Genomic DNA, 54062 nt, shown 5'->3' on the forward strand with positions numbered 1-54062 from the left:
CGGCCCCGGATAAGTTCGTCGCCCGGGGCACCTTCTCCCCGGGTCCGCCGCCGCGGTGGTTTTCTGGTTTCCCGCCGCGGCGCTCGGGCAGTCGGTCGTTCTTCGATGCGACCGGCTGCCCCTTTGCCTACCCCTGCGCGCTCAGAAGGAGCGGCATTCACGCAGGCACACTGGCCGGCTGCGACATCGTGGTCGGCCTTTTTGTGCTATTAGGTTCAAATTGGAGGTAAATTCTGAACGCCTATTGATCCGTCCCGATATAGTCTCGCCATCTTTTGGGGGAGTGGGTCTATGAAATACGCATTAGTTGCCGCTACGGCGGCTCTTTCCGTCTGCGCGTCCGTTGCTTGCGCTCAGGACGCCGCTACGGCGCCTGCGGCCACCGTCGCGCCTACGGCAGCTGCTATCACGCCGGCTGCGACGAATAACGCCGTCCTGCGCGCTGGGACGCCGGTTGCGCTACGCCTGATGGAAGAAGTCACGACGAAGAAGAAAGCCGCGCGCGTCGGCCAGCGCTTCATGATGGAAGTCGCAGAGCCGGTCGTCGTCAATAGCGTGACCGTGATTCCGGCAGGCATGCCCGCCTGGGGCGAGATCACCAATGTTCGCAACAAGGGCATGTGGGGGAAGTCGGGCAAGCTCGACGCGCGCATCCTGTATCTGCGCGTCAATGGTCGCCAGATCCGATTGACCGGGGCCTTCGATGACAAGGGCGTGACCGGGACCGCTGGCGTTGTCGGCGCCGTCGCATTGGTGCCGATCGCTGGGTTCTTCGTGACCGGGACAAGCGCCACGCTTCCAAAGGGTGGCACGGTCGGCGGGTTCATCGATGAGGACGTGGAGCTGGCATTCGCTAATGCTGCGCCTGCCCCGCTTCAGCTGCCGGCCGCAGCGGCGCCGATGACGGTTCCGACCGTCACACCGGCCGCCCTGGCAGCCGACGCCGCCGGCTCGTCGGGCCAGCAATAACCCCGATTGCAGCTCGGCGCGTCCCAGCGGACGCTTGCGCCTAAATCTCTCCCCGGCTGCTTGGCGAACCTGTCGAGCGCACGCCGAGCGGCGCCGGGGTACGCAGCCTCGGCATCGCGGACGGCGGGGGCTTCGTGAACGTCCTTGTGGGTCAGGCCCATGTCAGCGACGGTAGCAAAACTCTCGTTCGGAAGTTTGCTCTTGTCGCCCCCGGCTGTCGCGACCTCGCCGCGTTTCTGTGCAGCGTCATACTCGTCAGCCAGCCGGCGCTTTGCGAGGCTTTCGAATGCGAGGGCGTCGGCTTGCAATTCGCGTTTGATCGGCAATAGGCACTTCGCATTCGGTGGGCAGCCGCGAAAGCTGCATGCGGATCGTGCGGCGAGAATACGGCTGGGAGAGTTTCACTTTGAGCTCCTTCAACAATGAAGGACACCCCAATAGGCACGAGCAGCGACCGCGATACCATTGCTTTCCGCACCAGCCAGCACCAGCCCAGCAAGCGCCGCGTCGCCAATCGCGCCGGGCTGCATTGACAGACAATCTGGCTCTTTAAACTTAGCCACGCTTCGAAACCCGACCCCGATGCCAAAAAAGGGGTCTTCAAGCGCATTCCCTTTCGAAATCTCTCAGGTAGGACCCGCGATTTTTCCCGCATATATTCCGTGGCTTAACGTGCAATCGGCTGGATCTGAGCTATACGGCATTGCCGGATGTTTTCCGCTTGAATGATTTACGGCATTGCCGTATATATTCGGCATGCACACGGTCATCGAAACCAATGCCTATCTTGCCGCAGCAAAGGATGCGGGCATGGGGGAAGATGAGCGCGACGCGATTGTCGATCTGATCGCCGCCGATCCTCAGGTAGGAGAGATCATGCCGGGATGCGGCGGCGCCCGCAAACTTCGCGTTGCGAAGCCCGGCAAAGGAAAGTCGGGCGGCTATCGTGTCATCACCTATTTCGCAGGCGAGGACGTGCCTGCTTTCTTCTCACCGTCTTCGGGAAGGGCGAGAAGGTTTCGCTATCGAAGGGCGAGCGCAATGCTCTCGCTGCCCTGACGAAAACGCTCAAGAGCACGCTGTAGGAGGTTCACATGGCAAAAGGTGCATTCGACAAGATCGCCGCTGGCCTAAACGACGCGATCGCCTTCGCTGAGGGCGAGGTCGCGCGCGGCCGCGTGGCGGCAGGTCCAGACGTGAAGGCCATCCGCAGCAAGACCAAGCTGTCGCAGGCCGAGTTCGCAGGGAGGTTACGCATCAGCGCCGCAACCCTGCGCGATTGGGAGCAAGGCAGGCGTAGCCCGGAAGGCCCTGCCCGCGCGCTGCTCGGTATCGTGGACGTGGACCCCGACGCTGCGCTTAAGCTGCTCGCAAAGCTAGCCTGACCTGTGAGCGCCCTCGCGCCTCGATCTTTTGCCAAGGCCAAGCCGACCGAGCTCTGCATGCTGGCCGGTCGCTGGGCTGGCGTGATGCCGGATCCTGCCGGCGTGCTGGTCGAGCGCAAATTCGATGGCTTTCGATGCCTCTTCTTCGCCGGCCTCGATCGTCAATCTGCGGGAAGGCAGCGACGCTCGAGCCTGCACGACGTGCGCGCAATTGCGCCCCTTCGGCGCGGCAATAGCGCTTCTGTCGGTTTAATAGATATGGTTGGAGGCCCGAGCCGGAATCGAACCGGCGTATACGGATTTGCAGTCCGCTGCGTCACCACTCCGCCATCGGGCCTCGCGCCGAACGCCGCGGCCGCTATGTCGCGGGCCGGGCCGGGTGTTGGACGGCGCCGCTAGTGCGGGGCTTTGGCGGGCTTGTCAAGGATTCGCCAAGGCCCACTCCATTTCGCACGCATTTTCGCGCAATGCGGGGTTGGCGCCACCAACGCGGCCAGCTATGCGCGACGCAGCGCCGCGCGATGCTGTATTAGTATTGCAACACAGCATCGGTTCGGCTAGAACGGCCCCAAGCTTCAGGGCCCCAGAATCGGAAAACAGGCTGATGGCGACGAAATTGAACGAAGTGACTGCTGCGGACATGCGGGCTGCGATGATCGATAGCCAGCTGAGAACCAATGACGTGATCGACCCGGCGGTCGTCGCGGCGATGGGCAGCGTGGCGCGCGAGGCGCATGTTCCCGCGGCGTTGGCGAGCGTCGCCTATATGGACCGCGCGATCGCGCTGGGTCACGGCCGCGCGCTCAACGCGCCGCTCGTCACCGGCCGCCTGCTGGTCGCCGCCGATATCCGGCCGGGCCAGCGCGTGCTGCTGATCGGTGCGGCGACGGGCTACACCGCCGCGCTGCTCGCGGCGCTCGGTGCGTCGGTCGTCGCGGTCGAGGAGCAGGCCGACCTGCTCGCCGCCGCCAGCGCCGCAACCGACAATCCCGCGATTCGCTGGGTCGAGGGTCCGCTGGCCGCAGGCGCCCCCGGCGAAGCGCCCGTCGACCGCATCCTGATCGACGGCGCGATCGAACAGCTTCCCGACGCGTTGGCAGCGCAGCTCGCCGAAGGCGGCAAGCTGGTCGCCGCGCGGCGCGAAGGCAGCGTCACTCGGCTTGTCCAGGGCGTCAAGACCGCCGGCACGCTGGCGCTGCGCGCCTTTGCCGACATGGATGTCGCGGCGCTTCCGGGTTTCGAGGCCCCCAAGGGTTTTCGCTTCTGAGAGCCCTCCCTCCCTTCAGGCTGAACCATATCATGCACGACATCGACACAAAAATGACCGGACGACGCGCCCGCTGGCTGGCGGGCATGGCGCTCGGCGCGCTGGCGCTGTCGTCGCAGGCGCAGGCCGAGACGCTGCAGGGCGCGCTCGCCAAAGCCTATGAGAATAATCCGACGCTGACGGCGGCGCGCGCCGGGCAGCGCGCGAATGACGAGAATGTTCCGATCCAGAAGGCATCGGGCCTGCCCTCGGTCGGTGCCAGCGTCGATTATCAGGAAAATCTGGTCATCCCGGGCAACAGCTTCGTTTCGCCGGGCCGCGTCCTGTCCGCAGGCAGCCAGCTCAGCGTGCCGATCTATCAGGGCGGCGCGGTGCGCAACGCGGTGAAGGCGGCCGAATATCGCGTCGAGGCCGGGCAGTCCGATCTGCGCGCAACCGAAGCGAGCATTTTCTCGCAGGTCGTGGGCGCCTATATGGACGTGATCCGCGACCAGGCGATCGTCCAGCTCAATCAGAAGAATGTGGCGGTCCTCAAGACCAATTTGCAGGCATCGAGTGACCGCTTCGAGATCGGCGATCTGACGCGCACCGACGTCGCCCAGTCGCAGGCCCGGCTTGCGCTGGCCGAGGGCGACCTGCGCGGCGCCGAAGCCAATCTGATTCGCAGCCGCGAAAATTATGTGAAGCTGGTCGGCGATGCGCCGGTCGATCTCCAGCCGCCGCCGGCGCTACCCAATCTCCCCCAATCGGTTGAGGATGCGGTCGCGATCGCGCTCAACAACAATCCCGACATCGAAGCGGCAAACCAGCGCATCAACGCATCGCGCGCCGACATCGGCGCTGCGCGGGCCGCCCGCATGCCCAAGCTGTCGGCGACACTGGGGGGTGGCTACAACAATAATCTCCATTCGATTCCTGCCGGCAACACCGTGGCCGAGAATACGACGAAGAGCGCCGCCGCCGGCCTGTCGCTGACGCTGCCGATCTTTCAGGGCGGCCGCCCGTCGGCGCAGGTGCGTCAGGCGCAATCGCGCAGCAGCCAGGCGATTGAAACCTATGTTGCCACCGAACGCGACGTGATCGCGCAGACGCGCGGGGCCTATGCCGCGTGGCAGGCGAACGAGCGCGTCATCGCCGCGACCGAGCAGGCGGTGGGCGCCAATGCCCTGTCCCTCGAGGGGGTGCGCGCCGAAAACAGCGTCGGCACGCGCTCGATCCTCGACATATTGAATGCCGAACAAGAATATCTGAACGCGCAGGTCCAGCTCGTCTCGGCGAAGCGCAACAGCTATGTCGCGGCTTTCTCGGTCCTCGCCGCGATGGGCAAGGCCGAAGCGCGCGACCTGGGGATCGAGGGCGGCGCGCTCTATGATCCGGCGGCAAATTATCACCGTGTTCGCGGTCAGATCTGGGATTGGGCCGACGATCCGAAGCCGCAGCAGCAGGCCACCGATACGCGCAGCGTCCCCGCCGCCGATGCCAGCGTGCCTGCCGTGGACCCGCTTCCCCAACAATAAGACTTGGCAAGCCCGCCCGCGCGCCGGTATGAACATGGTTAACCGGTATTTCCGGCGGAACTAAGGGGGCAAGCATGGGCGACATGTCGCGGGAGCCATCGATGGAAGACATTTTGTCGTCGATCCGGCGCGTCATCGCGCGTGACGAAGCCCCTGGCGCGCGCGCGCAGCGTGCGGCGGTGCCGAGCGAGGATATTCTCGACCTCAACGAAGAAGAAGACGACGCCGTCGCCGAATCGGCCCTTGACGACAGCGGCGTCGCGACCGCGCAGGAAGAGCTGGTGTCGGTTGCCAGCGCCGATGCCGCGCGTCAGTCGCTCGAAGCGCTCACCGCCGCGATGGCGCCAGCCGCGGCCGCGGCCGCCGCGACGGTGCCCGCAGGGGGACGCAGCCTCGAGGATGTCGTCGTCGACGCGATGCGGCCGATGCTCAAGCAATGGCTCGACGCCAATCTGCCGGCGATGGTCGAATCGATGGTGGCGCGCGAAATCAGCCGCATCACCGGCAAGCGCCTCTAAGGCTCAGGCCGCCCAATCCTCCAGCAGATAGCGCGCGATCGCCAGCGGCGGCGGTGCCATGAAGCTCGCGCCCATGTCGCCGGCGAGCGCCGCGCGCACCTCCGCACGGTCGACCCACATCGCCGCTTCAAGTTCGGTGGTGTCGATCGTCAACGCGGCGTCGCGCGCGACCGCGCGGCACCCGATCATCAGCGACGAGGGGAAAGGCCAGGGCTGGCTCGCCACATAGGATACATCGGACACGGCGATGCCCGCTTCCTCGAACAATTCGCGCGCCACCGCTTCCTCAAGCGATTCACCCGGCTCGACGAAGCCCGCGAGAGCCGAAAAGAAGCCCGGCGGGAAGCCGGGCTGGCGGCCGAGCAGCACGCGGCCATCATATTCGGCGAGCATGATGACAACGGGGTCGACGCGCGGGAAATGTTCCGCCCCGCAAGAGGCGCAGCGGCGACCCCAGCCGCCCCGGAACAATTCGGTCGGTGAACCGCAAACGGCGCAGAACCGGTGCCGCGCGTGCCAGTCGACGAGGCTGCGCGCGCCGCCGTAGAGCGCCGCTTCTTCGGGCGACAGCATCGGGAGCAGCCGCATCACGGTGCGCGAACGCGCATCGACGCGCCCTCCGGCATGCGCCTCGCGCACGAAGCGGGGCGCGCCGCTATCGTCGATCCCGAGCAGCAACAGCGCACGCTCGTCGGCCGGATCAAGCGCTTCCCATATCAGCCCGCCGCCGCTGCCCGGCACCGGATCGATGCCGTCAAGCAGCAGGCAGGTCGCGCGCGGATCGGCGATCGCCGCCGCGAAAGCATCGGGATCGGTGCGGAGCCGGTCGGCGCGGTCGAGCCGCGCCCCGGTAAAGCCGAGCGGCAGCGGCATCAGGCCATCACATCCTTGTAAAAGGCCTTGCCGAAGTCGCGTTGGAAGGGCAGCGCCTCCGACGGCATATATTGGGTATAGCCGCCGACGCGATAGCCGCGGCGGCGATCGACAAAGGCGATGGTGCCGGCCGCACCGCCCCAGCCATAAACGCCTTCGCCGGTCGGCGATCCGGCCAGCGACACGCGGCCGCCGGCGCCAAAGCCCTCACCGTCGATGAACGTATTCTTGCGATCAACCGAATCGGCGAGCAGGTTCGACATGCCGAGCCGCGCGGTTTCGGGCTTCATGATCCGCACGCCGCCGGTTTCACCTTCGCCGAGCAGCATGGCGAGGAACCGGTCGTAATCGCGCGCCGTCGAAACGAGACCGCCGCCGCCATAGGGCATCGGCGGCGGGTCGAGGTAGATCGAGCTCGTCGCGGGGTCGATCGGCAGCAGCACGCCGCCCAGCGGCGCATAGTTGGTCGACAACCGCGCTTCTTCGTCGCCGGTGACGCGAAAACCGGTGCTCGCCATCCCGAGCGGATCGAAAATGCGCGCCTTCAGAAAGGCGTCGAAGGGCTGACCTGAGACGACCTCGATCACGCGGCCCATCAGGTCGAGCCCGACCGAATAGCTCCAGCGGGTGCCGGGTTCATAGACGAGCGGCAGCGTCGCGAGCCGGTCGGCGAAAACCGCCAGGCTCGGCGCGGGGGTGGTCGGCGGGAAGCCTGGAATCGGCAGACGGCTGACCTGCCCGCCCAATATCCCCGCTTCGTTATAGGCGTCGCGGAGCGGCCCCTTCTGGACAATATTATAGCCGAGCCCGGCGGTGTGGGTGAGAAGCTGGCGGACCGTGATCGGCCCCTTCGCGGGGTGCACGTCGGTGATCGATCCGTCGGGAGTGTTCTGCACCTTCATCGCCGCAAAGGCCGGCAGGAAATCGGCGATCGGCTGATCCAGCGTCATCTTGCCGTCCTCGATCAGCAGCATGGCCGCCATGCCGGTGACCGGCTTGGTCATCGAATAGAGGCGCCAGATCGTGTCCGGAGCCACAGCGCGCTGCGAATCCATCGCCTGCTTGCCTGCGCCCAGATAGTCGGGCGGCGCCTGATCCTTGCCTATCGCAGCGATAGCGCCGGCGAGTTCGCGGCGGTCCACGAATCCCTTGATGAAGGCGTAGGTCGCCGGATAGAGCGCCTCGGCATTGGTCCAGGCGAAGGCGGCGCGCGGCAACAGCGTCGCGCTGCCCCCCAGCGCCAGGCTGCCGAGCAGCGCGCGGCGCGAAATCATCATCGTCATCGGTCACTCTCCCGCATCTTGTCGACCAGTTTGCGATACAGCGTCGGCAGACCGGCCGCGTCAAGCGCCGAAATCGGCCACCACTCACCTTCCCCTGCGGCATCCTCAACTCCGCGCCGGACGAGCGTCAATGTGAGGTCGAAATGGGTGAAGCCGTGCCGCACGGAGACGGCTCCGTCGCCGGATGCGGGCGGTTCGTCCCACGTACCGCCGGGCAATGCCCGCATCCCGCCGAGCATCCCCTTGTCGGGGCGCCGTACCAGCCACAGCCGCGCATCCGATTCGATCCACCAGGCGCTTCCGTGGCGCTGCGGCTTCGCCTTTTTGGGCGGCTTGACCGGAAGGGATTCGGCGGTGCCGGCCGCAAATGCGGCGCAGTCGGCGGCGAGAGGACAGCGGGTGCAGGCGGGGCTGCGCGGCGTGCAGATCGTTGCGCCCAGATCCATGAGAGCCTGCGCGAAGTCGCCGGGGCGATCGCCCGGAACGAGCGGCGCCAGCGCGGCACGGATCGCGCGCTTTGCCGCCGGCAGCGGCGTGGTGATCAGCCGGTGGCGCGCGATCACCCGCTCGATATTGGCGTCGACAACGACCGCGGGGCGGCCAAAGGCGATCGCCGCGACCGCCGCCGCGGTGTAATCGCCAACGCCCGGCAAGGCACGCAAGCCCGCCTCGCTATCCGGAAAAAGACCGTCATGATCGGCGACCACCGCCCGCGCGCAGGCGAGCAGGTTGCGGGCGCGGGCATAATATCCAAGGCCCGCCCACGCCGCCATTACGTCCGCGTCGTCGGCCGCCGCGAGATCGGCGACGTTCGGCCAACGTGCGGTAAAACGGGCGAAATAGCCTGCGACGGCGGCAACGGTCGTCTGTTGCAGCATCACTTCGGCGAGCCAGATGCGGTAGGGATCGGGCGTCACCACGCTCCCTGGCGCGATACGCCAGGGGAGGATGCGCGCCGCATGGTCGTACCAGGCGAGCAGCCGCGGCGCGAAATCCGCGTCGGCCGCGATATCGGGGTCTGGCATCTGGACGCTCACCCCCCGCCTATGGCATGGCGGCGGCGATGGCGAAAGCAGGCTCCAGCGACGGCGACAAGTCCCCTAAAGCGCGCACGAAGAAGGCTGCCAAAAAGCCGCCGGCGCGCAGCTATGAGCGGCCGCGCGGCGGCGAGGCGCGCGCGATCGCCGATATGGTTCCCGAAATCGGCCGGACCGCCTTTCGCAAATTCGGCTTCATCCAGTCGTCGGTCGTCAGCCGCTGGCGAGAAATCGTCGGCGATCGGCTCGCCGATGTCACCCAGCCTGCGATGATCCGCTTTCCCGCCGGACAAAAGGCGGGCGGAACGCTGCATCTGACGATCAGCGGCGCGCATGCACCCATGCTGCAGCATGTCGCCCCCGATATCGTCGCGGCGGTCAATCGCTTCTTCGGCTATGCCGCGATTGCGAGCGTGCGCATGACGCATGGTCAGGTCGCGCCCGCCCCCGCCCCCGTTCAGCAGCCGGCAATGCTGAAGCCGGTACCCGCCGAACTGGGGGATAGCCTGCGCGACATCGGCGATCCGGAACTCAGGACCGTGCTCGAACGCATGGCCGCCGGGCTTGCCAGCGCGCCGAAACTCCCGCGCATCAGTTGAAGGAAGACGGCACGTCCATGCCCAAGATATCCGGTCGCACCCTGTCCCGCCGCACCGCCATCGGCGCCCTGTCGATCGCCGCGCTGTCGCTGGTCGCCGCCGCGCCCGCCGCTCCGGCGCCGGCCTGGTCGTCGAAGATCAGCACCAGCGCGATCGGTGCCTATATCGTCGGAAACCCCGCCGCCAAGGTGCGTCTGGTCGAATATTTCAGCTATACGTGCACCCACTGCGGCGAATTTGCGCGCGACGGCGACGTCCCGCTCAAGGCCCAATATATCGACAAGGGGCTGGTGGTCTTCGAATATCGCAACCTCGTCCGCGACCCGGTCGACCTGACCGCAGCGCTGCTGGCGCGCTGCGGCGGCGCCAAGGCCTTCGCGGCCAACCACCACGCCATCTTCATGGCGCAGCCGGTCTGGCTGACGAAGGTGCAAAAGGCGCCCGAAGCCATGGTCAAGAGCTGGTATGTCGGCACCGAGAGCGAACGCGCGCGCAAGATCGCGGCCGACACCGGCCTCGGCGCGCTGATGGCGAAACGCGGCTACACCCAGGCGCAGATGAACGCCTGTTTCGATAGCGAGGTCACGCGCGCCGAACTCGAAGGCATGACCAATATCGGCCTGGGTGCCGACCATGTGCGCGGCACGCCGGCCTTTTTCATCAATGGACGCCACACCGACGTGACCGTCTGGTCCGCGATCAAAACGCAACTCGACGCGGCGCTGAAGGCCTCGTAAAAGCCCGTTCACGCGAATTATCCGGAGACTATCCCCAATGACCAGATTGCCCCTTCGCCCCATCCTTCTCGCTTCGATCGGCGCCCTTGCGCTCGCCGGTTGCGGCAAGGGCACTACCGACCAGTCGAAGGAACAGGCGGTCGTCGCCAAGGTCGCGGCGCCCGCGGGCAAGCAATGGTCGACAACGGTCACCAAGACCGCCGAGGGCGGCTATCTGATGGGCAACCCCGACGCGCCGATCAAGATCATCGAATATGCGTCGCTGACCTGCTCGCACTGCGCCGATTTCTCGAAGGAAAGCCACGAAGAGATCAAGCGCGACTTCATCGACAGCGGCCGTGTCAGCCTGGAAGTGCGCAACTTCATCCGCGACCCGCTCGACGCGATGGCCGCGGCAGTCGTGCATTGCGGCCCGGTCGATCGCTATTTCCCGCTGCAGGAAAATGTCTTTGCCTCGCAAGCCGAACTTTTCGCCGGCGCGCAGGCCAATCCCAAGGGCGGCGAAGCCGCGATGGCGCTGCCCCCCGCGCAGCGCTTTCCCGCGCTCGCCAAAGCCTGGAAGCTCGAAGAATTCTTCCAGTCGCGCGGCGTAACCGCCGACCAGATCAATGCCTGCCTGTCGAACGTCGACAATATCAGCAAGCTTGAGCAGATGACCAACAAGGGCATCGAACAGTTCAAGATCCAGGGCACGCCGACCTTCGTCATCAATGGCCAGGTCGCCGAGGGCATCACCACCTGGGGCCCGCTGCGCGACCGCCTGCGCACCATGGGCGCCCGCTGAAGACAATAGCCCTCCCCGTCGCGGCGGGGAGGGCGGCACCCCTTGCGACTCGACCGCCCACGCGCCATGACGGTGCCAGGGGGATATGTGACAGCAAGGTTGCACCGGCTCCGATTCGCTGACCTGCACGAGGTGGCCTCGTGCAGATAAGACGCCTGCGCCTGACCGGTTTCAAAAGCTTCGTCGAGCCAACCGAATTGCGGATCGAACCCGGGCTGACCGGCGTCGTCGGTCCGAACGGCTGCGGCAAATCGAACCTGCTCGAAGCGATCCGCTGGGTGATGGGCGAATCGAGCCCCAAATCCATGCGCGGCGGCGGGATGGAGGATGTGATCTTCGCCGGCACATCGCAGCGCCCGCCCCGCGATTTTGCCGAGGTGGCCATCCATTGCGATACCGAAGGCAATGTCGTCGCGGGCCTGTCCGACGCGAGCGAAGGGCATGAACTCGAGATCATCCGCCGTATCGAACGCGGCGCGGGCAGCGCCTATCGCGCCAACGGGCGCGACGTCCGCGCCAAGGATGTCGCGCTGATCTTTGCCGACGCCGCGACCGGCGCGCACAGCCCCGCCCTCGTCAGTCAGGGCAAGATCGCGAACGTCATAGCCGCCAAGCCGACCGACCGCCGCGCGATGCTGGAGGAAGCGGCGGGCATCGCTGGTTTGCACGTCCGCCGCAAGGATGCCGAGCAAAAGCTGCGCGCGACCGAAACCAACCTCAATCGCCTGTCCGAAATCGTCGCCGACATGGAAGTGCGCGCAAATGCGCTGCGCCGTCAGGCGCGGGCAGCGGAAAAATATCGCAAGCTCAGCGAGGATATCCGTATCGCCGAAGGCCGGCTGATCTACGCGCGCTGGCGCGATGCCGCCGCCGCCGCCGATCAGGCGCGCCGCGAAGCCGATGCCGCCGAAGCCGCCGTGAAGGCCGCGCAGACCGAACTCGAAACCGTTTCCGCCGCGCAGGTCGAAGTGGCGACGCGCGTCGGTAGCGCGCGCGCCGAGGCGCAGGCACAGCGCGATGCGCTCGCCGAGGCGACCGCGACGCTTGTCCGACTGCAGGGCGAGGAACGTGCCGCGCGGCAACGGCTCGACGATCTGGCGGCGCAGCAGGCGCGGCTCGCCGAGGACCGGGCGCGCGAGGGCGAATTGGCGCGCGACGCCCATGCCGCCCTGACCGCGCTCGACGCCGAAGTGAAGCGCCTGACGCAAGATATTGCCGCGCACGACGCCGGCAAGGCGGCGCTGGTCGAGGCGCATCAGGCGGCCCAGGCACGCCTCCGCGATGCAGAGGTCGCACTCGCGCAGGCACGGGCGAAGGCGGCGAGCGAAGCCGCCGATCGCCGCATCGCGGTGTCGGCGCGTGACACGGCCGAAGCCGCCGTCCGGCGTATCGCCGGCGACCGTCAGCGGGTCGAGGCCGAAATCGCCGCGCTGGGCGACAGCGCCGCACTCGCCGCAACCCAGGCCGAAAGCGTTCGCGGCGCCCAACAGGCCGAAGCGGCGATAATTTCCGCGGAAAGCGCGCTCCACGAGGCCGAGGCCGACCGCGAAGCGATCGCGGCCGATCTTGGCGCAATCGATGCCGGTCTTGCCGAAGCACGCGCCGCGCTCGCCGCGCTCGACGGCGAGGCGGCAACGCTCGAACGCGCGCTCGCCGCCGCCCGCACCGACGACGACCGCATCCTCGACCGGCTGCGCGTGACGCCGGGCCACGAGGCGGCGCTCGCCGCCGCGCTCGGCGATGATCTCGACGCCGGGACCGACCGCGCCGCCGCGCGCAGTTGGGGCGCCGCCGATGCCGACAAGAACGACCCGGCGCTGCCGGCAGGCACGCAACCGCTCGCGGCGTTCGTCCAGGCGCCCCCGGCGCTCGTGCGGCGACTCGCCCAGATCGCGGTTGCCGATCGCGACACCGGCCAGCCGCTCGCGGTCGGCCAGCGGCTCGTCACCCTGGACGGCGTGATGCGCCGCTGGGATGGCTTCGTCACGCGCGGCGACGGCGCGACGGCGACCGAGCGGCTGCAACGGCAGAATCGCCTCGACGCGCTCGCCGCACAACGCCCGCAAGTCGAACTCGGGGTGCAGGAATTGCAGGATCGGCGCCATGTTGCGGCAACGCAGCTTGCCGAGCGAACCGACGCCGCCGCCGCGGCGCGCAAGGCGCTCGCGAGCGCCGACGAGGCACGCCGCACTGCGCTGCGTGCCGCCGATCAGGCGCAGGCCGCGCTCGACCGTCACCGCGACGCCGCCGCGCTGTTCGACCGTCGGCTCGCCGAAATTGCGGCGGCCGGGAGCGACGCCGCTGCGGACCTCACCGCGAAGGAGGCGGCGCTCGCCGCGCTCCCCGACGACAGTCTGGCCCGCGCGGCGCTTGAGGGTGAAGAAAGTGCAACCGACCGCGCGCGCAGCGACGCCAATGGCGCACGCGACGCGCTCGCCGATCATGAGCGCGCCCTTGCCGGCCTCAGCGAGCGGCACGCGGTCGTCGGCGCCGAGATCAAGAGCTGGAAGGCGCGCGCGGGCGAAGCGGCACGGCGCGTGACCGACATGGACAAGCGCGCCGACGCGCTGACAGCCGAAGCCGCGAAGCTTGCGGGCCTGCCCCAAAAGCTCGCCGCCGATAGCGAAGCTGCTGCGGCCCGGCAGACGGAGGTGCGGGGTAAAGTGGGCGCCGCCGAGGCGCAGGAGCGCGAAGCCGAAGCGGCGCTGCGCGAGGCCGAAGCGGCGCTGACGACGATCCGCGAGCGCGTCGCCGCGGCGCGCGAGACACGCGCCGGCGCGGTGGCACGCTCCGAAAATGCCGAGCTGCGCCGCATCGAGATGGGGCGCCTGTCGGGCGAGCGCTTCGAATGTCCGCCCCCCTTGCTACCGCAGAAGGTCGGGTTCGAGGGTGATGGCGTCGACGATGCAAATGCCGAGTCGGCCGCGCACGACCGGCTGATCGGCGAACGCGAGCGGTTGGGCCCGGTCAACCTCGTCGCCGCCGACGAGCTTGCCGAACTCGACGTCGAACGCGAACGAAGCGCCGCCGAGATCGAGGAGCTGCAACAAGCGGTCAACCGGTTGCGCGGCTCGATCGGCAACCTCAACCGCGAGGGCCGCGTTCGCCTGCTCGCCGCCTTCGAGACGGTGAACGAACATTTCCAGCGCCTGTTCACCACGCTGTTCAACGGCGGGCAGGCGCATCTCGAACTCGTCGATTCGGACGATCCGCTCGAGGCCGGGCTGGAGATCATGGCGCAGCCGCCGGGCAAGCGCCTCGGCACGCTGACTTTGCTCTCGGGCGGCGAACAGGCACTGACCGCCGTCGCGCTGATCTTCGGCCTTTTCCTGACCAATCCGGCGCCGATCTGCGTCCTCGACGAAGTCGATGCGCCGCTCGATGACGCCAATATCGAACGCTTCTGCGACCTGCTCGACCGGATGACGCGCGAGACGAAGACCCGCTATCTGATCGTCACCCACAATGCGGTGACGATGGCGCGCATGCATCGCCTGTTCGGAGTGACGATGGTAGAGAAGGGCGTCAGCCGCCTCGTCTCGGTCGACCTCGGCGGCGCCGAAGAACTGCTTGCGGCCGAATAGGCGCCCGCGTCAGGGGGCGCTGCCGACCACCAGCATCGCCGCGAAGACCAGCAGCCCCGCAAAACGATTGCTGCGGAATTTGGCGAGCGCGTCGGCGCCATTATCGGGGTCGAGCGTGACGACCTGCCCCGTCAGGTGCAGCGCGGCGGGGATCAGGGCGACAAGCACAAGGGCATCGGGACGAACATTCCACAGCGCGCCCGCCCAGCCGCCGAGCGCCACAACGTAGCAGAGCGCGACGCCGGCCTTCACATGCCGCCCCATCGCGCGCGCGCTCGATTTCACGCCGACGAGTGCGTCATCCTCGATATCCTGAAGCGCATAGATGGTATCATAGCCGATCACCCAGGCGATCGTGCCCGCATAGAGGAAGGGCAGCGCCAGCCCGCCTTGATCGTTTGCGCCGCCGCCGACCGCGATCCAGCCGACGAGCGCGCCCCAACTGAAGACAAGGCCGAGCCATGCCTGCGGCCACCAGGTAATCCGCTTCATGAAAGGATAGGCGGCGACCAGCGCGAGGCTGGCCACCGCGACGATCTGCGCCGGCAGGGGCAGACGCAGCAGCACGACGAGCCCGATCATCGACAGCAGCAATGTCCACATCAGGGCGTTGCGCACCGACACTTCGCCGCTCGCGACCGGGCGCACCGCGGTGCGCGCCACCTTCGCGTCAAGATCGCGGTCGACGATGTCGTTATAGACGCAGCCCGCGCCGCGCATCACGATCGCGCCGAGCAGCATCCACAGCAGCAGCGGCCAATGCGACCAGGCCCCGCCCGCCAGCGCCAGCGCCCATGCGCAGGGCCAGTAGAGCAGCCACCAGCCGATCGGCCGGTCGAAGCGCGCAAGCAGCGCATAGGGGCGCATGCCTGCGGGCAGGATCGCCAGAAAGCCCTGATGCTGGCTGTCGGGGGTATGCGTCGCTGTCATCGCCGCCCGCGCGATAGCAGGGGGCGCGGCGACAATAAATGGGGCATCGGCGTCCGGCCGCGCCCCGGTCGATCAGGTGCAGGTCATTTTCGTGGCCGCAGGGGACGGATTATAGACGCCGTCGCCGCCCGCCGGACCCTGCAGATCGCGACCTTCGCGGATATTGAAGGCGGCGGTCGTGCGGATGACGCGCGGCCCGAGCCAAGCGGCAAAGGCAAGCGGCTGATATTGGTAAGTGACTTCGACGAACATCACGGCGGTCCCGGTCGCTGCGGTGACTTCCGCGCCCGGTTTCCCCATCCCTTTAAAGGCGGTGCCCGTCTTGCCGGTCCCTTGCAGCCCATAGGCCGAATTCACCGGATAATTCCCATAGCAGCGTTGCCAGTGGATCCACTGGCCGCCGCTCGAATTGCGCTCAAGGCTCGACAGGATGATGCGGCCGTGGGCCTTGAAGTCCAGCCCGCGCGACTGCTCCTCGACGCCTGCGAAAACCTCGTTGATATCGACTTCGCGCACCCGCGGCAGCGACAGGTCGCTGCCATAGGCGATACGCGATGCGTTATCCGCGGCGCTCAGCGCCACCTGGCTGATGCGCGTGTTCGCCAGCGTCAGATTGGCGATCTCCAGCCCCCCGAAGCCCAGAAACACGAGCAGCGGCATCGTGAAGGCGGTTTCGATGAGCACGACGGCCTTGTCGTCGCGCGCGAAGCGCACCAGCCGGGCGGTGCGGCGCCGGGCGTGGGCAAGGATGCGGATCAGTTGCATATCACCCTACTTTTCACGGTGTTGACGTTATACGGCTGGTTGCGGAGCACGGTCGTCGCGTAGAGATAGGTTTCCGGGGGCTGGCCGAGCATGCGCCACACCGGCAAAATGCGCTCGAATTTCATCTTCGCGGTATAGAGCACGACATCCTCGGCGCCGCCGTTGCCGTTCGCGCCCTGATCGGCATCCCAACTATTGTTGCCGTTGCGATCTTCGAAACATTCACCCGAATCATAGCGGTTGTTGTTGTTGGCATCGGTGAAGGGTTCGGGCTTGCCGACGTCGTTGAAGCTTTCATAGGATTTGCGGGTGAAGGTCACCGGGGCGCCGGGAAAGACATTCTGAACCTGATCGCGCACCGCCGCGTCGATGAGCGTCTGGTTGGATGCCGCCGATTCAAGCGTCGAGGCCCGCGCCGCGTTGCTGACGGCGCCCTGCAGCACCTGCTTGGCGTACATCTGCCACGTATAATCGAACAGGCCCATCAACAGCAGGATGAAGACCGGCGCGATCAGCGCAAATTCCAGGATCGCAGTGCCGCGCTGGTGGCGGCGAAGGCGGCGGAGGAGCGACGGTATCCGGATCATTGCGAGAGTCTCAGCTTCGAAATCTGGCGTGCGATCGCCTGGAAATTGTCGTTGAGCTGCGAAGCGTTGGAGGCTTCATAGGCCTTGCCCGGCGTCGCACAGGTCGTGAGTTGCGAGTTCAGCGAGGTGCCGAAGCCGACCACCCAGATGGTGATATTCTTCGCCTTTGCCTTTTCGCAGAGCTGGAGGAAGCGGTTGTTGTGCCGGTCGGTCAGATTGCTGTCGCTGGTCCCGCCGACACGCTGCATCGTCCATTCATAGCCCTGGAAGGTCAGATTCCCCATATTCGCCGACATGTCGCCGTCGGTCATGAAGACGATATGGCGGCTGATCGGGCGCTTGTTCGGCGCTTCGGCATTTTCGTCGGCGAACATGCCGTCGGGCGACAGGAGGCGGATACCCCAGACCATGCCCGAATCATGATAGGTGCCGCCGACGGGCTGCAAGGCGTTGATGTAGGTGTTGAAGCTGGAACGGTCGCTCGCCGTCATCGTCGTCAGCTTCATCGACGGCGCGGGGCAGACGCCCCAGCCGCTGCTCCAATATTTGGAGTAACGCTGCCAGCTGCCGCCCGACGTGCTGTCGCTCGACACGCTGCTGCTGCTGACGTTGAGCGAACTCGTGGTTCCCGATGACGAAGGATTTTTGGCGCGCGGGAAAGCGATTTCGGGAATCAGCACTTTCCACTTGGTCCCGTCGTCGCTCGTCGGCGCGCTGTCGACATCCATGTCGCGGGCGCCGGCCGGCGCGGTCTGCGTCGGACCGAAGGCGACGGTTTCGCGCTCCATGACGCATCCGCCCCAGGTGGCCGAATAGTTGGTCCCGCTGTCGCCCGTGTCGGTGACGATCGCCGAGCCCGCTTTCGCCTGCGTCACGTCGAAAACGCGATCTTCGTAGCGATATTTGCTGTCAAATGTCTGGATCGGCGTCTCGGTCGTCGTCGTTGAAGAGGTGCGCGTATAGGTCGCAACCCGGCTTTGCAGGCGGCATTTGTTGCTCGACCACACATATTGATAATTATAATAAGTGTAGGTCTGAGCGTTATTGTTGGTGGTAACGCGGTTACCATTGCTGTCGAAGGTCTGACCGGTCTGGTTGACCACCGGCGATCCACTCGGCGAAGGTGTCGTATCGGCAGGCGGCGTCAGATTTCCGCAGCTGCTGCTGTTCTGACCGCTCACCGTGCTGACGTTCGACCAGCCGCCATAGCTGACATTGCCGTTCGACGAGCCATTTTCGACGGTCTGGCCATTGCCGTAGGTGATCTTGAAGATCGGCGTGCGCGAAGGCAGCAGCACATTGTTCGAAAGCCAGTCAGGATTCTTCGCATAGAGAATCTGGCCGACATTGGCGCTCGAACTGTAGGGCACGACGCCAAAACGCAGGCGGCCATCGCCGACATCGGCGGTGGTCAGCGTGTCGAAGAAGTTCATCGTCGCGGTCTTGAGCGCGCTGATGCGGTTGACCGTGTCGCCCGAATTGGTCGTCGCCATCGATCCGGTAACGTCGAGCACCATCATGATGTCGGCGTTCGAGATTTCGAGCTTCGCCGTGCAGTTGACCGCAAGGTCGAATTGCTTGGTCCCGAATATCTTCATGATGTCGGTGGGCAGCGTAACCTTGGCTTCGCCGACGACGTTCGACGTCCCCTGCGCCTTCGATTTGAAATCGACGCCGCTGCTCGCGTACATGCCCGACGGGAAGTTGAAGGCGAACATCTTGTTCGCTTCGCCTTCGGCGTTCGAATCATAGTCGCCGCCCTGCATCGCGCGGCGTCCCGCGAGCACGCCCGCGTCGCACGCCTGTTGCAGGCGAAGCTCGGCCATATAGGCGCGGCCGATATCGACGCCCGACCCCACGAGGGCGACGATCGGAACGAGCGCGCCCGCCGTCAGCATCATCGTGTTGCCGCGCGTATCGCGGCAGATGGTCGAGATGCCGGCCCGCAGGCGGCTGAAAACGGTCCCTCGCATGGTCTAAAACCCCTCTTGGCCCGGCCGCGCGACCCACCAGATGCGCGGCTGGTAGCCTTGCACCTAGGGGGAAACTGCTTACCAAATCGCTAATCGGCCTGACCGGGAATGGCGGTTTTTCGGGGATTCTGGCCCGAAACGGAACAATCGGCACCGTGCAAAGCAAAAGATGCGCGAAGATTGTGCCTCTGCTATCGCCCAGCCATGCCCGCGACACCTGCATGGCCGCCCGCCAGCACGCCCCGACTCTATACCGACACGCCGCTTGCCGCCGGCGCGATGGTGGCGCTCGACGGAGCGGCGGCCCATTATCTGCTTAACGTCATGCGCGCGAAACCGGGCGATCCGCTGCTACTGTTCGACAATCGCAGCGGCGAGTGGCTCGGCGCGGTCGCCGAAGCGTCGAGGCGGACGCTTTCGATCCGCATCGAACATCAGATGCGCCCGATCGAACGCGTGCCCGATCTTTGGCTCTGCTTCGCGCCAGTGAAAAAGGCGCGGCTCGACTGGATCATCGAAAAGGCAACCGAGCTCGGCGTTGCGCGGCTCCAGCCCGTCATCACCGAACGCACGATCGTCGAGCGCGTGAAGCAGGAGCGGCTCGCTGCACAGATTGTCGAGGCCTGCGAACAATGCGGCCGGACCGCGCTCCCCGACCTCGCCGATCCGGCCAAACTGCCGCAGCTGTTGAAAGACTGGCCGGTGGGTCGCACGCTACTCTTCGCCGACGAAGCCGGCGGGGTTCCGCTCGCTGCGGTCGCGGCGCCCGCCCCCGCTGCCATTCTGACCGGCCCCGAAGGCGGTTTCACCGACCGCGAACGCGCGATGCTGATCGACCATGATGCCGTGAAGCGTATCGCACTTGGACCGCGTATTTTGCGGGCCGAAACCGCCGCGATTGCAGCAACGGCGCTATGGATGGCGCAGCATGGCGACTGGCGCGGCGGCTAGAAGCTGTTTCATACTGAAACAAGAATGCTGCCAAACTGGCAGTTATTAACTCCAAATTAGGGATGTCGCGGGCAGAGGGTCGCCATGCAACGGCGGGACCAAAGCCGAGGACGCTGGCGTGGGGGCCAGCGGACGCTGCCAATCAGGGCATGGACCATGTTCCTGTGGCTGGCGATGACGCTCGTCGTTGCACCCGCTGCCTATGCGCAGACCACCACGACATACAGCAACACGACGGGCGGCGCGATCAACAGCAGCGCCCCCTGTTCGTCGCCGCTCGTCCGCAATTTCACGGTATCGACAAGCTATATCGTCGGTGACGTCGATCTTGGCGTCCTCGCAACCCATACCTGGCGCGGCGACCTCAGGATCACATTGCAATCGCCGGCAGGCACGCGGGTCCAGCTTGTCAACGGCGACACCAACAATATTTCGGGCGACAATTTCAACGTGCGGCTGAACGACGGCGGCGTCCAGACGGTCAACACCGAGGGCAATACCGTAACCCATTCGACCAGCGCGCCGCCCTATCAGAACGACTTCAGCCCCAACTCGCCGCTGTCGGCATTCAACGGCGAAAATGCGCAAGGTACATGGCGGCTCGAGATTTGCGATCAATATCCGCAGGCGGACAATGGCAATTTCGTCCGCGCCGACCTGTATATGACCAGCCTGTCCGCCAACTATGCCGATCTGTCGCTTACCAAGAGTGTCAGCAGCGCGGCCCCGGCGACGGGATCGAGCATCAGCTATACGCTGGCCGTCACCAATGCGAGCGGATCGCCGGCGACCGCGACCGGCGTCACCGTGCTCGATACGCTGCCTGCGGGCTTCAACTTCACAAACGCGGCCGGATTCGGCAGCTATAACAGTACGACCGGCGTCTGGACGGTCGGCAGCGTCCCGCCGGGTGCGACCCGCACGCTGACGATCAGCGGCACGGTCAACGCGACATCGGGTGCGACGATCCTCAACAGCGCCGAAATCACCGCCTCCTCGGCCCCCGACATCGATTCGACGCCGGGCAATGGCGCGACCGGCGAAGATGATTATGCCGCAGCCAGTTTCACCGTCTCGGGCAGCCGCGTCGCGGGCGTGGCGCCGGTGCTGATCTGCCCGGCCGGATCGACGCTGCACGATTGGGACAGCGTGAGCTGGTCTGCCGGCACGACGAGCGGCAGCTATGCGCTGACCGCCATCGGGACGATAAACTTCAACATCGCGATCAGCGGCGGCAGCTTTCTGAGCAACGCCACCTATGGCGGCCAGTCGCCGACGCGGCAGAATGTCGTCACCGGCGGGCTGTCGCCTGCGCAAAATTCGATCTTCGAGATCGTCGACTTCACAAGCCAGGCGGGGGTCGTCACGTCGACGATCAACCTGCCGACCGCGGTGCCGGGCGCGCAGCTCACGCTGTTCGACATTGATTATGCCTCGGGCCAGTTCGCCGACCGCGTGACCGTCACCGGCAGCTTCAACGGCACCACCGTCTACCCAACGCTGACCAACGGCGTCGCCAATTATGTCGTCGGCAACAGCGCCTATGGCGACGCGACCTCCGCCGACGGCAGCGCCAACGGCAATGTCGTCGTTACCTTTGCCGCGCCGGTCGACACCATCACCATCGAATATGGCAGCCACAGCCTTGCCCCGGCGAACCCGGGGCAGCAGGGCATGGCGATTCACGACATCAATTTCTGCCGTCCGGTCGCCAATCTGCTGATCGCGAAGACGAGCAGCATCGTCAGCGACGCGGTCAACGGCACGACCAATCCCAAGGCGATTCCCGGCGCCACCATGCGCTATTGCCTGCTGGTGACCAACGGCGGCAGCGCGACTGCGACAGCGATCTACGTCGCTGACCCGCTGCCCGCGACGACCAGCTTCGTTCCCGGTTCGCTGCGCAGCGGCACGAGCTGTGCCGGGGCGACAACCGTGGAAGACGACAATGCCACGGGGGCAGACGAAAGCGACCCGTTCGGCGCCGCGATCGCGGGGACAACGGTGTCGGCCTCGATCGCGGCACTTGGCCCCGGCAGCGCCTTTGCAACGGTCTTCGACGTAACCGTCAACTGACCCCTTCCAAGATGCCGCGAGGCCGCTTACATGCGCTGCCATGAGCACGCGGCAGGTTTCAGATCAAAACGATCCCATCATCGAAAGCCGCGACCAGCTCGCGGCCCCCATGATCAAGGGCGAAAAGCCCAAGGAGCGGTGGCGGATCGGCACCGAGCACGAGAAATTCGTCTATCGTACGAGCGATCACCGGGCACCGAGCTACGACGAACCGGGCGGCATCCGCGACCTTCTGATGGCGCTCACGCGTTTCGGCTGGGAGCCGGTGATCGAGGGCGGCCATGTCATCGCGCTCGCGGGCAGCGACGGCACCGTCAGCCTGGAACCCGCGGGCCAGCTTGAACTGTCGGGCGCGCCGCTCGAAAATCTGCACCAGACCTGCGCCGAAACCGGCCGGCACTTGAAGCAGGTCAAGGAAGTCGGCGCCGAGCTCGGGCTCGGGTTCCTCGGCGTCGGCATGTGGCCCGACAAGACGCGCGCCGAACTGCCCATCATGCCCAAGGGCCGCTACAAGATCATGCTGAACCATATGCCGCGCGTCGGCAGCATGGGGCTCGACATGATGCTGCGCACCTGCACCATCCAGACCAACCTCGACTATGCGAGCGAAGCCGACATGGTGCAGAAGTTCCGGGTGAGCCTGGCGCTTCAGCCGCTCGCGACCGCACTCTTTGCTTCCTCGCCCTTTACCGAGGGCCGCCCCAACGGCTTCATGTCGTACCGAAGCCATATCTGGACCGACACCGATCCGGCGCGCACCGGTATGCTGCCCTTCGTGTTCGAGGATGGCTTCGGCTATGAGCGCTATGTCGATTACATGCTCGACGTGCCGATGTATTTCGTCTTCCGCGACGGCCAATATATCGACGCCGCGGGTCTCAGCTTCCGCGATTTCTTGAAGGGTGAGCTGTCGGTCCTGCCGGGCGAACTGCCGCGGCTTTCCGACTGGAACGACCATCTCTCGACCGCCTTCCCCGAAGTGCGTTTGAAGAGTTTCCTCGAAATGCGCGGCGCCGACGGCGGCCCGTGGAACCGAATCTGCGCCTTGCCTGCACTCTGGGTCGGGCTGCTCTACGACAGCCAGGCGCTCGATGCCGCATGGGATCTGGTCAAGGGCTGGAGCATCGAAGAACAGCAGGCGCTGCGCGATGCGGTGCCCAGCGAGGGCCTCGACGCGCCGGCACCCGGCGGCGGGACGCTCGGCGAACTCGCGCACCGCGTCCTCGACATCGCGGCGGCAGGCCTGGCGGCGCGCGGCGAGGTCAATTCGATGGGCGATAACGAGGTCGGCTTCCTCGAACCGCTGCGGCGTATCGCCAAGAGCGGCAAATCGCCCGCCCACGACCTGCTCGACCGGTACGAGGGTGCCTGGCATCACGACCTGTCGAAAATCTACGACGAGCAGAGTTTCTGAGCGCGCTGCTGTGTCGGTGCGTCAGTCCTGCTGCGCGCCTTCGAACTGTTCGATGACCCAGTCTTCGGCCTGCGCGCCGCCGATCCATTCCTGCATATGCGGATGGCTGACGACCGCCTGGCAATAAGGCAGGGCAAAGCGCGGCAACGGGATCGAATAGGTGATGAAGCGCGTCACGACGGGCGCGAACATCATGTCGGCGGCCGACCAGTCGCCGAACAGATAATCGCCCTCGCCCCCGAACCGCGCGCGTGCCTCGGCCCAGATCTGGAGGATGCGGACGACGTCGGCCTGCACCTCGGGCAACAGCTCCGCGGCGGGGTAGATGCGGCGGATGTTCATGCTGTGGTGGCGGCGCAGCGCCGAGAAGCTGGCATGCATTTCGGCCGCCATCGACCGCGCCATTGCGCGCGCCGCCATGTCGGCGGGCCAATAGCCGCGGGCGCCGTCCGTTTTCTCGTTGAGATAGTCGATGATCGCCAGACTGTCCCAGACGACGATATCATTGCCGTCCCACAGGATCGGCACCTTGCCGCCCGACGGCGCGAATTCATCGCCCTCGCGGCGGCGATTCCAGTCCTCGTCATAGAGCGGAACGGTGACTTCCTCGAATGGCAGACCGCTGTGCCGGGCGGCGAGCCAGCCGCGCAGGCTCCAGCTCGAATAGGCCTTGTTCCCGATGAAGAGTTTCATGCGGTCTCCATATTCCCCTCCCGCTTGCGGGAGGGGCCAGGGGTGGGCGCGAGCGGAGCGAGTTTCGGTCGCGAAATCACCCACCCCGCTGCGATTAGCGAGCAAGCTCGCAAGTCTCGCTGCCCCTCCCGCTTGCGGGAGGGGAAACATTTCGTCAACTCTCCACCGCCTCCAGCACCGCGGTGCGCAGCTCGGCGATGCCCATGCCCTTTTCGCTGCTCGTCACGATCACCTCGGGGTGCGCGGCGGGATGTTTGCGGGCCTCGGCCTCGGTGGCGGCGTGGACCGCGGCGAGTTCGCTCGCCTTGATCTTGTCGGCCTTGGTCAGCACGACACGGTAGCTGACCGCAGCGGTGTCGAGCATTTCGAGCACCTCGCGGTCGACATCCTTGAAGCCGTGCCGGCTGTCGATCAGCACCAGCGTCCGCTTGAGCACCTGGCGCCCACGCAGATAGTCGTTGACCAGAAAACGCCACTTCTTGACGACATCCTTGGGCGCCTTCGCAAAACCGTAGCCCGGCATGTCGACAAGGCGGAACACCAGCGGATTGCCGACGTCGAAATAGTTGAGTTCCTGCGTGCGCCCGGGCGTGACCGAGGTGCGTGCAAGCCCGTTGCGATTGGTCAGCGCGTTGAGCAGCGACGATTTGCCGACGTTCGAGCGGCCGGCAAAGGCAATCTCCGGGACGCTCGGCGCAGGCAGATGCTGGAGTGCGGGCGCCGATTTCAGAAAGGCGATCGGACCCGCAAACAGCTTGCGGGCGCGTTCGCCGCGATCTTCGGCCGCCGGATCGATCTCGCTCACTTTACCGGCGCCGCCCGGAGTTGCGGGAATTTGCGATACATCCACTGCTGCTGCGCGATCGACAGGCAGTTGTTGGTGATCCAGTAAAGCAGCAGGCCCGCCGCGAAGGGCGCCATGATGAACATGAACATCCACGGCATGATCTTGAACACCTGTTGCTGCACCGGATCGGTCGCCTGCGGATTGAGGCGGAACTGCAGGAACATGGTGATGCCCAGGAGCAGCGCGAGCGGCCCGAGCGCGAGCAGCGACGGCGGCGTGAAGGGCAGCAGGCCGAAGAGGTTCAGGAAGTGCAGCGGATCGGGCGCCGACAGGTCGCGAATCCACAATGCGAAGGGCTGGTGCCGCATTTCGATCGTCAGCATCAGCACCTTGTAGAGCGCATAGAAGATCGGAATCTGGATGACGATCGGCAGACAGCCCGCGAGCGGATTGATCTTTTCGTCCTTGTAGAGCTTCATCAGCTCCTGCTGCATCTTCGGCTTGTCGTCCTTGTGGCGTTCTTGCAGCGCCTTCATCTTCGGCTGGACGAGGCGCATCTGCGCCATCGAATGGAACTGACGCTGCGCGATCGGGAACATCAGGCCGCGAATGATGACGGTGAGCAGCATGATCGCGACGCCGAAATTGCCGATCTGGCGGAACAGCCAGTCGAGCAGCTTGAAGATCGGCACTTCGAAAAATTCGAACCAGCCCCAGTCGATCGCGTTCGACAGGCGCGTGATGCCCTGCTGGTCCTGATAATGCGACAAGATGCTGACTTCCTTCGCTCCGGCGAAGATACGGCTGGTCGTCGACACCTGCGTTCCCGGCGCCACCTGTTTGAAGTCGCGCGCGAACAGCGTCTGATAATTGTCCGCGGCCGGCGCGGTGATCGACGCGGTGACCCGCTCGCCCTTCGCCGGGATCACCGCGGCGAGCCAATATTTGTCGGTGAAGCCAAGCCACGCCGCCGAATTATATTTGAAGGCGCCGCTTTCATCGAGATTCTTGTAATCGACATCGAACACTGACTTGCCGTCCAAATAGCCGGTCGGGCCAACGTGGATCGTCCAGCTGTCCTTTTCGTGCGGGTCGGTCGGCTTGCCGAGGCGGTCGATCAGCGCGAAGCTGCTTGCCGCGACCGGCGCGCTGCCCGCGTTCGCGATCGTCTGCTTCGCGGTGATCAGATACTTGTCGTCGATGCTATATTCGACGCGGAAGGTCTGGCCGGTAGTATTCGACCAGCTGAGCGTCACCGGGGTCGCCGGGGTCAGCTTCGTGCCGCTGGCGGCCCACAGCGTCGTCAGCCCCGGAACCTCGATCCCCTGCGCCGACCAGCCGACGCTCGCAAAATAGGCGGCCTTGCTGTTGCCCGGCGCGAACAGACGCACCGGCGGCGCATTCTTTTCGATCGTCTGGCGATATTTGGTCAACGTGATGTCGTCGATGCGTGCGCCGACAAGGTTGATCGACCCTGCGAGCGACGGGGTTTCGATCGGCACCCGATTGCCCGTGGCAAGCGCCGCCTCGACCGGCAGAATCGTCTTGGCGACCGGCGCCGCGGCCGCGGGCGTGCCGGATGGGGGCGCGCTGGCGGGCTGGCCCTGCGTCGTCGCGGGGGTCGCACCGGGCGCGCCGGCGACGGTCTTGGTCACGTCGGGCTTTGCCGGGGTGGGAAAGAATTTCTCCGAAACGAAATTCCAGCCGAGCAGGATCGCCACCGACAGTAAAATTGCCGCGATCAGGTTACGCTTGTCGTCCACGCTCTTCGGTCTCTCTTCTGGTCAATGTGGGGAAATGCCGCATCAAGGTACGGGATCGTAGCCGTGGCCGCCCCAAGGATGGCAGCGCAATAGCCGCTTTGTCGCCAGCCAGCCACCCTTGATCGCACCATGGCGTTTCAGCGCGATGATCGCATATTCGCTGCACGACGGCGCATAGCGGCACGTCGGCGGCAGGATGCGCGACGGGCCTAATTGCCAGGCACGGGCGATCAGGATGAGCAAGCGGGCAATCATTGGAAACACCCGGAAAACTGCGCAACTTCGCACGCGATTGCACCAACTGCCGCGTCATGACCCGCGTCGGGAAGGGGTACGGCGCGCATATCCTCAGAAAACTGCGCAACTTCATTCGCGATTGGCGGTTTGCGACGTAGGGCGGGCGGGATCATGTCTGGACGCTATGCCATCGCAACAATGTAGGACAGCCGGTCATTTCGCCAGCTTCCTTGCCGCGCGCTGCAGCGCCGAATCGAGATGCTCACCCAGCTCGGCAAAAGCGATGTCGTTGCCGCCCGGCCGCCCGATCATCACATGGTCGGCGCCGGCGATTCCCCGCGCGGGGATCGCCGCGCGGGCGAGCGCGCGGAAACGGCGCTTCATCCGGTTGCGGGTGACGGCGTTGCCAACCTTCTTGCTGACGGTAAAGCCTATGCCCGGCGCATCGTCGCCGTCGCCGCGCGGACGCACGAGCAGGACAAAGCCGGGCATGGGAAAGCGAAGGCCGCGGTTGGCGGCCAGAAATTCGCTGCGTTTGGAAAGCGATCGCACCAGCCCCAGCTCCTTTTGGGCTGGCGGCGAAGCGCCGGCGATTAGGCCGACAGCTTCTTGCGGCCGCGCGCGCGGCGGGCGGCGAGAACCTTGCGGCCGCCGACGGTCGCCTTGCGGGCGCGGAAGCCGTGACGGCGCTTGCGCACGAGGCGGCTCGGTTGATAGGTGCGCTTCATCGCGGTATCCCCAAATTCTCTTCAATCGGTGCAACGAAAAAGGGCCGCCAAGCGAGGGCGGCCGCTGATCGAGGCGCGGATAAGCGAGAGTCGGGCGAAAGTCAATCGCCCTCGATGCCCGATTGCGATCAATCCCCATCGAGCGCCTCGAGCGCGGCGCGGGCGCGGCGGCGCGCGGCGCTGACCCGGCGCATGACACGGTCGGTCCAGGCGCCATAGCGCGGATGGCGCCGCTTGAAGCGGACATAGCGGCGTTTCGCCCACGCGCTGTTCTGCAAGACAAGCATTAGTCCGACCGGAAACAGGATGATGAAGCCGGGGCCGGGCAGCGGGCCGATAAGCACCGCGACGATCATCAGCAGCCCACCGAGACAGAAGAGCGCGCTGCGCACCTGCGCGTTCGATCGCAATCGCTGGTATAAGCCGCGCTTTGCCATGCCGGGCGATGTGGGGAGCGGGCAGGTGGGTTACAAGACTAAAACACGTCGTTCCCGCGAAGGCGGTGGCAACGATTTAAATTGATCGGGGGTCAGTTCAGCGGGACGAAGCGCGCCATGTCGTCGCGGGTCAGATAGCGCACCTGATCGAAGGGGGTGGCGTTGGTCAGCGCATAGAAGGCGCGCGCATGGGCGTCGTCCATGCCCATTTCGCGGTAGAGGCCGATATATTCGGCGTGAACCGGATCGCTCGCGGGATAGTCCTTTGCCTCGCGTCCATATTCGTCTGCCCAGCTGTGGACACCGAATTCGGCGTCGGCAGCGGCGCGGCGGGTGGAACCGGCGAGCCAGAGCTCGACCGCACCCGACCGCACCGAACCGCCGCTCGGGACGACGGTTTCCAGACCCGCCCGGCGAATTGCGCGGGCGAGAATCAGATTGGCCTCTTCATCGAGGCTGCCGGGGCAGTCGATCATCTCGAGCCGCCTCACCCCGGGAAAGGCCGCGAGCATCGCAGCGAACTGGCGCGGTGTCGCACCGTCGACATCGCCGCTCATTCGCGCCGTCGTACCGTCGACGACCGTAAAGGGGCCAAAGCGCGCCTGCGTCGGGCCGCGCGTCGCCAGCCCGGCGCCGGGCGCATAACGCCGCGTCGCGCCCAGATCGGCCTCGCCGGCAACCGCAGTATCGCCGAGCAGGGCGGCGGTGTCGTCGTCAGCCGCGAATTCGTCCGCATCGTCGGCGAATTGGGCGCCCGCATTCCCGGCGTCGGACGCGTTGTCATCGATCCATGTCACGGTGGTCGTCACCGTGGTCGTGACCGTCACGAGTTGCTGCGCCCGCGCCTGCGGCGCGAAGGCGAGCAGCGCCGCGAACAATGCGACGAGAAGCGTCCGGGCGAGCGCGGCGGGGGCGACAGGCGAAACCATCGACCCGCCTTCGCGCGCGCGCCGTTCCCAAATGGCAAAGCAGCACCGTCAGCGCGGCGTTAACCGCATATCGGGACGCCCCCAGTCAGTTCGGAACGCGGAGGCTCAGTCGCGGTCGGGGGCGCCGAGGGGGAAATAGCTTCGATAGGGCCGCGCGTCCTCGACGCAGCGCGCCACCGACGGCCGCGCGAGCAGGCGCGCGCGGTAAGCGCGCAATTTGGCGTGGGCGGGATCGATCGGATGCACCCAGTCGGCATAGAAGAGCGCTGGCGCCGCGGCGCAATCGGCCAGCGTGAAGCCGTAGGGCGTCGCCCAGTCGCCATCGCCGAGCCGCGCCTCGAGCCAGCCATAGACCTGTTCGAGCTGATCGCGCGCCCGGGCGACGCGGGCCAGATCGGGCGTTTCGGTGATGAAGGGCAGATATTCGGCGACCGCGGCCTGAAAGCGCGCCTGGAAATGATTGTCGAATATCCGGTCGAGGAAGCGCACCTCGAGCGCCGCCCGCGGATCGGCGGGAATCAGCCGCGGGCCGGCGTCGGAGCGCTGATCGAGATATTCGGCGATGATGCTCGCCTCGAACAGCGGGCGCCCGTCATCGACGATCAGCGGAAACTGCCCGACCGGCCAATGCGCCCGCAGTTCGTCATAATTGGTGAAGGGCGGCGCGGTTTCGATCGCCCGAAATTCGTGCGCGACCTCCTTCTCGTAAAAGGCGATCTGCGCCTTCCACGTATAGGAGGAAAAGGGGTGGCCATATAGGATCATCGGTCATTCTCCTGCTCCATCGACAGCCAAGCGAGCGGCAGGCCGATGAAGGCGATATGCGGAAACAATGCGATCGCGCCCCGGGCGAGATCGGCAGGCGGAAACGGGGCTCCGAAACGCAGTGGCAGCACGATAGCGTTCATCACCAGATAGAGGATGACACCGTAAAGTGTGCCGCTGAGCCACCACAGCCTGCGCAGCGCGGGGATTCGCGCCGCCGCGGCGAACCAGACGCCGACCATCGCCGCCATGATCGCGTAATGGGTGACGAGCCCGGCGAGCGCCCCCGCCGCGCCCCAGTCGGCAGCACCGTCGCCAAAGGGGCCCTTGGCGACGCCGCGCAGCATCCGCCCGGGATCGCTGCCCGCCAGCACGCTCCACGCCGCAGCATAGAGGATGTCGAGCGTGCCGCAGAGCGCCCAGGCGAAGAGGAAGGGGTTACGCCGCGCCAACGGCGTCGCCCCGCACCGCCGCCTCGATCGCCGCGATGTCGATCTTTTTCATCGTCATCATCGCATCAAAGGCGCGTTTGGCCACGCCCTTGTCGCTGCTCGTCGTCGCTTCGATCAGAACGCGCGGGGTGATCTGCCAGTTGAGGCCCCATTTGTCCTTGCACCATCCGCACGCGCTTTCAGCGCCACCATTGCCAACGATCGCGTTCCAATAGCGGTCGGTTTCTTCCTGCGTTTCGGTCGACACCTGAAAGGAAAAGGCCTCGCTGTGCGGAAAGATCGGGCCGCCGTTCAGCCCGACGCACGGGATGCCCAGAACGGTGAACTCGACCGTCAGCGCATCGCCCTGCTTGCCGCCGGGAAAATCGCCGGGGGCGCGGTGAACCGGTCCGACCGAGCTGTCGGGAAAGGTCGCGGCGTAAAATTGCGCCGCTTCCTCGGCGTCCTTGTCGTACCAGAGGCACAGCGTCACGGGGGGCTTGCCCATCATTCGTCTCCCTTCAGCGGATGGCCGATCGACCAGAGGTGGCCGAAGGGATCCTTCACCTGCGCGTAACGGTCGCCCCAGAACATGTTGTCGGGCGCCATCACCGACGTCGCGCCCGCCGCGATCGCGCGGTCGTACCAGCGGTCGGCATCGTCGACCTGCAGGTGCAGCGTCACGCCCGACGGCGCGGCCATCGCCTCGCCCGAATATTCGGGGAAATCGTCGTGCATCATCAGCGACGATCCGTTAAGCAGCAGATGCGCGTGCATCAGCCGCACGCCGTCCTCGGCCGGCATGCGCACCTGTTCGACGGCGCCGAACGCCTGTTTGTAAAATTCGATCGCCTCGCTCGCGCGCTTGTCGGCGATCGCGATATGCGGGGTCAGTCCGCCGGTCGGTCCTTGATTCTCCATCGTCTCTCTCCCTTCTTTAGGGTTCAGCGGCGCGGGCCGACGAGGCCGAAGGCGGCGCCCTGCGGGTCGAGCCCGGTTGCGGAAAATTCGCCGCCGGGGATTTCATGCGGCCCACTGAGCAGCTGCCCGCCCTCGGCGGCAACGGCGGTCAGCGCGCGGTCGATGTCGTCGACGCCGATATAATAGGTCCAGGCGGATACCGGCATCTGCGGCATGCGCGGCATGACCGCGCCGATGCCGATGTCGCCGAGTTGCAGGAAGCGGTAGCTGCCCATCGCGCCCATATCCATCGCGCCCTCCTGCCCCCAGCCGAAGTGGCGGCGGTAGAAGGCGATCGCGGCGTCGGGGTCGTCGGTCGACAGCTCGTTCCAGCGGACATGCTGCGCTTCCGTCACCGAAAAGACGTCGCTCGTCATGCCCTCCATGCCCGGCGGCGGAGCGGGGTTCATGACATAGAAAGGCGCGCCCTGCGGATCGCTGACCATCGCGATGCGGCCGACCGGAAGATCGGTCGCGGGCATATGGACCGCGCCGCCGTCGGCGACGATCGCGGCGACCGCCGCATCGACGTCGGGCGTGTAGAGATAGCCGAGCCAGCCGGGGCGGGCACCGCCCGCGAGCATATCGGCATTGAGCGCCAGCATGCCGCCGGCATTGCCGCCGTCGCTGCGCCCGATCATGCGATAATCGACCCCGCCGGGCGCCGCGGGATCGGCGGCGCCCGCAATCGTCCAGCCGACGACGGCGCCATAGAAGCGCGCCGCGCCGTCGGGATCGCCGGTCATCAGTTCGTACCAGATGAAGCTGCCCTTGGGGTTCGTCATCATCATTCTCCGTTTCACATCTGGGGAAGGAAAGGCGCTGAGGTCAGGCGTCGAGAATCGGCGCGAAGCCGCCGTAGATCATGCGCTTGCCGTCGAAACACTGGTCGGCCGGGTCGTGCCGCATGCGATCGTCGGCCATGATCTTGTCCCAACCCGCGACGCGCGTTTCCCTGTCGGGCCATTCGATCCAGCTGAACACGATATTTTCGTCCGCTCCGGCGTGGACCGCGCGGCGATAGTCGGTGACCTTGCCGTCGGGCACATCGTCGCCCCAGCATTCGAGGACGCGCGTCGCGCCATGGTCGAGAAAGACGACCGCGGCCTTTTCGGCGAGCGCGCGATAGGCGTCGCGATTGGCGGTCGGAACCGCGACCAGAAAGCCGTCGGTATACCCCATCGGGCCGCCCAGCCCCTCCTCGACGATCGAGGCGAAGCCCGCGACGATCATGCGCTGGCCGTCGAAGGGCATCGCCGCGCCCATCGCCTGCATGCGCGGATCGCTCATCATCTTTTCGGTCGCGGCGTCGCGCGCCGCGCGGTCGGGATATTCGAACCAGGAAAAGACGATCTCCTCGCCTTCCTTTGCCTGCACCGCGGTGCGGAAGTCGTTGACCTTGCCGACGGGGACGTCATCGCCCCAGCATTCGACATGGCGGCGGACGCCGAATTCCTTGAACAGCGCCACCGCATCGGCGGCATGGTCGCGATAGGCGTCCTTCGCATTGGCAGGCACCGCCAGCACAAAGCCTTCGACATAGGTCATCGTCTCTCTCCATTTTTCTTTCCAGGGGGATCAGGTCATGCGGCGCTCGGCTCCTCGGTGAAGGCTGCGAGCTGCGACGCGAGCGCACGGCCGAAGGCGGGGCGATCGAGGCAGCGCGCGAGATAGGTTTCGAGCCGAGGATGTTCGGCAACGACGCCCGCTTCTATGCCTTCGCGCAGCACCGTCGCCATCGCGATATCGGCGACGCTGAAGTCGCCCGCGAGATACGGCCGGTCGCCCAGCGCCTCGGCAAGCTTGCCGAGCCGGGTGCGAATGAATTCGAGCAGGCCGGGACGGCGCAGCCGTGCCCATTCCTCGCCCGCCGCGAAAATCTCTATGTTCGACAGTTCGAACATCAGCGGTTCGACGCTGTTGTAGGCGGCGAAGAGCCAACTCGTCACCGTCGCGCGCCCTTGCGCGTCGCGCGGCAGCAGCGCGGCGTCCTTTTCGGCGAGATGTAGCAGGATTGCGCCGCTTTCGAACAGGCGGACATCGCCGTCGCGCAGCACCGGCACCTGCCCCCACGGCTGGTCGAGAAAATGATCCGCGGGCCGGTTGACCGCGCTGATCAGCCGCTCGGCATAATCGACGCCCATTTCCTCGCACGCCCAGCGCGGACGCAGGTCGCGGACGAAGCCGCGCGCGAAATCGGGTACCCAGTCGAAAGCGGTGATTTCGATCGCCGCATCGGATTTGACGCCCATTGCCCTACTCCCTCTTGCCCTTGATGAACGCGACGATCGACATGGCGTGCCCATGGCCGAGCCCGAAATCCTGCTTCAACCAGTCGACCACCGCGCCGGCCTTGACGCCCGCAGCAAGCCCGCCTGCGTCGGCAAGGCCGCGTTCGATGGCGAGCGCGCGCAGCGCCTCGGCCGACTTGCCGGTCCTGGCCTCGACATTGTCGAGATAGGCCTGAAAGCTCATGACGAGACTCCTTCTGTTTCGGACCGATCGGCGAATAGAGCCCACTGCGCATCGAAGGCGCGCCGAAAGGCTGGTCGCGCCTCGCCGCGCGCGACATAGGCGGCGAGCCGGGGGTGCCCATCGAGCAACCCGGACGCCTTGAGCCGGCGGAGCACGGCGATCATCATGAGATCGCCAGCGGTGAAATTTCCCTCGAGCCATTCGGCATCGCCTATCCGCATCGCGAGCGCGGCGAGCCGCGCGTCGACCGCATCGACGAGCATCGGCAGCCGCCGTTCGTACCAGTCGCTGTCGCGTTCCACCAAGGACGCCATTGCATAGTTGACGATCGGCGGCTCGACCGTGCTCAACGCCGCGAACATCCAGCTGATGGCCCGCGCACGGACATGGGTGTCGTCGGGCAGCAGGCCGGCATGCCGCGTAGCGATATGCAGCACGATCGCACCCGATTCGAACAGGACGAGGCCGTCCTCCTCATAGGCGGGAATCTGACCGAATGGCTGACGCGCGACATGATCCGGCTGCTTCATGGCGGCGAAAGGCAGCGGACGGACGCGATAGGCGAGCCCCGCCTCTTCGAGTGCCCATCTCACGGGCATGTCGCGCGCCAGACCGCGCCCGCGGTCTGGCGAAGCTTCAAAGACCGAGAGGATAATCGGCGCTTCGGGATCGACGGGCATCGCTTCTCTCCTCGCGCGCGCGGCCTAGGCGCCGGCGGCTTGGACAGCCGCCTCGCCGTTCGCGACGGCGGGGTCCATCCAGAACGGCCCCCAGACATGGCCGTCGGGGTCGAGGAGGTCTCGGCCGTACATGAAGCCATGATCCTGCACCGGGTTGATGTCGGCGGTGCCGCCGTGCGCCGCGGCGGCGGCTATCATCGCGTCGACCGCCGCGCGGTCCTCCATCGCGAGCGCGAGGGACACCTCGCTGGCGCTCGTCGGCGGGATCGGACGATCGGTGAAGCTTTTCCACTTTTCGTGCGTCAGCAGCATCACGAAAATGCTGTCGGACCAGACCATCGCCGCCGCAGTCTCGTCGGTGAAGCGCGGTTCGTTGGTGAAGCCGAGCGCTTCATAGAAGGCCATGGATTTCGCGAGGTCGCGAACCGGCAGGTTGACGAAAATCATCTTGGACATGGGCGGCACTCCTCTTCCTGGGGGGATTTTTCGTCAGGTCCGCCCGAACAGCATGCGGACATAACGCGTCAGATGCGCGACACTTTCCCGGGCAATCGCCGGGTCGTTGGTGGTTTTGGCCAGAACGAAGCCGCCCTGCAGCACCGACTGGATATGCCGCGCGAGATCGAGCGCGCTCATCCCCGCGGGTGCGCCATAGGCCTGCATCGCGGCTTCGATGTCGGGGGCAAGCGCCTCGCAATAGGCGGCGATGCTCGCCTCGCACGCCAGCCGGATCGGCTCGCTGGTGGCATAGGCATCCTGCACCATCGTCCCGACGAAGCAGGTGAAGCCGTCGACCGGGCCGTGCAACAGCGAAAAGCGGAAATCGATATGGCCGAGCAGCCGGTCGAGCGGATCGTCCAGTTTCGTGTGCGGCAGCATGTCGAACATCGGCCGCGCCCGTTCGGTCCAGGCTTCGGCCGCGGCGACCGCCAATGCCTCCTTCGATTCGAAATGATGGAAGAAGGCGCCCTTGGTCACGCCGGCGGCGGCGCAGATCTGGTCGACCGTGGTCGCGGCATAGCCCTGACGCCGCACCTCCTGATGGGCGGCGGCGATGAGCCTGTCGCGCGCACTGCCACGCGGTGCGCGAGGGGCCGCAGCCGGGTCGGACGAAGAGTGAGTCGCGGTCATGAGCGCCTACATACCAACTGGTTGGTATGCTGTAAAGAGGCACGGGAACGAGGCACCAATGCCGCGATCGACAGTGAGCTGCCGGAAGCAGTCGCGACACCCGGCGGACCCGAGCGGCCGGTGCTGGCGCATGCGACAGAGGCGATGCGGCTGTCAGCGCGCGGCTACACGCGCATGCCATGCCTCGAGCGAACGATCGCCGATCTTGCGGGCCCGACTCGATCGGCCGGGTTCATATCGCCGAATCGCTGAGCTACCTTCGGCAGGTGCCGCGAAACCAGGATCAGGCGAAAGCGCCGACACTTTCGATGAATTTGATGACCGAAATCGGTTTCGAGACATAGGCCTCGGCACCCGCGGCGCGAATCTGTTCCTCGTCGCCCTTCCCGGCATAGGCTGTGACGGCCATGATCGGTACCGCGCGCAGCGTCAGGTCGGCCTTCATCTGGCCGATCAATTCGAGCCCGCTGACGTGGGGCAACTGGATGTCCATGATGATGAGGTCGGGCGCTATTTCGCGCGCCTTGGCGAGCGCATCGCGGCCGTCGCGCACCGGGTGCGCGCTATAGCCATGGGCGTTGAGCAGGTCGCAGAACAGGCGCAGGTTCAGCTCATTATCCTCGACGACCAGAACGGTCTTTCCCATGATGTTGAAGCTTTCCCCGCTTGCGTCCGCGGCCGGTTTAGGCGAATCGGCGGCGCGACACAATTGCTTCGCAGGGAAGGATTTTCGGCGTGAATGACGGCGACGCGGCGCTGGCGCTGCACGCGCTCGGCTGGATCCTGACCGACGAGCCGCGGGCCGAACGGCTGCTTGGAATGACCGGCCTGTCGCCCGAGGGGCTGCGCGCCGCGCTGGGCGATCGCGCAACGCTGGCGGCGATCCTCGGCTTTCTTGCCGCGCACGAACCCGACCTTGTCGCCTGCGCCGAAGCACTCGATATAGACGCCGGAGCCTTGGCCGCTGCCGCGCGCCGCCTCGAAGGACTGGAAGGACCAATGCCATGACCCGCCCGCTCGTCATCACCGATTGCGACGAGGTGCTGATGCACATGGTCGTCCCGTTCGCGCAGTGGGTCGACGAGGAACATGGCGTGATCTTTCGCATGGAAGATACGAGTTTCGCCGGCGCGCTGAAGCGCAAGGAATGCGGCACGCCGCTGGAAGCGGCCGAGGTCTGGCCGCTGCTCGACGGCTTTTTCCGCACCGAAATGCCGCGCCAATATCCGATTCCCGGCGCGCTTTCCGCGATGGCCGAAATCGCGCGCCATGCCGACATCGTCGTGCTGACCAATGTCGGCCCTGACCATCAGGCGGCGCGCATGGCGCAGCTTGCGGCCCTTGGCCTCGACGCACCGGTGATCGGCAGCCGCGGCGGCAAGGGCGAGCCGGTGCGCGCGCTGATCGAGGAGCGCCGGCCGCCGGTCGCGGTATTTATCGACGATCTCGCGAACCATCATCATTCGGTCGCGATCGAGGCGCCCGACGTGTGGCGCCTGCACATGGTCGGCGAGCCCGCGATCGCGGACAAGATACCCGCCGCGCGCCATGCCCATGCCCGTATCGACGACTGGGCGGCGGCGCAGGACTGGATATTGGCGCGGCTTGCCGAAAAGGCTCCGGCCCCGGCGCCGGAAGCCGTATAATCCCCCCAATCGAGACAGAAGGAATCACCATGGATATTGCCGCCAAGCTCGCCGACCTCGGCCTCGAGCTTCCCAAACCCGCCGCGCCGGTTGCCGCCTATGTCCCCGTCGTCGAGGCGGGCGGGCTGCTGCATATCAGCGGCCAGCTTCCCTTCCGCGACGGGCAGGTCGTGACCGGGCGGCTGGGCGCCGACACCGACGAGGCAAGCGGCTATGACGCCGCGCGGCGCTGCGCGCTGATGCTCGTCGCCCAGATCGGCAAGGCGCTGGACGGCGACTGGTCGCGGGTCGAAAAGATCGTCAAGCTGGGCGTGTTCGTGAACAGCGACCCCGCCTTCACGCAGCAGCCCAAGGTCGCGAACGGCGCGTCCGAGCTGATGGAATCGCTGTTCGGCGAAGCTGGCCGCCACGCGCGCAGCGCCGTCGGCGTGTCGGTGCTGCCGCTCGGCGCGGCGGTCGAAGTCGATGCGATCGTCGCGGTGAAGCCCGCGTAAGCCCATCGTGGCCGAGGCTGACCCGCCCACCCGCACCCTGTCGCTCGGCACCGGCGTCGCCGCGATCGATGCGGCGGCGTGGGACGCGCTGGCGGGCGGCGGCAATCCCTTCGTCGGTCATGCCTTTCTGGCGCTGCTCGAAGAATCGGGAAGCGTTGGGCCGGGGACCGGATGGCAGCCCGCGCCCTTGCTGGTCGAGGACGGTGCGGGCCGACTCGTCGCCGCGGCGCCCGCCTATCTGAAGACGCACAGCCAGGGCGAATATGTCTTCGACCATATATGGGCCGACGCGTGGGAGCGCGCCGGGGGCGCTTATTATCCCAAGCTTCAGATCGCGGTGCCCTTCACCCCCGTGCCCGGGCCGCGACTGCTCGCGGCCGAGGCCGATGATGCGACGCTGCTGCTGCGCGCGGCCGAGGCGGTGGTCCGGCAGAACGACCTGTCGTCGGCGCATGCGACCTTCGTTGCGCCCGACCAGATGCCGCTGTTCGAGGCGGCGGGCTGGCTGCTGCGCCGCGACATCCAGTTCCATTTCGCCAATCGCGGCTATCGCGATTTCGACGATTTCCTCGCCACGCTGACCTCGGCAAAGCGCAAGCAGCTTCGCAAGGAACGCGCGCGCGCGGTACAGGGTCTGCGAATCGAGGATGTCAGCGGCGACGCGATCCGCCCCGAACATTGGGACGCGATGTGGGCCTTTTATCAGGACACCGGCGCGCGCAAATGGGGGCATCCCTATCTGACCCGCGCGGCGTTCGACATGATCGGTGCGCGCATGGCCGACAAGGTGTTGCTGAGCATCGCGTGGCAGGACGGGCGGCCGGTCGCGGGCGCGATGCACCTGATCGGCGCCGACACGCTTTATGGCCGCTATTGGGGATGCCTGATCGACATTCCCTATCTGCATTTCGAGCTATGCTATTACCGCGCCATCGACCTTGCGATCGCGCGCGGTCTCGCGCGGGTCGAGGCCGGCGCACAGGGCGGACACAAGCTGGCCCGCGGCTATGCCCCCGTTGCGACCTGGTCGGCGCATTTCATCGCCGATCCGGGCTTCCGCCGCGCGGTCGCGGACTTTCTGGAACGCGAACGGGCGGCCGAGGAAAGCGAAATGCAATGGCTGGAAGGACAGATGCCGTTCCGGCGGAGCGGCTGAGGAATCAGGCGGCGTAACGACGCGCCGCCGGGCGGCGGGCGGTTTCGTCGAGCCATGCGCGCGCCTGGCGCTGCGCCTCGGCGATCTCGTCGCGGCTCATTTCGGCCGAAACGTCGGCGCGGCACTGCTGGCCTTCGATATTGCCGCCGAGCGCCGCAAGATTAAACCATTTATGCGCCTGGATCAGATCGACATCGACACCGCCGGTGCCGGTCGAGAAGGCCACGCCAAGGTCGAAATAGGCATTGGCATCGCCGCGCGCCGCATCGAGCAGCCGGCTTTCGATCAGATACTGGGCAGACTTCAGACTGTTAGCCATGATAACCCCCTGTCGCCTCCACCCCACATGGAGACTTCGGGGTCAAACCTTGCGGCTTATGGTCAACAAAGCGTTAATGGCGCGGTGATTTTTTTGCCCATAGGCGGAGCAAATGACAGAAATCCGCCAATTTTTCGTTTGATTAATCGACCGCATAATTGTCGATCAGGCGCGTTTTTCCCATCCGCGCCGCCGCCAGAAGCCGTGCCGGCGCGCGGAATATCGTCAATCTTTCGAGGCTTTCGGCATCGGCGAGCGCGACATAATCGACGCTGTCGAACCCGCCCGCGACGATTGCCGCCTCGGCATCGGCCAGCGCCTTCGCAACATCGGCGCCGCCCGCGATTGCCGCCACCGCGGCCTTGAGTGCATCCGGAAAAGCCGCCGCGGCGGCGCGCTGTTCGGGCGACAGATAAGCGTTGCGCGACGACAGCGCGAGCCCGTCGCCATCGCGTGCGATCGGCGCGCCGAATATGTCGAGCGCGAAATCGAGGTCGCGCGCCATGCGGCGGATTATCGCCAGCTGCTGCCAATCCTTTTCGCCGAAGATGGCGACGTCGGGGCGCACCTGGTTGAACAATTTGGCGACGACGGTCGCGACGCCGTCGAAATGCCCCGGCCGCGCCGCGCCGCAATAGTCGGCGCCGAGTTCGGCCACCTCGATATGCGTGGCATGGCCGCCCGGATACATGGTCGCGACATCGGGCGCCCATAGCAGCGCCACGCCTTCCTCGACCAGCAGCGCGGCGTCGCGCGCCTCGTCGCGCGGATAGGCGGCATAATCCTCGTTCGGGCCGAACTGGGTCGGGTTGACGAAGATCGACACCACGACATGGTCGGCAACGCGGCGGCCCATGCGGACGAGCGACAGATGCCCGGCGTGCAGCGCGCCCATCGTCGGCACCAGCGCGACGCTCTTGCCGCCCTGCTTCAGCGCCGCGACCGCGCGGTGGAGCGTGGCGATGTCACGGATGATTTGCACGCTTGCCCTGCCTCCGATATTGGCGGCGCCAATACGCCCTTCATGCGGCTGCCATGCCGCGCCAACAGGAAAATCGCAACGGTCATGACGAAAGCCCCCCCGCACCGGATCATCTTCGCCAATGAAAAGGGCGGCACGGGCAAATCGACCTGCGCGGTGCATTTCGCGGTCGCGCTGGCGAGCCAAGGCTGGCGCGTCGCGGGGATCGACCTCGACCCGCGCCAGCGCACCTTCCACCGCTATCTCGAAAACCGCACCAACACCGCCAAGCGCCGCGGGATCGACCTGCCGATGCCACAGTTCGAGGTGTTCGAAGGCACGACAGTCGAGGAACTCGACGAACAGGTCGCGCGGCTGGCCGACGGGGTCGATTATTTCGTCGCCGACACGCCCGGCCGCGACGATGTGTTCGCCCGCCACCTTGCAACCACCGCCGATACGCTCGTCACCCCGATCAACGACAGCTTCATCGATTTCGACCTGATCGGTCAGGTCGACCCCGAGAGTTTTCAGGTCACCCGACCCAGCTTCTACTCCGAACTGATCTGGGACACGCGCAAGGCGCGGGCGAAAAGCGACGGGCGGACGATCGACTGGATCATCCTGCGCAACCGTCTGCAGCACGTCGACGCGCACAATATGCGCCGAGTCGGCGAAGCGCTGAACCAATTGTCGCGGCGCGTCGGCTTTCGCGTCATTCCGGGCCTGGGCGAGCGCGTGATCTATCGCGAGCTGTTCCCGGCCGGCCTCACCCTGCTCGACAAGGCGCATCTCGGCGGCATGGGGATCGGTCATGTCGTCGCGCGGCAGGAATTGCGCGAGGCGATGGCGGGATTGAACCTGCCGCAGCGCGAACGGCTCCACCCCGACGGCGACCTGTTCGCCGTCGCCTGACCCTCCATCCTCCCGAGAGGCATCCATGACCCATCGATTCCACCCGACGATGCTGCGCGAATATGACATTCGCGGGGTGGTCGGCGACACGCTGTCCGATGCGGACGCCCATGCCATCGGGCGCAGCTTCGCGACGCTGATCGCACGTGCCGGCGGCAAGCGGGTGGCGGTCGGCTATGACGGACGGCTGTCGTCGCCGATGCTCGCCGACGCGCTGATCGCCGGGATCAACGCTGCGGGCATCGACGCGCTCAATGTCGGGCTGGGGCCGACGCCGATGCTCTATTATGCCGCATCAACCGAAGATGTGGACGGCGGTATACAGATAACCGGCAGCCACAACCCCCCCGACTATAATGGCTTCAAGATGGTGTTTCAGGGCCGCCCCTTCTTCGGCGCCGATATCCAGCGGATCGGCGAAATGGCCGCGGCAGGCGACTGGGAAGCCGTCAACCCGGGGGGAGAAGGCACGGCGCAGAGCATCGACATCGTCGATGCCTATGTCGACCGGCTGGTCGAAGGTTTTGCCGGCGGCGCCTTCCGCATCGGCTGGGATGCGGGCAACGGAGCCGCGGGCACGGTGATCGAAAAGCTCACCGCGCGCCTGCCCGGCGAACATCATCTCCTCTACACCGATATCGATGGCCATTTTCCGAATCACCATCCCGATCCCACCGAGGAAAAGAACCTTGCCGACCTGAAGGCGCTCGTCGCGACAAAGAAGCTCGACTTCGGCGTCGCATTCGACGGAGATGGCGACCGCATTGGCGCGATCGACGGCGAAGGCCGGGTGATCTGGGGCGACCAGCTGCTGCAGATCTATGCCGCCGCAGTGCTGAAGGAACGGCCGGGGGCGACGGTGATCGCTGATGTGAAGGCCAGTCAGGCGCTGTTCGACCGGGTCGCCGAACTCGGCGGCAAGCCGCTGATGTGGAAGACCGGACACAGCCTGATCAAGGCGAAGATGAAGGAAACCGGCAGCCCGCTGGCGGGCGAGATGAGCGGGCATATCTTCTTCGCCGACCATTATTACGGCTATGACGACGCGCCCTACGCGGCGGTCCGGCTGATCGAGGCGGCGACGAAGCTCGGCAAGAGCGTGACGCAATTACGCGGCGAAATGCCCGCGATGGTCAACACCCCCGAACTGCGCTTCCAGGTCGACGAGGTGCGCAAATTCGCCATTGTGGACGAGGTTCTGGCGCGGCTGACCGCGGCGGGCGCAACGGTCGACCGCACCGACGGCGCGCGCGTGCTGACCGACGACGGCTGGTGGCTGCTGCGCGCATCGAACACGCAGGACGTTCTCGTCGCCCGCGCCGAGGCGAAGGACGAAGCGGCGCTCGCGAGGCTGATGGCCGCGATCGACGGTCAGCTTGCGGCGTCGGGAGTCGTACGCGGGCCGCAGGCGGCGCATTGACCGCTCATCTGCCTGCAAAAATCTCGCCAGATTGACCTTCGCTGCGTCGCTGGGGTAACGCGCGCAAGGGGGCAGCGACAGGAACCCAGAACGGAACCGAAGATCCTATGACCGACCAGTCCACCGCCGGCACGCTTTCCGACACCAATCACGGCGTCGCCGAGCATACCGCGCACGTCCAGCAGGACGCCGCGGCGGGCAACGGGCTGGCGGTTATTTCGATCGCCAAAAGCTATGACAAGCGCACCGTCCTGTCGGACGTGTCGCTGTCGGTCGCCAAAGGCGAAGTCGTCGGCCTGCTCGGTCCCAATGGCGCGGGCAAGACGACCTGCTTCTATTCGATCATGGGGCTGGTCAAACCCGACGCTGGACGCATCATGCTTGACGGGGCCGACATCACCGCGCTTCCCATGTATCGTCGCGCGATCCTGGGCCTTGGCTATCTGCCGCAGGAAACCTCGATCTTTCGCGGCATGACGGTCGAACAGAATATCGCCGCGGTGCTCGAACTCGCCGAGCCCGACAAGATCGCGCGCCAGCAGCGGCTCGACGAGCTGCTCGACGAATTCGGCCTGACCCGGCTGCGCAGCGCGGCGGCGATGGCGCTGTCGGGCGGCGAGCGACGACGCGCCGAAATCGCGCGCGCGCTCGCGGCCAACCCGTCGATCATGCTGCTCGACGAACCCTTCGCCGGCATCGATCCCATTTCGATCAGCGATATCCGCGACCTTGTCGCCGACCTCAAGACGCGCGGCATCGGCGTGCTGATCACCGACCATAATGTGCGCGAGACGCTGGACCTCGTCGACCGCGCCTGCATCATCTACGACGGCAAGGTGCTGCTTGCCGGATCGCCCGCCGAGCTGGTGGCCGACCCAGAGGTCCGCCGCCTGTATCTTGGCGAGGGCTTTTCGCTTTGATGCGGTAGTCGCCGATGGCGTTGGGTCCACGCCTCGATTTACGCCAGTCGCAATCGCTGGTGATGACGCCGCAGCTGCAGCAGGCGATCAAGCTGCTCGCGCTGTCGAACCTCGAACTCGAAGCCTATCTGGCCGAGGCGCTCGAAGGCAATCCGCTGCTCGATGCGACGCCGGGTGACCGCGAACCGGGCGATGACGAAGGCGGCGACGAAGCGCCGCCGTCCGACGGCCCGCCCGCCGACACCGACCTGGCGCTGTCGTCCGAAGCGGGTACCGCCGACGATCTCGACGTCGATTTTGCCGAGGAACGATTCCACCACGACAGCGCGAGCGATTCGGTGGGGCTGTCGGGCGATGGCGAGGGCATCGATTTCGACAGCTTCGCGGGCGACGACGGCACGCTTTACGACCATCTGCTCGCCCAGGTCGGTGAACGTTTTTCAGGCATCGAGGCGATGGTCGCCGAACAGATCGTCGCGCTGATCGACGAGGCGGGCTATCTGCGCGCCGAGCTCGCCGAGCTGGCGCAGCGGCTCGGCGTGCCACTCGCGCTGGTCGAGGCCGTGCTCGCGGGCGTCCAGAGCTTCGACCCTTCGGGTGTCGGCGGGCGCGACCTTGCCGAATGCATCGCGATCCAGGCGCGCGAGGCCGACCGCTACGATCCCGCCATGGCGACGATGATCGCGCATCTCGACCTGGTGGCGAAGGGCGCCTTCCCCCAGCTCAAGCGCATCTGCGGCGTCGATGACGAGGATCTGGCCGACATGATCCGCGAATTGCGCGCCTATGACCCGAAGCCCGGTCTGCGCTTCGGCGGCACCGCGACGCAGGCGGTCGTGCCCGACCTTTATGTCCGCCAGACCGCAAAGGGATGGGCGGTCGAGGTAAACAGCGGCACGCTTCCGCGGCTGCTCGTCAATCGCCGCTATTATACCGAACTGGCAAAGGACGCCGCGGCCAAGAGCAAGGCGTGGCTATCCGAACAGCTCGCGGGGGCCAACTGGCTGGTGCGCGCCCTCGACCAGCGTCAACGCACGATCGTCAAGGTCGCGAGCGAAATTGTGAAGCAGCAAGAGGGCTTTTTCCTCCACGGCGTCGCGCATATGCGCCCGCTGACGCTGCGCCAGGTCGCCGAGGCAATCGGGATGCACGAATCGACCGTCAGCCGCGTTACCAGCAACAAATATCTCTCCTGCGCGCGCGGCCTGTTCGAACTCAAATATTTCTTCTCGTCGGGGATTTCGGCGACCGAGGGCGACGGCGCGGTGTCGGCCGAAGCGGTCAAGAGCCGGATCAGGGCGATGATCGAGGCCGAAGACCCCAAGGCGATCCTGTCCGACGAGACGATCGCACAGAAGCTGTCGGCAGAAGGCCACGACATCGCGCGGCGCACCGTGGTCAAATATCGCGAGGCCATGGGCTATGGCTCGTCGGTGCAACGGCGGCGGCAGAAGGCGCTGGCGGGGTGAAATTTTACGCCCCCTCTTCGTCGCCCGGGACTTGATCCGGGGTCCATTCCCACAGCGCCGGAATAGCGGATCCCAGATCAAGTCCGGGATGACGAAATTAAGGGCGGGGGCGGTTGACTTTTCACCCGCTTCCCCATAGTTGCGCCGCTTCGCGTAACAACGCCAAGATTTACGGAACAGACCAATGAAGATTCGCAACAGCCTGAAGTCGCTGAAGGACCGCCACCGGGATAACCGCGTTATCCGCCGCCGTGGCCGCACCTATGTGATCAACAAGACCAACCGCCGCTTCAAGGCGCGCCAGGGCTAAATGCCTTGCCGGGACCGCGTGTCCCCGCGCATTTGCGAGTAAGCGTAACGCCGTCGGATGCTTCCGGCGGCGCTTTCGCGTGTCCGGAGCAGCCATGATTCGCCAGTGCGTCATTTTCGATGTCGGCCGCGTCCTGTTCGACTGGGACTTGCGCTACCTGTTCGCGAAGATGATCGACGATACGGGCGAGCTCGAATGGTTCGTGACCAACGTCGTTACGCCGCAGTGGCATTTCCAGCACGACGCGGGCCGGCCGCTCGCCGACATGCTGCCCGAACTGAAGGCTGAATATCCGGCGCATGCGCCCCTGATCGACGCCTATGCGGCGCGCTTCAACGAGACGATTCCGGGGTCGATTCCCGGCAGCCTCGAACTGGTCGAGCGGCTCGACGACGCGGGGGTGCCGCTGTTTGCAATCACCAATTTCGGACATGAATTCTGGGAAGGCTTCCGCCCGACCCAGCCGGTGTTCGACCGCTTCCGCGATATCATCGTCTCGGGTACCGAGAAGCTGATGAAGCCCGACCCCGAGATCTACGCCCTTGCGATCGAGCGATTCGGCATCGATCCCGCTGGCGCCCTCTTCATTGACGACGTCGCGCACAATATCGCGGGCGCCAAGGCGGTCGGCATCGCGGGGCACCGTTTCGTCGATGCGGCGACGCTGGAGCGCGAGTTGGTGGCGCGGGGCTATTTGTCAGCCACCTGATGGGTTTTGCTACCCTCGGGCGCGTAGATATCAAGATCCAGATACAAGCCGCGATCTGCTATTTCGGCCAACGTCTGGGAACATATCCGCAAACCTTCGTTTCTCTCTTCAAGGAAGAGGCCGCAGAAGAGGCGCCCAGCAAAGCGTGCAGCAAGTTCCTGCCAAATGGCCGTATCGCGGGTCAGCGGTGCGAAAATGGCCTCTACCTGGCCCGGCAAATCACCGGGAATCGATCTCGGTACCTGCAGCCTCCAAGATCCGGTGCGAGCGATGCGCTCACTGCCCCGGGGCGTCTTCCACTTGGCACATTTCGCAACGCTGAAGGTTGGCGTTGCTCCAAGCCGGTTGGAAATGTCGGCCGGATCGAGATCGTCGCGAAAGAAACCTAGCGAGACTGCGGTTTCATGAAGCTCGACCATCTTCCCCCCTATTTCTCCACCCCCAACTGCGTCAGCACGAAGGCATATTCCTCGGCATCTTCGTGGAGCGCGCCCCAGCGGCCCGACTTGCCGCCATGGCCCGCGCCCATGTTGGTGCGCAGCAGCAGCGTCGCGTCGTTCGTGCGCGTCGCGCGGAGCTTGGCGACCCATTTGGCGGGCTCCCAATAGGTCACGCGCGGGTCGTTGAGGCCGGCCGACACCAGCATCGGCGGATAGGCTTTCGCCGTCACATTGTCGTAGGGGCTGTAGCTCAGCATATAATCGAACGCCGCCTTGTCGGTAACCGGATTGCCCCATTCGGGCCATTCGCCTGGGGTCAGCGGCAGCGTTTCGTCGACCATCGTGTTGATGACATCGACGAAGGGAACCCCCGCGAGCACCGCGCCCCACAGCTCGGGCGCCTCGTTATAGATCACGCCCATCACCTGCCCGCCCGCCGAGCGGCCTTCGACCGAAATCCTGCCGGCGCTGGTGTAGTTTTTCGCGATCAGCCCCCTCGCGACATCGATGAAGTCGTTGAACGTGTTCTTGCGCTCGGTCGTCTTGCCCGCGAGATACCAGCCGCGGCCCAGATCGTCGCCGCCGCGGACATGCGCGATCGCATAGATCATGCCGCGATCGACGAGGCTGAGCCGCGTGGTCGAAAAGCCCGGCGGGACGCGATAGCCGTATGAGCCATAAGCATAGAGATGCATCGGCGCGCTGCCGTCGAGCTTGGTGCCCTTTTTGTAGACGAGCGAGGCGGGGATCATCGTCTTGCCGTCGCGGCTCGGAAGATTAACCCATTCGGTTACATATTGAGTTGCATCGTAACCCGACGGGATTTCCTGCACCTTGAGCGTTTCGAGCGTTCCGGTCGCCAGATCATAATCATAGACCGTGTCGGGGGTGACCATCGATTCATAATCGAGCCGCAGCTTGTCCTGATGATATTCGGGATTGTCACCGAGGCCCGCCACATAGGTCGCCTCGGGAAATTTGATCCGGCCGGGGGTCAGCGGCGCGTCATAGCGGCGTATATCGACCTGATCGAGCCCGTCCTCGCGCGCTTCGATGACGAAATAGTCGCGGAATATCGACAGGCCGGTGATGTAACTATGGTCCGATCCGGGGATCAGCGTGGTCCACCTGCCCGGATCCTTCACGCTCGCGGTGGCGATGCGGAAGTTGGGATGCTCGTCATTGGTGTGGATGTAGAGCGTGCCGTCGCGCTCATCGACGCTGTACTCGCGGCCCTTCTGGCGCGCCGACACCAGTTGCATCGGCGCTTCCGGGTTATCGGCGGGAAGAAGATAGACCTCGCTCGTCTCGTTATCGCCCGTCGCGATCACGATATAATTGTCGGCGGCGGTCTTGCCGATCCCCACCCCGAAGCCGATGTCGGGTTCCTTGTAGAGAAGCTTGTCGTCGGCAACACTCGTCCCGAGCTTGTGCAGCCGGACATTGTCGGTGCGCCAATTCTCGTTCGCGAGGCCATAGAGGATCGCGTCGTTCCCCGACGTCCAGACGAGCGAGGACAGCGTGCCCGGGATAACGTCGGGCAGCTGTTCGCCCGTTTCGAGATTGCGGATGCGCGCCTCGAAGCGTTCGGAGCCATTTTCATCGAAGCTATAGGCCATCAGCCGGCCGTCGGGGCTGATCGACAGTTCGGCGAGGCGGAAATATTCCTTGCCCTCCGCCATCGCGACCTCGTCGAGGATCAGCTGGGTCTGGCCCGCGCCGGACGCGGGCTTGCGATACCATTTCTTATATTCGGCGCCCTCGTCAAATTCGACCCAATAGAGCCAGTCGCCGTCCTTCTGCGGCACCGACGAATCGGCTTCCTTGATGCGCCCCTTCATCTCCTGAAACAACGTCTCGACCAGCTTCGCGTGCGGCTTCATCGCCGCATCGAAATAGGCGTTTTCGGCCTTCACATAATCGAGGATGTCCGCGTCATCGATCACCGGATAGCTCTGGTCGCGGAGCCAGAAATAGGGATCGGACAGCGTTTTGCCGTGCAGCGTGACTTCGTGCGGCCGCCTGTCGGCGACCGGGGCGGCGGGGCTGGTGGTCAATATCGTCTCTTTCTCTTCGGCGAACGCGCTGCCGGGCGCGACAAGCGGGGTGGTAATTGCGGCCAGAAACATCCAAATAGCGCGCATCAAGAAAACCCCCGCAGCGTCGCCCCGGTCGGGCAGGAATTGGCTGCGATGTAGAAACAAGGAACAGCGCATGTCCACCCCCGACCATGCAGACCGCCTCGCCCGCCTGCGCGCCGAACTCGCGCGCCGGGGCCTCGACGGCTTTGTCGTGCCAATCAGCGATGAGCATTTGAGCGAATATGTCGGCGCCTATGCACAGCGCATGGCGTGGCTAACCGGCTTCGGCGGATCGGCCGGAACCGCCGCAGTGTTGCCGGCGAAGGCGGCGGTGTTCGTGGACGGCCGCTATACGGTGCAGGTGCGCGACCAGGTCGACGGATCGCTTTATGACTATGTCGGGGTGCCGCAGTCGAGCGTCGCCGAATGGCTGGGCGCCAATGTCAGCGCCGGGCAGAAGATCGGCTATGACCCCTGGTTGCACGGCATCGACTGGGCGCGTGGCCTTGCGGCGGCGCTGACCGCAAAGGGCGCCAGCCTGATTGCAGTCGACAGCAACCCCATCGACGCAGTGTGGGATGACCAGCCGGCGCCGAGCGCCGCGCCGATCGCCGTCTATGATACCGAGCAGGCGGGGCAGTCGGCGGCCGACAAGCGCGGCGTGATCGCCGACTGGCTGAAGGGGCAGGGGCTCGACACCACCGTGATGACCGCGCTCGATTCGATCGCCTGGACCTTCAACATCCGCGGCGAAGACGTCAGCCACACGCCCGTCGGGCTTGCCTTTGCGCTGCTCCACGATGACGCCACCGCCGACCTGTTCGTTGCGCCCGAAAAGATTACCGACGCGGTGCGCGCGCATCTCGGCAACAGCGTGCGCATCCACGACCGCGCCGCCTTCGATCCTGCGCTCGCCGCACTGGCGGGCAAGCGTGTCGCGGTCGATCCCGACCGCGCGGTCGCTGCAATCTTCACCGCGCTTGAAGGCGCGGGCGCAAAGATCGCGCGCCACCGCGACCCGGCGGTGCTGCCCAAGGCGATCAAGAACAGCGCCGAGCTTGCCGGCACGCGCGCCGCGCACGTCCGCGACGGCGTCGCGGTCGCGCGCTTCCTCAAATGGATGGAAGAGGTCGCGCCGAAGGGCGGGCTCGACGAACTCGGCGCGGCGGCGAAATTGCGCGCCTTTCGCGACGAAAGCGGCGTTTTGAAGGATCTGTCCTTCGATACCATCTCGGCCGCCGGTCCCAACGGCGCGCTGCCGCATTACAAGGTCGATGAAACGACCAATCGCGCGATCGAGACGGGCACGCTCTATCTCGTCGATTCGGGCGGGCAATATGCCGATGGCACGACCGACATCACGCGCACCATCGCGATCGGCGAACCCAGTGCCGAAATGCGCCGCCGCTTCACCCAGGTGCTGAAGGGGCATATCGCGCTCGCAACCGCGCGCTTTCCCAAGGGGACGCGCGGAAGCCAGCTCGACATCCTCGCGCGCCAGTATCTGTGGGCCGACGGGGTCGATTATGCGCATGGCACCGGCCACGGCGTCGGTGCCTATCTGGCGGTCCACGAAGGGCCGCAGCGAATTGCCAAGCCCGCCGGCGGGCAGGCAGGAACCGAGGAGCCGCTCCACGCGGGCATGATCCTGTCGAACGAGCCCGGCTATTACAAGGCGGGCCATTTCGGCATCCGCATCGAGAATCTAGTGGTGGTCGAACCCGTCCGGATCGAGGGGGCCGAGGAGGATATGCTGGGCTTTGAAACCATCACCTTCGCCCCGATCGCGCGCAATCTGATCGTCGGGGCGATGCTGTCGCCCGCCGAGGCGGACTGGCTCGACGCCTATCATGCCGAGGTGGTCGAGAAGCTGTCGCCGGGGATGGTCGCCGCCGACCGCGAATGGCTGGCCGCCGCCTGCGCGCCGATCGATCGCGGCGTCGCCGCGCTCGCGGCCTGAGAGGCGCGGCATGGACCGGGCCAACTGGGCAGTCCCGCGCGCCGATTTTCGCGTCCAGCAGGATGTGCGCGTCCGCTTCAACGAGATCGACGGCCAGAATATCGTCTTCAGCGGCAATTATCTGATCTACGCCGACATCGGCGTGACCGAATATTTTCGCGCGCTGGGCGAAGGGCAGCCGGGCCCCTATTTTCACCAATATGGTACAGATATCCGCGAAGTACATAGCGAAATCGACTATCACGCGCCGGCCCGGCTCGATGAGTTGATCACCATCGCGGCGCGCGTCAGCCACTTCGGGCGGACGAGCTTCACGCTGCACTGTGCAATATTTCGCGCCGCCGAACGGCTGACCGATATCGAGATCAGCTACGCCCATCTCGACCTCGATACGGGCAAGCCGACGGCGCTTCCGGGGAGCTTTATCGCCGAAGTCCGGCGATTCGAAACCCGCTTGCCCATTCAGGATTGAGGTAGGCGGTTCGCGCCGAACGTCGCCGATTCGCGTTTCTCCACCAAAAAGGTCGAAAAAAAAGGGCCGCCCGAGGGCGACCCTTGAAAGTTTTTGGGAGAGGATGCCTAAAAGGCAAGTGTGATATTGCACTGCACAATTGATTGTGCAACTGCGAAATAAGCATCCGGCATTGCAAAATTTGCAATCGTTGGCATCGATAGCATGCAAAGCATGCAATCCTCTCCGCGCGCACACCCCCTCGCAAATCGGCGCGACATCGCCTAGATTGGCGCCATGTCTATGCTCAAAAATTGGGATGTCGGCGGCGGCCTGTCGGATTTCTGGGCCTACATCCGCGAACCGCGCCCGCACCGCTGGACGGTGTGGGGCCTCGCGATCGTGCTGCCGCTGCTGATCTTCTACGGCTTTTCCAAATATCTTGTGCCCTACGAAAGGCCCAAGCCGCAGATCATCTATTTCGAAAACTGGAAGGCCGACCGCAGCGAAGCGGAGATACGCGCCGACTGGGTGGCACGCGCCAAGGAAACGACGCGCGCCAACGCCAAGCGCCGCGCCGAATTCCAGCGGCTCGCGGACATGATGGGGGTCGAGTATGACGCCAGCGAAGCCGAGAAGGTGACGCGCGAGACGCTGGGCAAGGAAGCCGACGCCATCGAAAAGAAACCCGAGCCGCCAAAGCGCTCGACGCTCGCAGAGCGGGCAGCGCGTGGCGCGGCGGCGCCCGCGACCCAGCCCTGACCCCGGTGCGCGCCGATGCCGAGTGGATGGCCGCGGCGATCGCGCTGTCGCAGCGCGGGCGCCCCGATGCCGCACCCAACCCCAATGTCGGCTGCCTGATTGTCAAGAACGGCCGCGTCGTCTCGCGCGGCTGGACGCAGGCGGGCGGCCGGCCGCATGCCGAAGCGATGGCACTGGCGGCGGCGGGCGACGCCGCGCACGGCGCAACCGCCTATGTCAGTCTGGAACCCTGCGCCCATGCGAGCACCCGCGGCCCGTGCTGCGCCGACTTGCTGATCGCCGCTGGCATCCCACGCGTCGTCGTCGCCGCGCAGGATCCCGATCCGCGCACCGACGGACAGGGCATCGCCCGGCTGCGCGCGGCAGGAATCGCGGTCGAGAGCGGCCTGCTTTGCGGTGAAGCGCAGGCGGCGATGGCCCCCTGGTGGTCGCGCGCGACGCGCGGCCGGCCGTTCGTCACGCTGAAGCTCGCGACTTCGCTCGACGGCTGCATCGCGATGGCCGACGGTTCGAGCCGCTGGATCACCGGCGCCCCTGCACGCGCGCACGCGCATCTCGAACGCGCGCGGCATGGCGCGATCCTGGTCGGGCGCGGTACCTTCGAGGCCGACGCGCCGACACTCGACGTCCGCCTGCCCGGACTTGCGCCGCGGAGCCCGCAGCGCCTGCTCCTGACGCACGGCGATGCCCCCGACGGCTGGACCGCGCTCGCTGCGCCGGACGCTGTGGATGCGCTGCCGATCGATTCGCTGCTCGTCGAGGGCGGCGCCGGGGCGGCGGCTGCCTTTCTTGCCGCCGACCGCGTCGACCGGCTGCTTCTCTATCGCGCGCCGATCCTGATCGGTGCCGGCCGCCGCGCGCTTGGTGACATCGGCCTCGGCGATCTGGCGGGCGCGCACGGACGTTGGCGACCGGCCGACAGTCGGATGCTTGGCAGCGACCGGATCGACGTCTACGAGCGCATCAGGAAGGAATGACCGCCCCCATGTTTACCGGCATCATCACCGACATCGGCACCATCCGCAGCCGCGAGGATCGCGGCGACACGCGCCTCGTCATTGGCACCGGCTATGACGTCGACACGATCGACCTCGGCGCCTCCATCGCCTGTTCGGGCGCGTGCCTGACCGTCGTCGACAAGGGCGTCGATGACGGCAGCAACGGTCCCGGCGGCTGGTTCGCGATCGACGCGAGCGGCGAAACGCTGGCGCGCACCGCACCGGGCATGTGGGATGCAGGGCGCCGTCTGAACCTGGAGCGCGCGCTGCGCGTCGGCGATGAACTGGGCGGACATATCGTGACGGGGCACGTCGATGCAGTCGGCCGGATCGTCGGGGTCGATCCCGTCGGCGACAGCGTCAAATTGACCGTCGAGGCGCCGGCATCGCTCGCGCCGCATATTGCACCCAAGGGGTCGATCACGCTCGACGGCATATCGCTGACCGTGAACGATGTGGCCGACCAGCCGGAGGGTACCGCGCATTTCACGCTGAACATCATCCCGCACACGCAGGAGATGACGACGTTGAACGAAGTGGCGGTCGGACGTCCGGTCAATCTCGAGATCGACGTCCTCGCGCGCTATCTCGCTCGGATGCAGGCGCGCGGATGAGCGACCCGCGCCGCCAGGCGATCGTCCGGCTGCGCATCGCGATCTGGGCCTGCGCCATCCTGCTGTTCGCGATCCAGTTCGTCCATCACGCAATCGGCCTGTTCCTGCCCGCGATGGCGCTTGCGCTCGTGCTGCTCGCCGCGGCGGTCCAGCATGTCGAAACGCGTCTGCAGCGGCCGGCCAAAAGCTATGCGCGGGTTGTGGTCGCATCGGCGGCGGCGGCGCTGCTGTTCATCGCGCTGCCTGCCTATTGGCACGGCATCATGTGGATCGGTGCGCTGCTTTGGGTCGGCTTTACCGCCGCCGGGCTTGCCTGGTGCATCCAGTATGAGCGCACCGAGCCGCTCGACCGCCCCTGAAACAGGCCGTCAGCGCTCGGCCCAGCCGGCCGCGATTTCGGGATCGGCGGCAATCATCGAACGGCGCATCGCGAGCCGGCCGATCCGCAGCAGTTCGGCCTTGCGCCGCGCGGGCGCGAGATTGCAGCTCGCGGCCTCGCGCACCACGGCGGCGCCATAGCGGTCGGCGACGATCAGGCCCGAGGTTTCGGGGCGGTAGCCCTCGGTCTCGAGGATCGCGGGGTCGAGGCCAGACGCGAGCGCCCAATAGAAGCGGTCGCACCAGTCGCAATAGTCGGGCCATTTGCCGTCGCCGTGCAGATCGGCGCGGCTAACCTTTATCTCGACGATCGTGATATGGCCCTTCGCGTCGATCGCGGTGAGGTCAGTACGGCGGCCGTTGGGGAGCGTCACCTCGGGGATCGCGACGAGCCCCTGCTGCGCGAACAGCCGGCACACGCCGCGCGCGACGTCCGCGGCGGTCAGCAGGTCACTCGCCATCGCTCAGAAACCCTCAGAAGGGGACGTCGTCGTCCAGATCGTCGTCGAACGGCGGACGTCCGCCGCCCGAGGCGCCGCCGCCGCCCTGGTTCCAGCCGCCGCCCGAACTGCCGCCGGACGCGGCGCCACCCTGATCCCAGCCGCCGCTCGATCCGCCGCCCTGCGACCAGCTATCGCCGCCGCGCGAGCCGCCGCCGCCGCCGCCAGGCGCACCGTCGAGCATGGTCAAGGTGCCGCCCATGCCAGCGACGACGACTTCGGTCGTGTAGCGATCATTGCCGTCACGGTCCTGCCACTTGCGAGTGCGCAAGGATCCTTCGATATAAACCTTCG

63 protein-coding genes and 1 tRNA gene (1 of these 64 only partly in view) are annotated in these 54062 nt (G+C 65.9%); 30 read left to right on the forward strand and 34 right to left on the reverse strand.

The genetic code is table 11. The features are described 5' to 3' along the window. The first annotated feature begins 468 nt into the window (after positions 1–468). The 3 genes from L0963_RS09720 (at position 469) to L0963_RS09730 (ending at position 2354) form a co-directional block, all read left to right on the forward strand. On the forward strand, positions 469–969 hold the full coding sequence (locus L0963_RS09720; RefSeq protein ID WP_234179321.1) for a hypothetical protein: 501 nt from the start codon (positions 469–471) through the stop codon (positions 967–969). 756 nt (positions 970–1725) lie between these two features. Then, a complete protein-coding gene (locus L0963_RS09725; RefSeq protein ID WP_234179323.1) occupies positions 1726–2028 on the forward strand; it encodes a type II toxin-antitoxin system RelE/ParE family toxin in 303 nt (100 codons plus the stop codon). A gap of 35 nt (positions 2029–2063) precedes the next feature. Next, complete coding sequence (locus tag L0963_RS09730; protein ID WP_234179325.1) at positions 2064–2354, forward strand: helix-turn-helix domain-containing protein; 291 nt, start codon at positions 2064–2066, stop codon at positions 2352–2354. A 263-nt stretch (positions 2355–2617) separates the two neighbouring features. On the opposite strand, the gene L0963_RS09735 is transcribed toward L0963_RS09730, so the two are convergent. Then, positions 2618–2691 (reverse strand) — tRNA-Cys (locus L0963_RS09735). A 267-nt stretch (positions 2692–2958) separates the two neighbouring features. Here L0963_RS09735 and L0963_RS09740 point away from each other — a divergent pair. The 3 genes from L0963_RS09740 to L0963_RS09750 all read left to right on the forward strand — a co-directional run bounded on the left by L0963_RS09740 (position 2959) and on the right by L0963_RS09750 (position 5656). Beyond that, the gene (locus tag L0963_RS09740) at positions 2959–3621 is read left to right on the forward strand and encodes a protein-L-isoaspartate O-methyltransferase family protein (RefSeq protein ID WP_234179326.1); all 663 of its coding nucleotides are present in this window, start codon (positions 2959–2961) and stop codon (positions 3619–3621) included. A gap of 32 nt (positions 3622–3653) precedes the next feature. Then, a complete protein-coding gene (locus tag L0963_RS09745) occupies positions 3654–5138 on the forward strand; it encodes a TolC family outer membrane protein (RefSeq protein ID WP_442800557.1) in 1485 nt (494 codons plus the stop codon). A gap of 101 nt (positions 5139–5239) precedes the next feature. Further along, on the forward strand, positions 5240–5656 hold the full coding sequence (locus L0963_RS09750) for a DUF2497 domain-containing protein (RefSeq protein WP_326490186.1): 417 nt from the start codon (positions 5240–5242) through the stop codon (positions 5654–5656). A gap of 3 nt (positions 5657–5659) precedes the next feature. On the opposite strand, the gene nudC is transcribed toward L0963_RS09750, so the two are convergent. From nudC to L0963_RS09765, 3 genes are read right to left on the reverse strand one after another with little or no spacing between them, the layout of a single operon-like run. Next, entirely contained in the window at positions 5660–6529 is an 870-nt protein-coding gene (nudC, locus tag L0963_RS09755) for an NAD(+) diphosphatase (RefSeq protein WP_062901226.1), read from the reverse strand. Continuing rightward, positions 6529–7812 carry a serine hydrolase domain-containing protein gene (locus L0963_RS09760; protein WP_062901227.1) on the reverse strand — a complete coding sequence of 428 codons (1284 nt, stop codon included), beginning with the start codon at positions 7810–7812 and terminating at the stop codon, positions 6529–6531. The genes nudC and L0963_RS09760 overlap by 1 nt, the downstream gene beginning before the upstream one ends. Continuing rightward, positions 7809–8837 carry an A/G-specific adenine glycosylase gene (locus L0963_RS09765; RefSeq protein WP_062903047.1) on the reverse strand — a complete coding sequence of 343 codons (1029 nt, stop codon included), beginning with the start codon at positions 8835–8837 and terminating at the stop codon, positions 7809–7811. The genes L0963_RS09760 and L0963_RS09765 overlap by 4 nt, the downstream gene beginning before the upstream one ends. Before the next feature lie 38 nt (positions 8838–8875). On the opposite strand from L0963_RS09765, the gene L0963_RS09770 reads away from it, so the two are divergent. From L0963_RS09770 to smc, 4 genes are all read left to right on the forward strand, one after another. Next, positions 8876–9448, forward strand: coding sequence for a DUF721 domain-containing protein (locus L0963_RS09770; RefSeq protein WP_062903048.1), 573 nt, complete (start codon positions 8876–8878; stop codon positions 9446–9448). Between the two features lie 17 nt (positions 9449–9465). Continuing rightward, positions 9466–10185 carry a DsbA family protein gene (locus L0963_RS09775; protein ID WP_062901228.1) on the forward strand — a complete coding sequence of 240 codons (720 nt, stop codon included), beginning with the start codon at positions 9466–9468 and terminating at the stop codon, positions 10183–10185. Between the two features lie 37 nt (positions 10186–10222). Further along, the gene (locus L0963_RS09780) at positions 10223–10969 is read left to right on the forward strand and encodes a thioredoxin domain-containing protein (protein WP_062901229.1); all 747 of its coding nucleotides are present in this window, start codon (positions 10223–10225) and stop codon (positions 10967–10969) included. A 140-nt stretch (positions 10970–11109) separates the two neighbouring features. After that, complete coding sequence (gene smc, locus L0963_RS09785; protein ID WP_234179329.1) at positions 11110–14553, forward strand: chromosome segregation protein SMC; 3444 nt, start codon at positions 11110–11112, stop codon at positions 14551–14553. A 9-nt stretch (positions 14554–14562) separates the two neighbouring features. On the opposite strand, the gene ubiA is transcribed toward smc, so the two are convergent. The 4 genes from ubiA to L0963_RS09805 form a co-directional block, all read right to left on the reverse strand. Then, positions 14563–15483: a 4-hydroxybenzoate octaprenyltransferase gene (ubiA, locus tag L0963_RS09790; RefSeq protein ID WP_062901231.1), complete on the reverse strand. Its 921-nt coding sequence runs from the start codon at positions 15481–15483 to the stop codon at positions 14563–14565. A gap of 72 nt (positions 15484–15555) precedes the next feature. Continuing rightward, the gene (locus L0963_RS09795) at positions 15556–16248 is read right to left on the reverse strand and encodes a TadE/TadG family type IV pilus assembly protein (RefSeq protein ID WP_186401364.1); all 693 of its coding nucleotides are present in this window, start codon (positions 16246–16248) and stop codon (positions 15556–15558) included. Next, positions 16239–16835 carry a TadE/TadG family type IV pilus assembly protein gene (locus tag L0963_RS09800; RefSeq protein WP_234179330.1) on the reverse strand — a complete coding sequence of 199 codons (597 nt, stop codon included), beginning with the start codon at positions 16833–16835 and terminating at the stop codon, positions 16239–16241. Before L0963_RS09800 ends, L0963_RS09795 begins: the two co-directional genes overlap by 10 nt. Continuing rightward, on the reverse strand, positions 16832–18808 hold the full coding sequence (locus L0963_RS09805; protein ID WP_234179331.1) for a pilus assembly protein: 1977 nt from the start codon (positions 18806–18808) through the stop codon (positions 16832–16834). The genes L0963_RS09800 and L0963_RS09805 overlap by 4 nt, the downstream gene beginning before the upstream one ends. Positions 18809–19012: 204 nt before the next feature. On the opposite strand from L0963_RS09805, the gene L0963_RS09810 reads away from it, so the two are divergent. From L0963_RS09810 to L0963_RS09820, 3 genes are all read left to right on the forward strand, one after another. Then, entirely contained in the window at positions 19013–19759 is a 747-nt protein-coding gene (locus tag L0963_RS09810; RefSeq protein WP_062901235.1) for a 16S rRNA (uracil(1498)-N(3))-methyltransferase, read from the forward strand. Positions 19760–19915: 156 nt separating this feature from the next. Further along, on the forward strand, positions 19916–21835 hold the full coding sequence (locus L0963_RS09815; protein WP_234179332.1) for a proprotein convertase P-domain-containing protein: 1920 nt from the start codon (positions 19916–19918) through the stop codon (positions 21833–21835). 40 nt (positions 21836–21875) lie between these two features. After that, the gene (locus L0963_RS09820) at positions 21876–23249 is read left to right on the forward strand and encodes a glutamate--cysteine ligase (RefSeq protein ID WP_234179334.1); all 1374 of its coding nucleotides are present in this window, start codon (positions 21876–21878) and stop codon (positions 23247–23249) included. 21 nt (positions 23250–23270) lie between these two features. Here L0963_RS09820 and L0963_RS09825 read toward each other — a convergent pair whose 3' ends face one another. The 19 genes from L0963_RS09825 to L0963_RS09920 all read right to left on the reverse strand — a co-directional run bounded on the left by L0963_RS09825 (position 23271) and on the right by L0963_RS09920 (position 35265). Continuing rightward, a complete protein-coding gene (locus L0963_RS09825) occupies positions 23271–23942 on the reverse strand; it encodes a glutathione S-transferase family protein (RefSeq protein WP_062901238.1) in 672 nt (223 codons plus the stop codon). 154 nt (positions 23943–24096) lie between these two features. Beyond that, entirely contained in the window at positions 24097–24747 is a 651-nt protein-coding gene (gene yihA, locus L0963_RS09830) for a ribosome biogenesis GTP-binding protein YihA/YsxC (protein WP_003046680.1), read from the reverse strand. Beyond that, positions 24744–26492: a membrane protein insertase YidC gene (gene yidC, locus L0963_RS09835; RefSeq protein WP_234179336.1), complete on the reverse strand. Its 1749-nt coding sequence runs from the start codon at positions 26490–26492 to the stop codon at positions 24744–24746. The genes yihA and yidC overlap by 4 nt, the downstream gene beginning before the upstream one ends. Before the next feature lie 42 nt (positions 26493–26534). Continuing rightward, positions 26535–26747, reverse strand: a complete 213-nt coding sequence (gene yidD / locus L0963_RS09840) for a membrane protein insertion efficiency factor YidD (protein ID WP_003046687.1) — start codon at positions 26745–26747, stop codon at positions 26535–26537. 195 nt (positions 26748–26942) lie between these two features. After that, positions 26943–27281, reverse strand: a complete 339-nt coding sequence (gene rnpA / locus L0963_RS09845; protein WP_062901240.1) for a ribonuclease P protein component — start codon at positions 27279–27281, stop codon at positions 26943–26945. A 41-nt stretch (positions 27282–27322) separates the two neighbouring features. Beyond that, positions 27323–27457, reverse strand: coding sequence for a 50S ribosomal protein L34 (gene rpmH / locus L0963_RS09850; RefSeq protein ID WP_003046693.1), 135 nt, complete (start codon positions 27455–27457; stop codon positions 27323–27325). 128 nt (positions 27458–27585) lie between these two features. Continuing rightward, positions 27586–27894 (reverse strand): PGPGW domain-containing protein, encoded by a 309-nt coding sequence (locus L0963_RS09855; RefSeq protein WP_234179337.1) that lies wholly within the window; start codon positions 27892–27894, stop codon positions 27586–27588. 92 nt (positions 27895–27986) lie between these two features. Next, a complete protein-coding gene (locus L0963_RS09860; protein ID WP_234179338.1) occupies positions 27987–28823 on the reverse strand; it encodes an alpha/beta hydrolase in 837 nt (278 codons plus the stop codon). Between the two features lie 105 nt (positions 28824–28928). Continuing rightward, positions 28929–29588 (reverse strand): glutathione S-transferase family protein, encoded by a 660-nt coding sequence (locus L0963_RS09865; protein ID WP_186401372.1) that lies wholly within the window; start codon positions 29586–29588, stop codon positions 28929–28931. Beyond that, positions 29585–30040 carry a hypothetical protein gene (locus L0963_RS09870; protein WP_062901243.1) on the reverse strand — a complete coding sequence of 152 codons (456 nt, stop codon included), beginning with the start codon at positions 30038–30040 and terminating at the stop codon, positions 29585–29587. Before L0963_RS09870 ends, L0963_RS09865 begins: the two co-directional genes overlap by 4 nt. Continuing rightward, complete coding sequence (locus L0963_RS09875; protein WP_217372946.1) at positions 30027–30530, reverse strand: VOC family protein; 504 nt, start codon at positions 30528–30530, stop codon at positions 30027–30029. Before L0963_RS09875 ends, L0963_RS09870 begins: the two co-directional genes overlap by 14 nt. Continuing rightward, positions 30527–30940, reverse strand: coding sequence for a VOC family protein (locus tag L0963_RS09880; protein ID WP_062901245.1), 414 nt, complete (start codon positions 30938–30940; stop codon positions 30527–30529). Before L0963_RS09880 ends, L0963_RS09875 begins: the two co-directional genes overlap by 4 nt. A 23-nt stretch (positions 30941–30963) precedes the next feature. After that, positions 30964–31764, reverse strand: coding sequence for a VOC family protein (locus L0963_RS09885; protein WP_062903049.1), 801 nt, complete (start codon positions 31762–31764; stop codon positions 30964–30966). A 43-nt stretch (positions 31765–31807) separates the two neighbouring features. Next, positions 31808–32527 carry a DUF1428 domain-containing protein gene (locus L0963_RS19895; RefSeq protein WP_442800558.1) on the reverse strand — a complete coding sequence of 240 codons (720 nt, stop codon included), beginning with the start codon at positions 32525–32527 and terminating at the stop codon, positions 31808–31810. 35 nt (positions 32528–32562) lie between these two features. Next, positions 32563–33231, reverse strand: a complete 669-nt coding sequence (locus L0963_RS09900) for a glutathione S-transferase family protein (protein ID WP_062901246.1) — start codon at positions 33229–33231, stop codon at positions 32563–32565. A 4-nt stretch (positions 33232–33235) separates the two neighbouring features. Then, the gene (locus L0963_RS09905) at positions 33236–33454 is read right to left on the reverse strand and encodes a DUF4287 domain-containing protein (RefSeq protein ID WP_062901247.1); all 219 of its coding nucleotides are present in this window, start codon (positions 33452–33454) and stop codon (positions 33236–33238) included. After that, positions 33451–34134 carry a glutathione S-transferase family protein gene (locus L0963_RS09910; protein ID WP_062901248.1) on the reverse strand — a complete coding sequence of 228 codons (684 nt, stop codon included), beginning with the start codon at positions 34132–34134 and terminating at the stop codon, positions 33451–33453. The genes L0963_RS09905 and L0963_RS09910 overlap by 4 nt, the downstream gene beginning before the upstream one ends. Before the next feature lie 24 nt (positions 34135–34158). Continuing rightward, positions 34159–34590, reverse strand: coding sequence for a VOC family protein (locus L0963_RS09915; RefSeq protein WP_234179339.1), 432 nt, complete (start codon positions 34588–34590; stop codon positions 34159–34161). Positions 34591–34623: 33 nt separating this feature from the next. Next, on the reverse strand, positions 34624–35265 hold the full coding sequence (locus L0963_RS09920; protein WP_062901250.1) for a TetR/AcrR family transcriptional regulator: 642 nt from the start codon (positions 35263–35265) through the stop codon (positions 34624–34626). Between L0963_RS09920 and L0963_RS09925 the strand changes: the two genes are divergently transcribed. Beyond that, positions 35176–35517: a hypothetical protein gene (locus tag L0963_RS09925; protein ID WP_234179340.1), complete on the forward strand. Its 342-nt coding sequence runs from the start codon at positions 35176–35178 to the stop codon at positions 35515–35517. The two genes, L0963_RS09920 and L0963_RS09925, sit on opposite strands and share 90 nt — an antisense overlap. A gap of 31 nt (positions 35518–35548) precedes the next feature. Here the strand turns inward: L0963_RS09925 and L0963_RS09930 are convergent, their stop codons facing one another. Next, the gene (locus L0963_RS09930; protein ID WP_003046733.1) at positions 35549–35911 is read right to left on the reverse strand and encodes a response regulator; all 363 of its coding nucleotides are present in this window, start codon (positions 35909–35911) and stop codon (positions 35549–35551) included. An 89-nt stretch (positions 35912–36000) separates the two neighbouring features. Between L0963_RS09930 and L0963_RS09935 the strand changes: the two genes are divergently transcribed. The 4 genes from L0963_RS09935 to L0963_RS09950 are packed head-to-tail and all read left to right on the forward strand — an operon-like array spanning position 36001 to position 38561. Next, positions 36001–36273, forward strand: coding sequence for a DUF3572 family protein (locus L0963_RS09935; protein WP_082819850.1), 273 nt, complete (start codon positions 36001–36003; stop codon positions 36271–36273). Continuing rightward, positions 36270–36911: a hypothetical protein gene (locus tag L0963_RS09940; RefSeq protein WP_062901252.1), complete on the forward strand. Its 642-nt coding sequence runs from the start codon at positions 36270–36272 to the stop codon at positions 36909–36911. Before L0963_RS09935 ends, L0963_RS09940 begins: the two co-directional genes overlap by 4 nt. A 29-nt stretch (positions 36912–36940) precedes the next feature. Then, positions 36941–37405, forward strand: a complete 465-nt coding sequence (locus tag L0963_RS09945; RefSeq protein ID WP_003046743.1) for a RidA family protein — start codon at positions 36941–36943, stop codon at positions 37403–37405. 7 nt (positions 37406–37412) lie between these two features. Continuing rightward, positions 37413–38561: a GNAT family N-acetyltransferase gene (locus L0963_RS09950; RefSeq protein ID WP_062901253.1), complete on the forward strand. Its 1149-nt coding sequence runs from the start codon at positions 37413–37415 to the stop codon at positions 38559–38561. 4 nt (positions 38562–38565) lie between these two features. On the opposite strand, the gene L0963_RS09955 is transcribed toward L0963_RS09950, so the two are convergent. Further along, the gene (locus L0963_RS09955; RefSeq protein WP_062901254.1) at positions 38566–38880 is read right to left on the reverse strand and encodes a sel1 repeat family protein; all 315 of its coding nucleotides are present in this window, start codon (positions 38878–38880) and stop codon (positions 38566–38568) included. Between the two features lie 142 nt (positions 38881–39022). After that, entirely contained in the window at positions 39023–39862 is an 840-nt protein-coding gene (gene panC / locus L0963_RS09960; protein WP_062901255.1) for a pantoate--beta-alanine ligase, read from the reverse strand. An 84-nt stretch (positions 39863–39946) separates the two neighbouring features. On the opposite strand from panC, the gene L0963_RS09965 reads away from it, so the two are divergent. From L0963_RS09965 to L0963_RS09990, 6 genes are all read left to right on the forward strand, one after another. Continuing rightward, positions 39947–40756: a division plane positioning ATPase MipZ gene (locus L0963_RS09965; protein WP_234179341.1), complete on the forward strand. Its 810-nt coding sequence runs from the start codon at positions 39947–39949 to the stop codon at positions 40754–40756. Positions 40757–40781: 25 nt separating this feature from the next. After that, complete coding sequence (pgmG, locus tag L0963_RS09970) at positions 40782–42176, forward strand: phosphoglucomutase/phosphomannomutase PgmG (RefSeq protein ID WP_234179343.1); 1395 nt, start codon at positions 40782–40784, stop codon at positions 42174–42176. Positions 42177–42283: 107 nt separating this feature from the next. Further along, a complete protein-coding gene (gene lptB, locus L0963_RS09975; RefSeq protein WP_062901258.1) occupies positions 42284–43096 on the forward strand; it encodes an LPS export ABC transporter ATP-binding protein in 813 nt (270 codons plus the stop codon). A gap of 14 nt (positions 43097–43110) precedes the next feature. Then, positions 43111–44565, forward strand: coding sequence for an RNA polymerase factor sigma-54 (rpoN, locus tag L0963_RS09980; RefSeq protein ID WP_186401380.1), 1455 nt, complete (start codon positions 43111–43113; stop codon positions 44563–44565). A 184-nt stretch (positions 44566–44749) separates the two neighbouring features. Continuing rightward, a complete protein-coding gene (gene ykgO, locus L0963_RS09985; RefSeq protein WP_003046794.1) occupies positions 44750–44875 on the forward strand; it encodes a type B 50S ribosomal protein L36 in 126 nt (41 codons plus the stop codon). A gap of 94 nt (positions 44876–44969) precedes the next feature. Next, positions 44970–45584: an HAD family hydrolase gene (locus L0963_RS09990; RefSeq protein WP_234179344.1), complete on the forward strand. Its 615-nt coding sequence runs from the start codon at positions 44970–44972 to the stop codon at positions 45582–45584. Here L0963_RS09990 and L0963_RS09995 read toward each other — a convergent pair. Further along, a complete protein-coding gene (locus L0963_RS09995) occupies positions 45566–46003 on the reverse strand; it encodes a DUF4279 domain-containing protein (protein WP_234179345.1) in 438 nt (145 codons plus the stop codon). The two genes, L0963_RS09990 and L0963_RS09995, sit on opposite strands and share 19 nt — an antisense overlap. Positions 46004–46011: 8 nt before the next feature. After that, on the reverse strand, positions 46012–48168 hold the full coding sequence (locus L0963_RS10000) for a S9 family peptidase (protein WP_234179346.1): 2157 nt from the start codon (positions 48166–48168) through the stop codon (positions 46012–46014). Between the two features lie 70 nt (positions 48169–48238). On the opposite strand from L0963_RS10000, the gene L0963_RS10005 reads away from it, so the two are divergent. The 6 genes from L0963_RS10005 to L0963_RS10030 all read left to right on the forward strand — a co-directional run bounded on the left by L0963_RS10005 (position 48239) and on the right by L0963_RS10030 (position 53249). Then, positions 48239–50065, forward strand: a complete 1827-nt coding sequence (locus L0963_RS10005) for an aminopeptidase P family protein (protein ID WP_062901262.1) — start codon at positions 48239–48241, stop codon at positions 50063–50065. Between the two features lie 10 nt (positions 50066–50075). Further along, complete coding sequence (locus L0963_RS10010) at positions 50076–50537, forward strand: acyl-CoA thioesterase (protein ID WP_062901263.1); 462 nt, start codon at positions 50076–50078, stop codon at positions 50535–50537. Positions 50538–50813: 276 nt separating this feature from the next. Beyond that, entirely contained in the window at positions 50814–51278 is a 465-nt protein-coding gene (locus tag L0963_RS10015; RefSeq protein ID WP_234179347.1) for a hypothetical protein, read from the forward strand. 26 nt (positions 51279–51304) lie between these two features. After that, positions 51305–52255: a bifunctional diaminohydroxyphosphoribosylaminopyrimidine deaminase/5-amino-6-(5-phosphoribosylamino)uracil reductase RibD gene (gene ribD, locus L0963_RS10020; protein ID WP_062903051.1), complete on the forward strand. Its 951-nt coding sequence runs from the start codon at positions 51305–51307 to the stop codon at positions 52253–52255. Positions 52256–52263: 8 nt separating this feature from the next. Further along, entirely contained in the window at positions 52264–52890 is a 627-nt protein-coding gene (locus L0963_RS10025; RefSeq protein WP_062901265.1) for a riboflavin synthase, read from the forward strand. After that, positions 52887–53249 (forward strand): hypothetical protein, encoded by a 363-nt coding sequence (locus tag L0963_RS10030; protein ID WP_062901266.1) that lies wholly within the window; start codon positions 52887–52889, stop codon positions 53247–53249. Before L0963_RS10025 ends, L0963_RS10030 begins: the two co-directional genes overlap by 4 nt. 9 nt (positions 53250–53258) lie before the next feature. On the opposite strand, the gene L0963_RS10035 is transcribed toward L0963_RS10030, so the two are convergent. Both L0963_RS10035 and ssb read right to left on the reverse strand, forming a co-directional pair. Next, positions 53259–53729, reverse strand: a complete 471-nt coding sequence (locus L0963_RS10035; RefSeq protein ID WP_003046818.1) for an MmcB family DNA repair protein — start codon at positions 53727–53729, stop codon at positions 53259–53261. Positions 53730–53742: 13 nt separating this feature from the next. Next, positions 53743–54062, reverse strand: the 3' portion of a protein-coding gene (gene ssb, locus L0963_RS10040) for a single-stranded DNA-binding protein (RefSeq protein WP_062901267.1). 226 nt of this gene lie beyond the right edge of the window; only the last 320 of its 546 coding nucleotides appear in the window; its start codon lies off the right edge, out of view; the stop codon is at positions 53743–53745.

The sequence above is a fragment of the Sphingopyxis sp. NFH-91 genome (genome assembly GCF_021401285.1).
Taxonomy (GTDB): Bacteria; Pseudomonadota; Alphaproteobacteria; order Sphingomonadales; family Sphingomonadaceae; genus Sphingopyxis; species Sphingopyxis terrae_A.

What these genes read in the sequence shown, in the direction of transcription:
- L0963_RS09760 (WP_062901227.1), bottom strand. Translation starts at nt 7,812, where the DNA reads ATGACGATGATGATTTCGCGCCGCGCGCTGCTCGGCAGCCTGGCGCTG.
- L0963_RS09740 (WP_234179326.1), top strand. Translation starts at nt 2,959, where the DNA reads ATGGCGACGAAATTGAACGAAGTGACTGCTGCGGACATGCGGGCTGCG.
- yidD (WP_003046687.1), bottom strand. Translation starts at nt 26,747, where the DNA reads ATGATTGCCCGCTTGCTCATCCTGATCGCCCGTGCCTGGCAATTAGGC.
- L0963_RS10035 (WP_003046818.1), bottom strand. Translation starts at nt 53,729, where the DNA reads ATGGCGAGTGACCTGCTGACCGCCGCGGACGTCGCGCGCGGCGTGTGC.
- L0963_RS09750 (WP_326490186.1), top strand. Translation starts at nt 5,240, where the DNA reads ATGGAAGACATTTTGTCGTCGATCCGGCGCGTCATCGCGCGTGACGAA.
- L0963_RS09810 (WP_062901235.1), top strand. Translation starts at nt 19,013, where the DNA reads ATGCCCGCGACACCTGCATGGCCGCCCGCCAGCACGCCCCGACTCTAT.
- L0963_RS09815 (WP_234179332.1), top strand. Translation starts at nt 19,916, where the DNA reads ATGTTCCTGTGGCTGGCGATGACGCTCGTCGTTGCACCCGCTGCCTAT.
- L0963_RS09800 (WP_234179330.1), bottom strand. Translation starts at nt 16,835, where the DNA reads ATGATCCGGATACCGTCGCTCCTCCGCCGCCTTCGCCGCCACCAGCGC.
- L0963_RS09995 (WP_234179345.1), bottom strand. Translation starts at nt 46,003, where the DNA reads ATGGTCGAGCTTCATGAAACCGCAGTCTCGCTAGGTTTCTTTCGCGAC.
- L0963_RS10025 (WP_062901265.1), top strand. Translation starts at nt 52,264, where the DNA reads ATGTTTACCGGCATCATCACCGACATCGGCACCATCCGCAGCCGCGAG.
- L0963_RS09765 (WP_062903047.1), bottom strand. Translation starts at nt 8,837, where the DNA reads ATGCCAGACCCCGATATCGCGGCCGACGCGGATTTCGCGCCGCGGCTG.
- L0963_RS09885 (WP_062903049.1), bottom strand. Translation starts at nt 31,764, where the DNA reads ATGACGAACCCCAAGGGCAGCTTCATCTGGTACGAACTGATGACCGGC.
- L0963_RS10005 (WP_062901262.1), top strand. Translation starts at nt 48,239, where the DNA reads ATGTCCACCCCCGACCATGCAGACCGCCTCGCCCGCCTGCGCGCCGAA.
- L0963_RS09955 (WP_062901254.1), bottom strand. Translation starts at nt 38,880, where the DNA reads ATGGCTAACAGTCTGAAGTCTGCCCAGTATCTGATCGAAAGCCGGCTG.
- lptB (WP_062901258.1), top strand. Translation starts at nt 42,284, where the DNA reads ATGACCGACCAGTCCACCGCCGGCACGCTTTCCGACACCAATCACGGC.
- L0963_RS09875 (WP_217372946.1), bottom strand. Translation starts at nt 30,530, where the DNA reads ATGATGGGCAAGCCCCCCGTGACGCTGTGCCTCTGGTACGACAAGGAC.
- L0963_RS09725 (WP_234179323.1), top strand. Translation starts at nt 1,726, where the DNA reads ATGCACACGGTCATCGAAACCAATGCCTATCTTGCCGCAGCAAAGGAT.
- L0963_RS09900 (WP_062901246.1), bottom strand. Translation starts at nt 33,231, where the DNA reads ATGGGCGTCAAATCCGATGCGGCGATCGAAATCACCGCTTTCGACTGG.
- ubiA (WP_062901231.1), bottom strand. Translation starts at nt 15,483, where the DNA reads ATGACAGCGACGCATACCCCCGACAGCCAGCATCAGGGCTTTCTGGCG.
- L0963_RS09770 (WP_062903048.1), top strand. Translation starts at nt 8,876, where the DNA reads ATGGCGAAAGCAGGCTCCAGCGACGGCGACAAGTCCCCTAAAGCGCGC.
- L0963_RS09940 (WP_062901252.1), top strand. Translation starts at nt 36,270, where the DNA reads ATGACCCGCCCGCTCGTCATCACCGATTGCGACGAGGTGCTGATGCAC.
- L0963_RS09915 (WP_234179339.1), bottom strand. Translation starts at nt 34,590, where the DNA reads ATGTCCAAGATGATTTTCGTCAACCTGCCGGTTCGCGACCTCGCGAAA.
- L0963_RS10030 (WP_062901266.1), top strand. Translation starts at nt 52,887, where the DNA reads ATGAGCGACCCGCGCCGCCAGGCGATCGTCCGGCTGCGCATCGCGATC.
- L0963_RS09825 (WP_062901238.1), bottom strand. Translation starts at nt 23,942, where the DNA reads ATGAAACTCTTCATCGGGAACAAGGCCTATTCGAGCTGGAGCCTGCGC.
- L0963_RS10000 (WP_234179346.1), bottom strand. Translation starts at nt 48,168, where the DNA reads ATGCGCGCTATTTGGATGTTTCTGGCCGCAATTACCACCCCGCTTGTC.
- L0963_RS09925 (WP_234179340.1), top strand. Translation starts at nt 35,176, where the DNA reads ATGGGCGGCGGCGATGAGCCTGTCGCGCGCACTGCCACGCGGTGCGCG.
- L0963_RS09820 (WP_234179334.1), top strand. Translation starts at nt 21,876, where the DNA reads ATGAGCACGCGGCAGGTTTCAGATCAAAACGATCCCATCATCGAAAGC.
- L0963_RS10010 (WP_062901263.1), top strand. Translation starts at nt 50,076, where the DNA reads ATGGACCGGGCCAACTGGGCAGTCCCGCGCGCCGATTTTCGCGTCCAG.
- rpoN (WP_186401380.1), top strand. Translation starts at nt 43,111, where the DNA reads ATGGCGTTGGGTCCACGCCTCGATTTACGCCAGTCGCAATCGCTGGTG.
- L0963_RS09745 (WP_442800557.1), top strand. Translation starts at nt 3,654, where the DNA reads ATGCACGACATCGACACAAAAATGACCGGACGACGCGCCCGCTGGCTG.
- L0963_RS09780 (WP_062901229.1), top strand. Translation starts at nt 10,223, where the DNA reads ATGACCAGATTGCCCCTTCGCCCCATCCTTCTCGCTTCGATCGGCGCC.
- L0963_RS09795 (WP_186401364.1), bottom strand. Translation starts at nt 16,248, where the DNA reads ATGCAACTGATCCGCATCCTTGCCCACGCCCGGCGCCGCACCGCCCGG.
- L0963_RS19895 (WP_442800558.1), bottom strand. Translation starts at nt 32,527, where the DNA reads ATGACCTATGTCGAAGGCTTTGTGCTGGCGGTGCCTGCCAATGCGAAG.
- L0963_RS09945 (WP_003046743.1), top strand. Translation starts at nt 36,941, where the DNA reads ATGGATATTGCCGCCAAGCTCGCCGACCTCGGCCTCGAGCTTCCCAAA.
- L0963_RS09965 (WP_234179341.1), top strand. Translation starts at nt 39,947, where the DNA reads ATGACGAAAGCCCCCCCGCACCGGATCATCTTCGCCAATGAAAAGGGC.
- L0963_RS09855 (WP_234179337.1), bottom strand. Translation starts at nt 27,894, where the DNA reads ATGGCAAAGCGCGGCTTATACCAGCGATTGCGATCGAACGCGCAGGTG.
- L0963_RS09805 (WP_234179331.1), bottom strand. Translation starts at nt 18,808, where the DNA reads ATGCGAGGGACCGTTTTCAGCCGCCTGCGGGCCGGCATCTCGACCATC.
- L0963_RS09775 (WP_062901228.1), top strand. Translation starts at nt 9,466, where the DNA reads ATGCCCAAGATATCCGGTCGCACCCTGTCCCGCCGCACCGCCATCGGC.
- L0963_RS10015 (WP_234179347.1), top strand. Translation starts at nt 50,814, where the DNA reads ATGTCTATGCTCAAAAATTGGGATGTCGGCGGCGGCCTGTCGGATTTC.
- L0963_RS09990 (WP_234179344.1), top strand. Translation starts at nt 44,970, where the DNA reads ATGATTCGCCAGTGCGTCATTTTCGATGTCGGCCGCGTCCTGTTCGAC.
- pgmG (WP_234179343.1), top strand. Translation starts at nt 40,782, where the DNA reads ATGACCCATCGATTCCACCCGACGATGCTGCGCGAATATGACATTCGC.
- L0963_RS09860 (WP_234179338.1), bottom strand. Translation starts at nt 28,823, where the DNA reads ATGGTTTCGCCTGTCGCCCCCGCCGCGCTCGCCCGGACGCTTCTCGTC.
- L0963_RS09905 (WP_062901247.1), bottom strand. Translation starts at nt 33,454, where the DNA reads ATGAGCTTTCAGGCCTATCTCGACAATGTCGAGGCCAGGACCGGCAAG.
- L0963_RS09730 (WP_234179325.1), top strand. Translation starts at nt 2,064, where the DNA reads ATGGCAAAAGGTGCATTCGACAAGATCGCCGCTGGCCTAAACGACGCG.
- rpmH (WP_003046693.1), bottom strand. Translation starts at nt 27,457, where the DNA reads ATGAAGCGCACCTATCAACCGAGCCGCCTCGTGCGCAAGCGCCGTCAC.
- L0963_RS09720 (WP_234179321.1), top strand. Translation starts at nt 469, where the DNA reads ATGGAAGAAGTCACGACGAAGAAGAAAGCCGCGCGCGTCGGCCAGCGC.
- L0963_RS09910 (WP_062901248.1), bottom strand. Translation starts at nt 34,134, where the DNA reads ATGCCCGTCGATCCCGAAGCGCCGATTATCCTCTCGGTCTTTGAAGCT.
- L0963_RS09865 (WP_186401372.1), bottom strand. Translation starts at nt 29,588, where the DNA reads ATGATCCTATATGGCCACCCCTTTTCCTCCTATACGTGGAAGGCGCAG.
- L0963_RS09930 (WP_003046733.1), bottom strand. Translation starts at nt 35,911, where the DNA reads ATGGGAAAGACCGTTCTGGTCGTCGAGGATAATGAGCTGAACCTGCGC.
- L0963_RS09920 (WP_062901250.1), bottom strand. Translation starts at nt 35,265, where the DNA reads ATGACCGCGACTCACTCTTCGTCCGACCCGGCTGCGGCCCCTCGCGCA.
- nudC (WP_062901226.1), bottom strand. Translation starts at nt 6,529, where the DNA reads ATGCCGCTGCCGCTCGGCTTTACCGGGGCGCGGCTCGACCGCGCCGAC.
- ribD (WP_062903051.1), top strand. Translation starts at nt 51,305, where the DNA reads ATGGCCGCGGCGATCGCGCTGTCGCAGCGCGGGCGCCCCGATGCCGCA.
- L0963_RS09880 (WP_062901245.1), bottom strand. Translation starts at nt 30,940, where the DNA reads ATGGAGAATCAAGGACCGACCGGCGGACTGACCCCGCATATCGCGATC.
- ykgO (WP_003046794.1), top strand. Translation starts at nt 44,750, where the DNA reads ATGAAGATTCGCAACAGCCTGAAGTCGCTGAAGGACCGCCACCGGGAT.